Source organism: Streptomyces oryzae, assembly GCF_017676365.1.
Taxonomy (GTDB): domain Bacteria; phylum Actinomycetota; class Actinomycetes; order Streptomycetales; family Streptomycetaceae; genus Streptomyces; species Streptomyces oryzae.
On the sequence record NZ_JADKMA010000032.1, the window covers coordinates 1 to 47,399 of the forward strand.

Consider the following 47,399-nt stretch of genomic DNA (forward strand, 5'->3'; position numbering starts at 1 on the left):
GCCCCCGCCCTGGCCCCGGAGGAAGCCTTCGCCCGCGCGGCAGTCCACGGGGACGAGCACGCCATCAAGTTCGCGGACACCGCGCTGGACGTCGCGGCCCGCTCAAACGGCGAGGACCCGCTCGCTGTGGCAGCGGTGCTGCGGGCGACGGAACTGATCGGCCCAATGGCGAACTGATGGCCGATGGCGTGAACGGAACGGACCTCGGCGCGGCACCAGCGCATCCCCGGCGCGTCCCCGGCACGACTCCGGCTCAGAGGGCGGCCTGGAAGGCGTCGTAGGAGCGCTGGTCGAACAGGACGAGCCGCAGTTCAGTGAAGCCCTCGCCCTCCTCCCGCAGCGTACGCACCGCGATGCGGGCTGCGTCATCGAGTGGCCAGCGGTAGACGCCGGTGGAGATGGCGGGGAACGCGACTGTGCGGGCACCGAGTTCGCGTGCCACCCGGAGCGACTCGCGATGGCAGGAGGCCAGCAGCTCCGAGCGGTCCTCCTGTCGGCTCCATACCGGGCCCACCGTATGGATGACCCAGCGCGCCGGCAGCCGTCCCGCTGTGGTGGCGACCGCCTGTCCGGTGGGCAGGCCGCTCCCGTAGTGCGAGGCGCGCAGCTTGCGGCACTCGGCGAGGATGTCCGGGCCGCCCTTGCGGTGGATGGCGCCGTCCACACCGCCCCCGCCCAGCAGCGAGGAGTTGGCGGCGTTGACCACGGCGTCGACGTCCTGTTCGGTGATGTCGCCCTGTACCAGGGTGATGTGCGTCGGCATGGCCCCATCCTGGCGCGGCACATGTCGCGGCGCACACCGGCCACCTGCTGCGCGCCCTCTGGCCGGGGCTCTTGCGTTCGTATTAGCTGGCCCTACCGCCTGCTGCACCACTGGGACGCTGGAAGGACGGTCTCTCATGACTGCTGCACCCTCGCGCCGTGCACTGCTGGCCGGCAGCACGGCAGCCGCCGTCGCCGCTCCACTGCTGGCCCGGTCCGCCACGGCAGCACCCTCGGGGCAGACCGGCGGCGGGGAGGACGGGCGGACCGTGACCCCGGGTGCCGATGTCGCGGCGGCCGAGGGCTGGCGCATGCTGCGGGGCCGGAAAGTGGGTGTCGTCAGCAATCCGACCGGGGTGCTGCGGGACGCCGCCCATGTGGTCGACTCGATGGCGTCCCAGGACGGGCTGAACATCGTGGGGGTCTTCGGCCCGGAGCACGGTTTCCGCGGCAGCGCCCAGGCGGGCGAGTCGGAGCCCGAGTTCGAGGACCCGCGCACCGGACTGACCGTGTACGACGCGTACGGCGCCGACGGTGCCAAGATGGCGGCCCTGTTCCGCAAGGCGGGCGTGGACACCGTCGTGTTCGACATCCAGGACGTCGGGGTGCGGTTCTACACGTACATCTGGACGATGTACCACGCCATGGTGGCCGCCCGGCAGATCCGAGCGTCCTTCGTCGTACTGGACCGGCCGAACCCGATCGGCCGCAGAGCCGACGGCCCACTGCTGAAGCCCGCCTTCGCCTCCGGGGTCGGGCTCAAGCCGATCATCCAGCAGCACGGTATGACCGTCGGCGAACTCGCCCGCTACTTCAACGGTGAACTGCTGCCCCAGGAGGGTGACGGCGGACATGTGGAGCTGGAGGTCGTCCAGGTGCGCGGCTGGTCGCCCCGTACGACGGCGCAGCAGACGGGGTTGCTGTGGGTGCCGCCGTCCCCGAACGTTCCCACGCCCGACACGGCGACCGCCTACGCGGGCACCGGTTACTTCGAGGGAACGAACCTGTCCGAGGGGCGCGGCACTACGCTGCCGTTCCAGTTCATCGGTGCGCCGTTTCTGGACTACCACTACAGCGACCGGCTCAACGCCCTGCGACTGCCGGGGGTGCGCTTCAGGGAGGGCTATTTCGTGCCCACCTTCAGCAAGCACCAGGGGAAGACCTGCGCGGGCGTCCAGCTGCTGGTGACCGATCCGGTCCGCTATCAGGCCGTACCGACAGCCGTGGCCATGCTGCTGGAGGCGAGAAAGTACGACGGGTTCGCCTGGCGTGAGGATTCCGACCCCGAGCGGCCGTTCTGGATCGACAAGCTGTCGGGCTCCTCCCGGCTGCGGGAAATGCTCGACGCGGGCCGCGGTCTGGAGGAGATCACCGGAGCGTGGCGCACGGAGGTACGCGACTTCGAGCGCGCCCGGCGGAAGTACCTGCTGTACCGGTGAACTGCTCCGGCCGGCCTGCCTGCTGCAAACCGGCCTGCTGCCCCGGCTGCTTGCATGGGGGGGGCGGTCGGCGTGCGACCGAGGTTGTCCCGCCTCTCACCCGCCGACGGTCACCTCCGCGGTCTGGCTGTCGCGGCGCACCAGTGCGGCGTATTTTCCGTCGGCCGTGAGGAGTTCGGCATGGGTGCCTCGTTCGGCGATGCGGCCCGCGTCCAGGACGACGATCTGGTCGGCATCGCGGACGGTGGAGAGCCGGTGCGCGATGGTGAGGGTGGTGCGGCCCTTGGACAGCGTGTCGATGGCTTCCTGTACGGCGCGTTCGGTGCGCGTGTCGAGCGCGCTGGTGGCCTCGTCCAGGATCAGGACCGGCGGGTCGCGCAGGATGGTGCGGGCGAGGGCGAGACGCTGTTTCTCACCCCCGGAGAAGCGGTAGCCGCGCTCGCCGACGAGGGTGTCGTAGCCGTCGGGCAGTGCGGCGATCTGGTCGTGGATCTGGGCAGCCCGAGCCGCTTCGCGCAGCTGCCCGTCCGTGGCGTCCGGCTTGGCGAAGCGCAAATTGTCGGCCACGGTGGCGTGGAAGAGGTAGGTCTCCTGGGAGACGACGCCGACGGCTGCCGAGAGCGTCGCGAAATCGAGGTCCCGTACGTCGACTCCGTCGAGGGTGACGCGGCCGCCCGTCACGTCGTAGAGCCGGGGCACCAGGTAGCTCAGCGTGCTCTTGCCGGAGCCGGTGGCGCCTACCACGGCGAGGCTGCTGCCCGCCGGGACGGTCAGCTCGATCCCGTGCAGCGTGTACCCGGTGTCGCGCGCCTGGCTGCCGGGCGGGTCGGTGTCGTAGGTGAAGTCGACGTTCTCGAAGCGGACTTCGCCGCGCACCTGCGGGAGCGCGACGGGGCGCGCGGGCTCGGTGATGGCGACGGGCAGGTCAAGGTATTCGAAGATGCGCTGGAAGAGTGCCAGCGAGGTCTGCATCTCCACGCCCGTGGTGAGCAGCGAGACGGTGGGCCGCAGCAGCCCCTGCTGGAGGGTGACGAAGGCGACGAGAGTGCCGATGGAGAAGGCGGGACCGCCGAACTGGGTGAGCATGCCGGCCGTCCAGTAGAGCAGCGCGGGGATGGCGGCCATGACGATGCCGATGGTGGACATCCGCCAGCGTCCGGCCATGTTGGAGCGGATCTCCAGATCGACCAGCCTCTCGGACTCGTCGGCGAAGTTCTTGGTCAGCGAGTCGGCCCGGCCCATGGTGCGGCCGAGCAGGATGCCGCTGACCGACAGTGACTCGGTGACGATGGCGGACATCGCTGCCATCTGCTTCTGCCGCTGCGTCGTGATGCGCTTGCGCTCCCGTCCCACCCGGCGGCTCACCCACACGAAGAAGGGCAGCAGCGCCAGCGAGGCGAGCGTCAGCCGCCAGTCCAGCGCGAGCATGGCGACGATGGTGGCCACCACACTCGTGAGGTTGGAGACGAGCGAGGTGGCGGTGGAGGTGACCGTCGCCTGCATGCCACCGATGTCGTTGGCGATGCGGGACTGGACCTCACCCGTCCGGGTCCGGGTGAAGAAGGCGAGCGGCATCCGCTGAAGCTTCGCGTAGACCGCAGTACGCAGGTCGTGCATGACGCGCTGGCCGACCGTGGTGCTGATGAGCGTCTGGAGCACGCCGAAGACGCTGGTCACGACGGCGGTGACGATCATGCCGAGGGCGAGCAGCGACAGCAGACCGGTGCGCTGCTGCGGGATGGCGACGTCCAGGATCTCGCGCAGCAGGAACGGCGAGGCGACGGAGACCAGCGAGGAGGCCGCCACCAGGAGACCGACCAGTGTCAGACGGCCACGGTAGGGCCGGAAGAGACGCAGGATGCGGCGCACCTGCGCGGGCTGTTCGGGGGCTGTGGGTGTGACCTTGGGTGACGGCGTCCAGCCGGGGGCTTCAGGGTGCAAGGGGCTCCTCTGAGTGGGTCGGGAAGTCTGCGGCGCATGATTGCCGCCGAGCTTACGGAGCATAGTTCATCGTTACCTATACTCACAATGAATTAACCCCTGATAGCCTGCCCACATGGTTCACCATCCCTCCGACGAACCCGCCTCCGACCTGGCTGACCAGCTTCTGCGCCTGACCAAGCGGATCAACCACGCGCACCGGCAGAACTTCGCCCCGCTCGGCGTGACGCCCGCACAGGGGCGCATGCTGCGTACGGTCGCGCACAGCCCGCAGCCGCCCCGGATGGCGGACCTCGCGGCACGGCTGGGCGTAGTGCCCCGGCAGGTGACCAGCCTGGTCGACGCTCTGGAGGCGCGCGGCCTGGTGCGGCGCGCCCCCGATACCGAGAACCGCCGGGTGATCCGCATCGAGCTGACCGAGGGCGGCTCCCATGCCCTCACCGAGCTGCGGCGCGCCCGCAGAAGCGCCGCGGAGGAACTGCTCGCTCCGCTGGCGCCGGGGCAGCGCGACGAACTGAGCCGGCTGCTGGCGCTGCTCGACGGGCAGGAGGGCAGCGGCTGACGGCAGGGGCGGCGGAGACGGCAGGGACAGGGAGCGTTTGCCCGCTGGTGAGCGTTACCCGGCGGGGACGACCCTCGGGGCCGGTGTCGGTGGGCCGAACTAGCATGTGGCACACATAAACCCGCACTCCCGCTCCCCTGCGCGCCCTGGAGATGCCATGCCCCTGCTCGAACCCAAGGCCGGCGCGCTGCGCCCGCGGACCGGCGCGGGCCACTCCCCCGCAGCCGACCGGGTGCCCGAGGCGCAGGCACAGGGGACACCGCAGCCGCTGCGCGGCGACCTGGAGCGACTGCTGGGCACGGAGAAGGTGCTCTCGAAAGTCTCCGACCTGGTGCGCTACGCGTCCGACGCGAGCCCCTACCGCTTCATCCCGCAGGTCGTCGTGCTCGCGGAGGACGTGACCGACGTCGCCGCTGTGCTCGCGTACGCACGGGAGAACGGCCGGGACGTCGTCTTCCGCGCCGCTGGGACGTCGCTGAACGGGCAGGCCCAGGGCGAGGACATCCTCGTCGACGTACGCCGCCACTGGGCGGGCGTCGAGGTGCTGGCGGCGGGCAGGCAGGCCCGGATCCGGCCGGGGACCACGGTCTTCCGGGCCAACGCGGCGCTGGCGGCGCACGGACGGCTGCTCGGCCCCGACCCGGCCAGCGCCATCGCCTGCACGGTGGGCGGGGTGGTCGCCAACAACGCCTCAGGGATGACGGCCGGCACCACGCGCAACTCCTACCGCACGGTCGCCTCCCTCACCTGCGTACTGCCCAGCGGCACCGTCGTGGACACAGCCGATCCGGCCGCTGACGAGAAGCTGGCCGACGCCGAGCCCGCGTTGTGCGAGGGCCTGCTGGAGCTGAAGGCGCAGATCGAGGCCGACGCGCAACTGGTGTCCCGTATCCGGTCCAAGTACGAGCTGAAGAACACCAATGGGTACCGGCTCGACGCCTTCCTGGACGGCAGCACTCCAGTGGAGATCCTGCGCGGGCTGATGGTCGGCTCCCAGGGCACGCTGGGCTTTCTCGCCGAGTTCGTCTTCGACACCCTTCCGCTGCACCGGCACACCTCGACCGGGCTGTTCTTCTTCCCGTCGCTGTCGGCCGCTGCCGCAGCAGTGCCGCGGTTCAACGAGGCCGGGGCGATGTCCGTCGAGCTCATGGACGGCAACACGCTGCGCGCCTCCGTCAGCGTCTCCGGCGTACCGCAGGACTGGGCCGAGCTGCCGAAGGAGACCACGGCGCTACTGGTGGAGTTCCGCTCCCCCGACGGCGCCGTACGCGAGCAGCGCGAACAGGCGGCGCGCCAGGTGCTGTCCGAGCTGGAGCTGGTGGCGCCGGTCGCCTCCGTCACCAACGAGCTGACCCGCGACCCGGCCACGATCGCCTCGTACTGGAAGGCCCGCAAGGCGTTCGTCACCGCGGTCGGCGGCTCCCGGCCCTCGGGCACCACGCTGATCACCGAGGACTTCGCCGTACCGCCCTCCCGGCTGGCCGAAGCCTGCGAGGCGCTGCTGGACCTCCAGGAGCGGCACGGTTTCGACGCGGCTGTGGCGGGCCACGCGGCACACGGCAACCTGCACTTCCTGCTGGCCTTCGACGCCGCCGACCCGGATGACGTACAGCGCTACGCGGACTTCATGGACGAGTTCTGCCGGATGACCGTGGAGCGGTTCGACGGCTCTCTCAAGGCCGAGCACGCCACCGGCCGCAACATCGCCCCCTTCTTGGAGCTGGAATGGGGCAGCAAGGCCACGGAGCTGATGTGGCGCATCAAACGGCTGCTGGACCCGACCGGGGTACTGGCACCCGGCGTACTGCTGGACCGTGACCCGCGGGCGCATCTGCGCGGCCTGAAGTCGATCCCCGGCGTGGAGGCGCTCGCCGATCCGTGCATCGAGTGCGGCTTTTGCGAACCGACCTGCCCGAGCGAGGATCTGACCACCACACCACGCCAGCGGATCGTGCTGCGCCGCGAGATGATGCGCCAGCCCTCCGGCTCCCTTGTGGGTGAAAACCTGCTGGCCAGCTACGGGTACGACGCCGTCGACACCTGTGCGGGCGATTCGACGTGCAAGCTGGACTGCCCTGTGGGAATCGACACCGGTGCGCTGATGAAGACGTTCAGGCACGCCCGGCACTCACCGCGCGAGGAACGCAACGCGGAGCGTACGGCACGGCACTTCGCACACGTGGAACGCTCGGCACGGCTGGCGGTGGCCGCCGCTGACCGGCTCCGCAGAAGCCTGCGCGGCCGTGACGGGGATCTGGGCGACCGGCTGCTCGGCAGGGTCACGGGCGCCGCCCGCAAGGCGGTGCGCCCCGATCTGGTGCCCGAATGGCTGCCGGAGATTCCCGCCCCCGCCGCCAAGCGGCTTCCGGCGACGAGCAGACAGCTCGCCGCCGCCGTCTACTACCCGGCCTGTGTGAACCGCATCTTCGGCGACCCCGACAGCTACGCGGGGCTGTCCCTGCCGGAGGCCGTGGTCACCGTCTCGGCCCGGGCCGGCCGCCCGGTGTGGATCCCGGAGGACGTCACCGGGACCTGCTGCGCGACGATCTGGCACTCCAAGGGTTACGAGGCGGGCAACACGCTGATGGCCAACCGCATGGTGGAGGCCGCCTGGCGGTGGACGGACGGCGGCGAACTCCCGCTCGTCGTCGACGCCTCCTCCTGCACCCTGGGCATCTCGGAAGAGGTCGTGCCCTATCTGAACCCGGCCAACCGCAAACTCCACGATCGGCTGACGGTTCTCGACTCGCTCGTATGGGCCGCGCGGGAGCTGCTGCCCCACCTCACGGTCGAGCGGCGCGTCACCTCCGCGGTGCTCCACCCCACCTGCTCCATGCGGCACTTGGGCGACGAGGCGGAGCTGCGGGCGGTGGCCGAGGCGTGCGCGGAGGAGGTGGTGGTGCCGCTGGACGCCGGATGCTGTGCCTTCGCGGGCGACCGCGGACTGCTGCACGAGGAGCTGACCGCCTCCGCGACGGCCCGTGAAGCGGCCGAGGTGACGGCTCGCTCCTACGACGCCTATCTCTCCGCCAACCGGACGTGCGAGATCGGCATGGATCACGCCACAGGCAATCGCGGATACCACTCCGTCCTCCAGGAGCTGGAGTTGGCCACCCGGCCGCGGTGAGGACGCCACGGTTGCTCGAGCGGCGCGCAGATGGCCGGCCGCGGGGGGTGAGCGGCGGCACGGCTGGGCGGCCGGCGGTGAGCGGTGGCTTGGCGGACAGCGGGTGTGCGACGCCGGGGCAGGGCAGCGCAGGGCAGGACTCCGGTGAGCGCCCGCCCTGCGCGTCGTTCCCGCTTCAGCCCGTCGCCTTCACATGGAGGGCGACCGCGCCGTGTGCCGGGACGGTCATCTCGGCGCTGCCGTCGTCGGCGACCGTGACCTGCTGTCCGCAGCCGCCCTGTGCGGCGGCGACGTTGCAGTAGGTGCCGGCGGGCAACGACGTCTGGAAGGTTCTGCTCAGCTCGCCGTCGCCGTTGTTGAGGGCGACGAAGCCCTTGTCGCCGCGCCCGAAGGCCAGGGCCTGCCCCTCGGACCACCAGTCCGTCAGCTCCGCCGTACCGACCGCGTTGCGGAAGCCGACCATGCCGGTGATCTCCGGCTTGGCGTGGGTGTTGGTCCACCCCTGGTCACCGGTCGGCGGGCCGGCGTCCTTGTCGCTGAACGTGTAGCCGGAGAAGACGTTCGGAGAGCCGTAGGGGTGGGCCAGCTGGAAGACGTTGGCGAGCGTGTAGGCCGCGTCGTCCTTGTAGGTGAGGGTGGATCCGTTGCGTTCGGTGTCCCAGTTGTCGACGAACGTCCGAGCGGCGCCGGTCTCCAGCTTGCCGTCCCCGACAGTGCGCAGCGAGCCGAGGTCACCGCCCTGGAAGGCGCTCTTGAGGTGCCGGCCGTAGCGGAACTCGTCCACGTCGCCGATGTCGGTGTACTCCTCGGGCTGCACTGCCTCGCCGTCGCCGTGGATGACCTCGCTGGCCCAGAAGCCGGGGTCCTCTGTCATCTTCGCCTTGATGGCCGCCACATCGGTGGCGGCCATGTGCTTGGCGGCGTCGATACGGAAGCCCGCCACGCCGAGGGAGCGCAGATCGTCGAGGTAGCCGGCGATGACACCGCGTACTTTCTCGCTCCCGGTGTCCAGGTCGGCGAGGCCGACCAGTTCACAGTTCTGTACGTCGTCGCGGTTGGTGTAGTCCGCGATGTCCTTGCGGCAGGCGTGGAAGTCGGCGTCCTCGTAGGTACCGGGGTAGCCGTACTTCGTGTAATTGGTACCGCCGGTGCCGGTGCCCGAGCCGGAGGTCATGTGGTTGATGACGGCGTCGGCGATCACCTTGACACCTGCCGCCTTGCAGGTCTCGACCATGTGCGCGAAGTCCTCGCGGTCGCCGAGCCGCCCGGCGATCTTGTAGCTGACCGGCTGGTACGACGTCCACCACTGGTCGCCCTGAATGTGCTCGGTGGCGGGCGAGACCTCGACGTAGCCGTAACCGGCCGGGCCCAGGGTGTCCGTGCACTCCTTGGCGACGGACGTGAACGGTCGCTCGAACAGCGTTGCCGTGACAGCCTTTTCACCGGGCGGCGCGGCCTTCCTTGATGCAGCCTTTCCCGGTGCAGCCTTTCCCTGCGCGGGCTTCACTGAGTCGGGTTCCGCCGAGTCGGCGGAGTGCTGTCCGGAGGCGGCAGAGTCCTGCGCGGAGGGCGTCGGAACGGAGCGGGAAGCCTGGGCTTGCCAGGGCACTGCCGCCATCAGGCCGCTTGCCGCCAGCACTCCCGCTGTGCTGACGCTGAGCAGTCGCTTTCTCATCGTGCGGCTCCTTCGGTATGCGGGCATGGGGGATGCCCGTGGAAGGCAGCCAGGCGCCTGGGCCACCGTGGGGGGTGTGAACGCGCCGTGGGACGGGGCCCGTTCACGGGTGGTACGGCCGGGAGCCTGCTACTGCTCGTCTGCTGCGTCAAGAGATGCCGCAATAGTTTCCAGTTGATTGCAGCAAGATTTTGCAACACGGAAGTCCATCAATGAGCAGCGAGAGTCCAAGGACGGGCTCTTGCGCACCACTGGTCTCAACCACCAAGGTCCTGAGCCGAGTTCACGCATCCGGCATCAGAGAGCCAGAGAAAGCTGAGCTGGAAGCCAGAGAGCTGGACAACTGGAGAGCTGGAGAGGTGCGGGAGACCTGATGAGTGACGAGCAAGGATTCAGTCGCCGTTCCGTCCTGCGGACCGCCGGTGTCGCGGGCGCCGGGCTGGGCATCGGCGCGCTGGGCACCCCGGCACAAGCGGCACCGGCAGGAGCCGCTTCGGCGGCCCGGGAGAGCGCAAGCGCCGCCGCGCCGCCCCGTCGGGGAGAGACGATGATCGGCGTACCGTTCGAGGAACGCGGCACCGTCCGGGTCGGCCTGATCGGCCTGGGCCAGCGCGGCGGCAGCATGATCGACCTGTTTCTGGCGCTGGAGGGCGTACGGGTGGTCGCGCTGTGCGACCCCGTACGGGAGAAGACGGAGCGCGCGGCGAAGAAGGTCACCGACGCCGGACAGCCCGCACCCGCCCTCTACACCAAAGGGGACCACGACTTCGAGAAGCTGTGCAGCCGCGGCGACCTCGACTTCGTCTACGTCGCCACCCCGTGGGACTGGCACTTCGAGATGGCCAAGGCCGCGCTGCAGGGCGGCAAACACGTCGGCGTGGAGTGCCCCATCGCCCTGGAACTGGGCCAGTTGTGGGAGCTGGTCGACCTCTCCGAGCAGACCCGCAAACACTGCATGCAGCTGGAGAACTGTGTGTACGGGCAGAACGAGATGCGTGTGCTGCGGATGGCCCACGAGGGCCTTTTCGGGGACCTGTTGCACAGCGCGGGCGCCTATCTCCACGATCTGCGCGGACTGATGTTCGACCCCGACTACTACGAGGGGCCCTGGCGCCGCAAATGGCATACGCGGCTGAAAGGCGACCTGTATCCGAACCACGGGTTCGGCCCCGCCGCCAACTACATGGACGTCAACCGCGGCGACCGCGCGGTCCGCATCGCCACCTTCGGCTCCCCCTCGCTCGGTCTGGCCGCCTACCGCGAGGAGCACATGCCGCCCGGCCACGAGAGCTGGAAGGAGACCTACATCGAGAGCGATATGTCGATCAGCCTCGTCCAGACGGCAAAGGGCCGGGTCATCCGACTGGAGCACGACGTCTCCAACCCGCACCCCTACTCCCGTATCAACATCCTCGGCGGCACCAAGGGCGTCTTCGAGGACTACCCGCCCCGCATCTATCTGGAGCCGGACATGTCCGGTGACCAATGGGGCGACTTCGGCAAGTACAAGGACCACGACCACTGGCTCTGGAAAGAACACGCCAATCCGCCAGGCGGACACGGCGGCATGGACTACATCATGCTCTTCCGCCTGATCCAGTGCATGCGCCTGGGCCTGGTGCCCGACTTCGACGTCTACGACGCCGCGACCTGGACCTCCCCCGTACCGCTCAGCCATACGTCGATCAAAGCCAAGGGCACACCGCAGGAGATCCCGGACTTCACCCGCGGACTGTGGCGGAAGAAGCGGCCAGGTGTCGACTCGGAGAAGCCCAAGGCGTGACTCCCGGGGGCGCCGGACTGGGACGGCAAGCCTCGACGCAGGTCAGTGGGTTCGATGCAGACCCCGACGCCGACCCCGGACTCAGCGCTTGAGCGATGCCTTGTCCCCCATCACCACTACGGGGTGCTTGTCCGGGTCCAGCGTGCGCAACAGGGTCTGCATACCGGACTTGGACAGGCTCACGCACCCCGACGTGCCGCTCCCATGATCCATGTGCAGCCAGATACTGCCCCCCTTGGCCTGGCCCTGCGGCCGGGCCGGGTCGAGGGGGGAGGTGCCCTTGACGCGGTTGTAGTCGATGGCGATGACGTGGTCGAAGTCGTGCCGGGTCTTCTTCGGCCAGTAGGAGGGCGGGGTGAAAGCCGAGGTCTGCGTGTACGGCAGCTTGGCGTCCCGCTCCGGCAGCACGCCGCCCGCGTCGGAGAGGGTGAAGACGCCGACCGGGCTGCGCTTGTCGCCCTGGTGGTGGCTGGGCGTCCAGCCCTTCTTGCCGTTGTGCGCGGCCCAGCTGCGCTCCTCGCGCCACTTCTTGCCGTGCCTGCTGTAGAGCCGCACGGTCGCGTCGGCCGAGTCCTTGTCCTTGCCTTCGACCGCCACGACCTGGGTGGCGTTGCCGGGGATCTTCGCCTGAAGGCGGTCACCCACGCGGGGGATGCGGGTGGGGTCCTTGGCCAGTTCGGCCTGCGGGGAGGGCGCGGACCGCTTCTCCTTCTTCGCGCTCCCGGTGCCCTGGTCTCCCCCGCTGCCCCCGCCACAGCCGGACAGCAGCAGCGCGAGCGCCGTTCCGCCCGCTGCCGCCACCAGTGCCGCCTTGCCTCTTGGCCGCCCCCCGGCCCTTGGCGCCGATACGCGACGGGAACCGTCTGCGGCAGCCCTCTGCCAGCTGGTCCCGGTACTTGTACGTCCTGCCCCACGCATGCCCATGCCCTCCATCCTCGCATTGGCCGGAAGTGTGCTGACGGCCCGGAAAACCCGTTGCCCTCCGACAGGTGACCAGGTGGGATCGGCGCACACCCGCAGGACCACTGCTGCCTGCCCGCCTCCCGTAGCCCGGCCCCTGTTCCTGTGCCCCCTGCCCGCGCCATCTCCGTGCGCTTTCGAGACCTTCTGGAACGTCATGCAAATACGCGACCTCCCCTACAGCGACCCCGGCGAACCCGACGTGCGGTCGGGCTTCCGGCTGCTCTTATGGCTGGGCCGTATGCAGCTGGGCGGTCAGCTCAAGGCACTGGGCTGGGGCGTACTGCAACTGGCCTCCTTCGCCTCGTTCCCCGTCGTCGCCGGGCTGGCTGTCAGCGCCGTGGTGCGCCGTTCGGGCAACGATCTGGCGTTGGCCGGGGTGGCGATGGCAATCGTCACGCTCTCCGTCACGGTCGGCGACACGATGCTGCACAGGGTTGCCGTCAGCAACTGGATCACAGCAGCCGCACGCGTCCAACAGCTCCTGGCCCGCCGCACGGCAGCTCTGGGAGCCACCCTCACCCGCCGGGTTGCGGCAGGAGAGGTCGTCGCTGTTTCCACAGGAGACATCGAGCGCATCGGGTGGTGCGTCGAGGCGGTGTCCCGCTTCAGTGCTGCTCTCCTGACCACCCTGGGCGTCTGCGTGGCATTGGTGGTCTACCAGCCGCAGCTGGGGCTGCTGGCCTGCGCCGGCATGCTCGCTCTCGCGCTGACCGTGCTGCCCCTGTTGCCGAGAGCGACCCGGCGCGCCGACGCACAGCGCGATCGGGCGGGGCGGGCAACGGAGCTGGCCGCCGACACCGTCGCCGGCCTTCGGGTGCTGCGCGGCATCGGCGGGGAGGACCTCTTTCTCACCCGCTATCGGCGCGCGTCGCAGCAGGTGCGGCACGCCGCCGTACGCACGGCCCGCATGTGGTCGTTCATCGAGGCCCTTCAGGTTGCGCTGCCGGGGCTGCTGCTGGTCGCCGTCGTCTGGTACGGCGCCCGGCTGGCGCTGGACGGGCGCATCGCGGTCGGCGAACTGGTGATGGTCTACGGCGCGGTCAGCTTTCTGCTCCTTCCGCTTCAGCTCTTCGGCGAGTTCGCCATGTCGTACTCCTTCTCCCGGCCCTCCGCCGCCCGCGCGGCGCGGGTGCTGGGTCTTCGGCGGCCCGGCGAGGATTCGGGCAGCGCGGTGCCCGAGGAACCGGATATGCGGGGTCCCTCCCAGCGCTGGGAGCCTCGCGAGGTTTTGTTCCTCAGCGCCGGGCTGCCCGCCGGGCTGTACGACCCTGTTACCGGGCTCCATGCCCCAGCCGGGTCGCTGACCGCCGTGGTCTGTGGCGACCCGGACGAGGCAGGCCGACTCGCCGAACGGCTGGGCGGCCACCCCACTTCAGCGGCGGCCGAGACCGGGGGCAGGAGCACGAACGGCCCAGGCGGTAGGGAGAAAGTCCCCGGCACGAGCGCGGACGGCACGGGCCGGCTAAACGGCCATCCCGGCAGAAGCTCCGGCAAGAACAACGACGAGCGGGCTGACGAGAACCAGCGGGCTGAGCAGAAGCAGGGCTCTGAACGGAAGCAGCTGACTGAGGAGGGGACGCAACAGCCTTCCGCATCCGTGCTGCTGAACGGGGTGCCACTCGACAGTATGCCGCTGGAGGTGGCTCGTGCCGCCGTCCTGGTACAGGACAAGGATCCGGTGCTGCTGTCCGGCACTCTCGCCGAACTGCTGGACGTCCCCTCCTCCGGCAAGGTGGCTGCCGACCAAGCGTTGGAGGCAGCCCAGTGCGGCGATGTCCTCGGGGCGCTGGTGCAGAGCAGCCCGGATGCGGAGGGAGATCCGATGCGGGCCCGGATCACCGAGCGAGGGCGGTCGCTCTCCGGCGGACAGCGGCAGCGGCTCGCGCTGGCCCGGTCACTGATCACCGATCCCGGGGTGCTTGTCCTTGACGAGCCCACCTCGGCCGTCGACTCGCACACCGAGGCCCGTATCGCCCGCGAGCTGGCCAAGCTCCGGGCCGGCCGGACGACGGTGATCTTCTCCTCCAGCCCGCTGCTGCTCGACCGCGCCGACCGGGTCGTCTTCGTCCATGAAGCGAAGGCCGCAGCCTCAGGAACGCACCGGGAGCTTCTGCACTCCGATGCGACATACCGCGCTGTCGTCACCCGCGATCCGCAGAGCACGACTCCGGAGCCGGCGGACCCGCGAGACCAGAGCGCACAGACCGAGGGAGTCGAGTCCGCGTGAGCCACAAGGACATCCCGGCGGCGGGCGAAGGCCGCCGCAGCACTCTCCGGGCGCGGCGTGCCGAGCGTTTCGGCGTACCCGAACCCGACCACGACCCGTCGGCGCCCGAGGACGTGACAATCCTCCCGGTCGGCTCCCCCGCGACCGTCCGGTCCTACGTACGCGAACTGTTGCGACGTCACAGGCGTACGTTCGCGCTGCTCGTGGTCGTGAACAGCGTCGCGGTCATCGCCTCGATGGTGGGGCCGCGACTGCTTGGCGGGCTCGTCGACGATCTGGCGGCCGGGGAACGCGACCTCCAACTCGCCCGCATCACCGTGCTCTTCGCGCTCGCGCTGCTGGTGCAGACGGTCTTCACCCAGCAGGTGAGGCTTCGTGGCGCGGTGCTGGGCGAGGAGATGCTGGCCGATCTGCGCGAGGACTTCCTCGTCCGCTCCGTAGGGCTGCCGCCCGGGGTGCTGGAACGAGCCGGGACGGGTGACCTGCTCTCCCGGATCACCACCGACATCGACCGGCTGGCCGACGCCATGCGGAAGGCGGTCCCCCAGTTGGCGATCGGCCTGGTGTGGGCTGCGCTGCTGGTGGCAGCCCTGTGCGTCACGGCACCGCCACTGGCACTGGCCGTGGTGATCGCGCTGCCTGTGCTGGTGACCGGCTGCCGGTGGTACTTCCGCCGGGCGCCGCATGCCTACCGTGCGGAGGCCGCGGGCTACGCCGCAGTGGCCGCGGCACTCGCCGAGACGGTGGACGCCGGGCGGACCGTCGAAGCGCACCGTCTGGGCGCTCGCCGTGTGGCGCTGTCCGAACGCCGCGTCGCCGAATGGACGGCCTGGGAGCGCCGGACGCTCTGGCTGCGCACCGTGCTCTTCCCCACCGTGAACCTCAGCAACATGCTGATCATGGGCGGCGTACTGCTGCTGGGCGGCGTTTTCGTCCTCGAAGGGTGGATAGGGGTCGGTCAGCTGACGACCGGCGCGCTGCTCGCCCAGATGCTCGTCGAGCCGGTGAACCTGATCCTGCGCTGGTACGACGAGCTCCAGATCGCCCACGTCTCGCTCGCGCGGCTGGTCGGGGTGCGGGAGATCGAACCGGAAGCCGGCACTGGCACCGCGCCCGGGGGCAAGGACGTGCGCGCGAACGAGGTGCGCTTCGGCTACCACGCCGATGTCGACGTATTGCACGGAGTCACTCTGGACGTCGCTCCCGGCAGCCGGGTGGCGCTGGTCGGACCTTCGGGAGCGGGGAAGTCGACGCTGGGCCGGCTCCTGGCCGGGATCTACGGACCACGGCGGGGCGAGGTCACCCTGGGCGGGGCCGAGTTGAGCCGACTGCCGGCCGAGGAGGTGCGCCGCCATGTGGCGCTGGTCAACCAGGAGCATCACGTCTTCGTCGGTACCTTGCGCGACAACCTGCTGCTGGCCCGGCAGGATGCCGACGACGCCGAACTGTGGGCCGCGCTGGGCGCGGTGGGCGCCGACGGCTGGGCGAAGGCGCTGGCGGAGGGGCTGGACAGCGAGATCGGCTCCGGCGGGCTGACCGTCACCCCGGCGCAGGCCCAGCAGATCGCGCTGGCCCGGCTGGTACTGGCCGACCCGCACACCCTCGTCCTCGATGAGGCGACCTCCCTGCTCGACCCCCGGGCAGCCCGCGACCTCGAACGCTCCCTCGGACAGGTCCTGGAAGGACGCACGGTGGTCGCGATCGCGCACCGCCTGCACACCGCGCACGACGCGGACGTCATCGCAGTGGTGGAGGACGGCCGTATAACCGAACTGGGCAGCCATGAAGCGCTGGTGACGGCCAACGGTCCGTACGCGGCGCTGTGGCGTTCCTGGCACGGCTGAGCCGAGCAAAGCCGGTATGGCCGGGGCGGGAAGCCGGGCCGAGCACCGGGTGGTCGCTTGCAGGAGAGCCGTGGGTGTCAGCTGCCCACGAACCCGAGGGCGACCAGGCTGCCGGCCCCGCCCAGGACCATGAACGCAGGCATCAGTATGGCGTTCTCGACCCAGGCGCCGGCGCGGAAGCGCATGAAGCGGGGGGTACCCAGCGGATACCACCGCTTGCCCGCTATCGGGATCGGCCACAGGATCGGGCAGCCGGAGATGGTCAGGGCGTCGCCGATGTTGTGCACCATCGCGCCCAGCACGATCGGCAGCCCCATCCAGAGGTACTCCTGGCCGTCCCCGGTGAACAGCCAGTCGGCACCGTTGCCCGGCTCCTCCAGCACTCCGGCCAGGATCCAGGCGCAGGCGGCTCCCAGCAGCCACACCAGCACGTCGCTGGAGACCCGGGCCATCCGCCACAGCAGGCCCTCCACGGCCAGCACCACGTGGATGAAGAGGATGACCAGCACGGCCCAGCGGCCCCAGATGGCGGCGGCTGCGGAGAAGCCCGCGCCTATGAACAGCGCCCAGGGCCAGGTGTGGGTGAGCGTACGGTGCCCTCCGGAGCGACGCCGCTCCCCGCGCGATCGGGTGCCGTTGTAGACAACGGTGGACAGCTTGTCGACCACTCCGCACAGAGCGTGGGAGAGGGGACCGAAGGCCCGGGAGATGGTGGCCGACTTCTGGTCGAGATCCGGCGCCAGTGCAGCCCCGGCACACAGCAGCGCGCCGACGACCACCACCGGCCAGGGCATCGGATGGTCCAGCAGAGCCGCTGCGGCTCCCACGCCGAGCCAGGCAGCAGCCCCCGACAGCGAGTGCGCCGGTCCCATCATGGTTATCCCCGCCCTGTCCTTCGTCTCGCTCATCTCGCGGCCCCGCCGCCGGGCCCGCGCCCCGCGCCCCCGCACTATCCCCGTCCGGGTCTGACGCCCGTTCGGCGACACAGCGTAGCGCCCGGTGATCAACGGGAGGCCACCGGTTCCGTGATCGGCCGGGGCAGCAGGCAGTATGGGGGGCGTGACAGCCACCCTTATCGACCAGATGCCGAGCGATGCCGATCCCGATGCCCTCTTCGAGTCCTTCTCCGGGTGGGCGGAAGAGCGGGGCATCTCGCTCTACCCCGCCCAGGAAGAGGCACTGATCGAGGTGGTGTCCGGGGCAAATGTGATCCTGTCGACCCCGACGGGCTCCGGCAAGAGTCTGGTCGCAGCAGGGGCTCATTTCACTGCTCTCGCCCAGGACAAGGTCACTTTCTACACAGCGCCGATCAAGGCGCTGGTCTCGGAGAAGTTCTTCGACCTGTGCAAGCTCTTCGGCACCGAGAACGTCGGCATGCTCACCGGCGACGCCTCGGTCAACGCGGACGCCCCCGTCATCTGCTGTACCGCCGAGGTGCTCGCCTCCATCGCGCTGCGTGACGGGGCGGACGCCGACATCGGCCAGGTGGTGATGGACGAGTTCCACTTCTACGCCGAGCCGGACCGGGGCTGGGCGTGGCAGATCCCGTTGCTGGAGCTGCCGCAGGCGCAGTTCATCCTGATGTCCGCGACGCTGGGTGATGTCTCGCGCTTCGAAGAGGACTTGACCCGCCGCACCGGCCGCCCCACCGCCGTTGTGCGCTCCGCGACCCGCCCCGTACCGCTGTCGTACGAATACCGCACGACAAGTCTGACCGAGACGCTGACGGAGTTGCTGGAGACTCATCAGGCGCCGGTCTACATCGTGCACTTCACTCAGGCGCAGGCCGTGGAGCGGGCGCAGGCGCTGATGAGTATCAACATGTCGACTCGGGCGGAGAAGGACGAGATTGCCAAGGTCATCGGTAACTTCCGCTTCACCACCAAGTTCGGCCGCAACCTCTCCCGCTACGTACGGCACGGCATCGGGGTGCATCACGCGGGGATGCTGCCCAAGTACCGGCGCCTGGTCGAGCGGCTCGCCCAGGCCGGACTGCTGAAGGTCATCTGCGGCACGGACACCCTCGGCGTCGGCGTCAACGTGCCCATCCGTACCGTCCTGTTCACCGCGCTCACCAAGTACGACGGCAACCGGGTCCGCACGCTGCGGGCCCGCGAGTTCCACCAGATCGCGGGCCGCGCGGGGCGAGCCGGCTTCGACACCTCGGGCTTCGTCGTCGCGCAGGCGCCCGAGCACGTGATCGAGAACGAGAAGGCGCTGGCGAAGGCCGGGGACGACCCGAAGAAGCGCCGCAAGGTCGTGCGCAAGAAGGCCCCGGAGGGTTTCGTCAGCTGGGGCCAGCAGACCTTCGAGAAGCTGATCGCCTCGGAACCGGAGCCACTGACCTCCCGCTTCCGGGTGACCCACGCCATGCTGCTCTCCGTGATCGCCCGCCCGGGAGACGCTTTCGCGCAGATGCGGCGGCTGCTGGAGGACAACCACGAGGACCGCCGCTCCCAGTTGCGGCACATCCGGAGGGCGATTGCCATCTACCGTTCGCTGCTGGACGGCGGCATCGTCGAACGGTTGGACCAGCCCGACTCCGAGGGGCGCACCATCCGGCTGACTGTCGACCTCCAGCAGGATTTCGCCCTCAACCAGCCGCTCTCCACCTTCGCGCTCGCCGCATTCGAGCTGCTGGACCCCGAGTCGCCCTCCTACGCGCTGGACATGGTGTCGGTGGTGGAGTCGACACTGGACGACCCGCGCCAGATCCTCGCAGCCCAGACGAACAAGGCCAAGGGCGAGGCCGTCGCCCAGATGAAGGCCGACGGCATCGAGTACGAGGAGCGGATGGAGCGGCTGATGGACATCAGCTACCCCCAGCCTCTTGAGGAGCTGCTCTTCCACGCCTACGGCCTCTACCGCAAGTCCCACCCCTGGGTCGGCGATCACCCGCTCTCCCCCAAGTCGGTCATCCGCGACATGTACGAACGGGCGATGACCTTCAGCGAGTTCGTCTCCTTCTACGAGCTGGCCCGCACGGAAGGCATCGTGCTGCGCTACCTGGCGAGCGCCTACAAGGCGCTGGAGCACACCGTCCCCGACGACATCAAATCGGAGGACTTCCAGGACATCGTCGAATGGCTCGGTGAGATGGTCCGGCAGGTCGACAGCAGTCTGCTGGACGAGTGGGAGCAGCTTGCCAACCCGGAGGACGAGACCGCGGAGGAGGCCCAGGAGCGCGCCGACCAGGTCAAGCCGGTCACAGCCAGCCCACGGGCCTTCCGCGTGCTGGTGCGGAACGCGATGTTCCGCAGGGTGGAGCTGGCCGCCTGGGACAAGTTCGCCGAGCTGGGCGAGCTGGACGGGGAAGCCGGCTGGGACGAGGACGCGTGGGCGGAGGCCATGGACGCCTACTGGGACGAGTACGACGAACTGGGAACGGGGCCGGACGCGCGCGGCCCCCGGCTGCTGCGCATCGAAGAAGTCCCGGAAGACCGGCTGTGGCGCGTCCGGCAGACATTCGCCGACCCGCGTGGCGATCATGACTGGGGAATCTCCGCCGAGGTCGACCTCGTCGCCTCGGACGAGGAGGGCCGCGCGGTCGTCAAGGTAACCGGCGTCGGCCCGATGTGAGCGTGGCACCGAGCCTGACGGCCACCCTGGACGCGAGAGAGGAACGCACGAGATGACCGGGCCCAGCCCTGCCGAACGCCTTGTCGACCTGCTGAACCTCGAAGAGATCGACCTCAACATCTTCCGGGGCCGGAGCCCCCACGAGTCGCTCCAGCGGGTCTTCGGCGGGCAGGTTGCCGGGCAGGCGCTGGTGGCGGCCGGGCGGACCGTGGACGAGGAGCGCCCCGTGCACTCACTGCACGCGTACTTCCTGCGTCCCGGCATCCCGGGGGTGCCGATCGTGTACCAGGTGGAGCGGGTCCGGGACGGGCGGTCCTTCACCACGCGCCGCGTGGTTGCCGTCCAGCAGGGCCGCACGATTTTCAATCTGACCGCCTCCTTTCATGTACGGGAGCCCGGTTTCGAGCACCAGATGCCGATGCCCCGGGTACCGGAGCCGGAGAGCCTGCCGCAGCTCGCGGACGAGATCCGCGAGCGCCTGGGCTCGCTGCCGGTGCCACTGGAGCGCATGGCCCGCCGTCAGGCGTTCGACCTGCGCTACGTGGACCGACTGCGGTGGAGCCCCTCCGAGCTGGAGGGGGTTGAACCGCGCAGTGCGGTGTGGATGCGTGCGATCGGATCGCTCGGCGACGACCCACTCGTACACACCTGCGCTCTTACGTATGCCAGCGATATGACGCTGCTGGACGCGGTGCGCCTCCCCGTCGAGCCGCTGTGGGGGCCGCGGAACTTCGATACCGCCTCGCTGGACCACGCGATGTGGTTCCACCGGCCGTTCCGCGCCGACGAGTGGTTCCTCTACCAGCAGGAGTCACCCATCGCCACAGGCGCGCGCGGTCTCGCCCGGGGCCAGATCTTCGACCGCGAAGGCAGACTGATCGTCTCGGTGATGCAGGAGGGGCTGTTCCGGCCGCACAGTCCCGAGCGGCAGGCGTCTCCGGCTCAGCAGCCCCAGGGACAGGCTGCTACGCAGTGACCACCGTTCCAGGCGGCTCGGCCCCCTCACTAGTCCGCTCGGGGCGGTCCGCCGGATCCGGTACCAGCCGCCGGCCTTGAGGGCGAGCCCGTTCACTGGGCGGGACGGGCTGCGGGCTTCGGCCTGCGGCGCCGCAGAAGGGACCAGCGCCTGCGGGACACCGGCGCCGCGGGCGGCCCCGCGACCGGCCGGGCGGTGTCCGGGCCAGGCCGCCCACTGGCGTCAGGAACCGGCTGGGCCGCGGGCTTCTCCTCCGGGGAGGGCGCCGTCCAGAACGTGGCAGGGGTGCCGCGGGCAGCTGTGGCAGCGACCGCGTCCGCGGCCCTGGCGGCCTCCAGGTCGGCGGCCAGCAGGCACCGGTACCAGCGGGTCTCCTCCTCCCCTTCGGCCAGGCACAGTTCCTCCAGAATGTCCCGGGTGGCCCCGGAGACGGGACGCACCTCGAGAAAGCACGGCCGCAGCTCCCTCAGTCGGGCCCGTTCTCCTGGGTCGGGCACGGCTTCGGCGAGGGTGGAGTCGGCCAGCACGCTCGCTCGTACCGCGGCGCGCTCCCAGAATCCGGCGGCCTCCCGCGCCAGCTGCCCCACGCGCTTCTCCCGCCAGCGACGGGCCCGGTGGTCGGTGCCGGCTGTCAGGCAGGCCCGCATCCCCGCAGGCAGGCGCCCGGTGAGCAGCGTCCGGTTGTTCTCCGCGAAATTCCGGAGTTCTTCGGCCAGATAGAGCCAGACCACCGTGCGATAACGGTTCACATAGAAGCTGACCGGACCAAAGCAGCCCGCCCTGGCCAGGCGCGCAAAACGGGACGGACTGATGTCCAGGAGCTCGGATGCCTCACCGGCTCCCATGACACGCAGCCGCTCCCGCAGCCCGCCCGGGAAGTCCGGCGCCGCCTTGACCCGCTCCAGTTCCTCACGTGGCACCCTGCGGGATCCTCCCCGCACCCCCGGCACGGTGCGCACCTCTTCGGTCTGCACTGCCAGCTCGAACTCCCTGGCCTTGAGCCCCAGCTCCTTCGCGGCCGTGCGCAGGGCCACGTCGGCCCCACTACGACTCAGCGCCGGCGCGCGGCGGTCCATGGGCTTTTGCATGTCGTCATCCCCCGTCGGCATTCGATTACCTTGCGTGAGAACGACGATAGCCCGCTGGCGCGATTCCCGCCGAGCCTGTGGATAACTCCGTGAAACCGCAGGTCAGTTGCTGTTCCGAGCGGCGAGCCCGAGGTGCTCACCGACGCGGTTGACCAACAGCGTCATCTCGTAGGCGACTTGGCCAATGTCCGCTTCCGCATCCGCGAGGACGCACAGGCAACTGCCATCCCCCGCTGACATCACGAAGAGAACTCCCTCATCGAACTCGATCATGGTCTGGCGCACCCGCCCGACCTTGAAGTGCTGACCTGATCCCTTGGCCAGGCTGTGCAGCCCGGAGGAGACCGCGGCCAGATGTTCCGCGTCCTCCCGCTCGAGATCGTGGCTGCTCCCCGTCACCAGCCCGTCGTTCGAAAGGACCAGCGCGTGCCGGACAGACGAGATCCGTTTCGTGAGGTCGTCCAGCAACCAGTCGAGTCCCGTGTTCAGTGCCACCACGCGCCCCCTTTTCCTCGGCCTCTGCCGTGCCACCCTTACCCACGAGAGCACGGTCAGCAACCATGAGGTCCAGTTCTGTTGCGCACAGTTACTCCTCTGTCGCGTCTGTAACAGCCGCATCGCGGAGCGATAGCGGGCTCCTCCGCGGCGAGGGCCCAGGCGCGACCATGGGGAGCATGACACACGATCTGGCAGACGACCGGGCCGCGGTCCGGGCATTCTTCGGTGAGCGGGCTCCCCGCTGGGACGCCCGCTTCCCCGATGACGGTCCCGCCTACGCCGCGGCCGTGCACGAAATCGGCCTGCGACCCGGTGACGTGGTACTCGACGCCGGGTGCGGCACCGGACGGGCGCTGCCCGAGCTGCGTACCGCTGTAGGCCCGGCCGGAACGGTACTGGGCGCCGATCTCACTCCGGAGATGCTGGACGAGGCCGCCCGTACGGGACGCGGCAAGGCGGCCACGCTGTTGCTCGCGGATGTCTCCCAACTGCCGTTGCAGAGCAGCTGTTTGGACGCCGTCTTCGGAGCCGGACTCATCTCCCACCTTCCCGGGCCGGAGAGCGGGCTGCGTGAGCTGGCCCGAGTCGTGCGTCCTCAGGGCCGACTCGCGCTCTTCCACCCGGTCGGCCGCGCCGCGCTGGCAGCCCGGCAGGGGCGGCAGACCAGCCCGGACGACATCCGCGCCGAGCCGCGCCTGCGCGCGCTGCTGGCCGCGACCGGGTGGCGGCTGGTGTCGTACGTGGACGAGGACGACCGGTATCTGGCGCTGGCGGAGCGGAGGCCGGAGTGATCAGGCCGTTGGGGTGACCCCAAGCGCCGGCGTGGCCCAGTGCCTCGGCCCTCAGGGGAGTTCCTACTGTTCCTGCTCACCTGGGGAGGCAAGCCGCACGGGACACGCCGGGCTCCCCGCGCCGCCCCCGGCAGGGAAGGTGCCCAGTTCGGAGATGCGGTAGCCCACCGGGTAACCGGGGTAGCCCTTGATCTCCGGGTTCTGCCGCGCGTAGTGCGGGCTGCGGCGGGGCGGCAGCAGTCGAACGCCCCGCGCCCGAAGCCGCAGCGCGCCTCGCGTCAGCCGACGGGAAAGAGGGCTGGGCTCGGCGTACTGGAAGGCCCGCAGAAGCGAGTCGTCCAGCAGCGCCAGGCTGGCACCGCGCACCAGCGGGGCGAGCGGGCGCGGATACCAGGAGGCCATCAGGTCGAGGGTGGCGTCGGAGACCTTCCGCGCCCCCTCGTCCCAGCCGAAGTGGGTCACCTCGTAGCCATCGAGGCAGCTCTCGTACTCCGCATAGCTGCCGGGAATATCCTTGATGCCCATATGGCGCCCAAGAGTGCTGTAGTAGTGGCTGACGGCCCGCAGTTCGTGGCCGGTGAGGCGACGCCAGCCGAAGGCGTCGAGCCAGCGTTTGGGCATGACCACAAAGGTGCACAGGACATAGCGCATGTCCTCGTTAGAGATGTCATAGGCACGGTGCATCTGGTTGATCCGGCGGATCGCGGTGCGTCCCTGCACGCTGTCGAAGCCGTGCTCGACGACGGCGTCCAGAAGGAGCGAGGTGTCGTCGTAGCGCTTCTGTGTGCGGTTGGTCAGCTCGGCGGTCCGGGCCAGCAGTCCGCCGATGCTGGGAACGGCATAGGTGCGGTACAGAGCGAGCTCGAGAGCGCGGGTGAAGTCCCACGGAAACTCGTAGGCGGCGATCAAACGGTAGATCTCATGCGAGTCCCCTTCGGGGTCGAGCTGGAGAATGTGCCTGAGCCGGTCGTACCGCCGCACGCGTGCCCCTCTCTTCGGATCCTGGCGTCTGTCACGGAGACATCTCAGCCGTCTGCCGCGGACACCTTCCGTCTGTTGCGGACGAGTTCCGGGGGCTATGGTCACCGAGATCCGCCAGGAAGGGGAGGTCACCGGTGGCTGCGGAAGAGGAAGATTCGCTCTATGTGCTGACTGCGGTGCTACTGACGCCTGCGCAGTTCCCAAGTGTGCTGGGGGACGACTACCCCGCAGCATGCGCCGTACTGGAACTGGAGCCCTATGCGGAGGGATACGGGCTCGTGCTGGGACAGGACGGTGCGGGTGCTCGCTGGACAGTGGTGACCGAGGACGTGACACAGGTGGCCTGCGCCATCGCCGCCTGGGACTGCGGCGTGGAGTCCGACCTGTCTCCGGACGAACGGGACGTGGTCACAGTGCTCCCGGGCTGGCCGCTGGCACTCGCCGTCTCCGCGCCGGGCCTGCCCGAGCCGCACGACCCTGCGCTGGAAGGCGAACTGGGCGGGATCGGCCCGGTTCTAGTACCCCCGGACACTTCCGACTGGGGCCCGGCACAGCGGCGGCTCGGCGCGGACGAAATAGCGCTCCAGTGGGCTCAGTGGCGGGCGCAGGCCGAGGACGACGTGGAGTTCGTGGAGTCGGGTGGAGAGCCGGACGAACAGGTGCGACGCGTCCTGGAGGAAGTACGGGGCTATCTGAAAACGCCCCCTCCACCGGGCCGGGTACGCTCTGCGTTCGCCTCGGGTGACGCCCGCACGCTCAGGGCCGACGGCCCCGGCTGGAGTGTGGTCGCCCGGACCGACGACATTGCTTTCGTTCTGCTGGACGAGGCTCCCGGCGAGATACGCACGGTGGGACGCGGCCGTGAACTGCCCCAGTTGCTGACCGCTCTCGACGGCATCGCACTGCGCCCCGCCGCGTGAAGGTCACACTGTCCCCACAGAGCGGCAGCACGATTCCGTAAGCCCACGCCACCCGGTGCCAGGCGCCTACCTGGGCCGGGGGCCGGGTCGGTGCGGCGCTAGCGGTTGAGCTCCTTACGCCTGACTCTGCGCAGCCTGCGCCGCTGCGAGGGGTCCAGTGCCAGATACGCGACTGTCGGCACGCCCACGATCACCAGCAGCGCGATCCAGAACGACGTCAGCCACCACAGGAGCAGCCCGACCGCCACCCCACCGACGGCGATCTTTGCTCGGTTGGTCATCTCGGTACCTCCTCCGCACCGGCGGCTCACCCGCTGCTGCCCAGTCCGGTGGCTCCGCCTCTCATTCCATTGAACGCCATTCGGACGCGGCAGGTTCCCTCCGCGCCATGGGAGGCGGATTCCCCGTCCCGGCCAGAGCGTCGCACCTCCGGCCGGACGTGAGGTACCCTCGACCGCTCCCGCTCACTAGTCAAATTTGAGGAATGCATCAGCACTGTGGCAGAGACCCTGGCAAGCACTTCCCGGATGTCCCAGCTCACCAATTGTGTGACCCTCTTCCTGCCCGCAGATCCACCACGCCGCTCCCGGATCGCCTTCCGGCATCCAGGGGGAGCCGTCGAAAGTCCCCGCGCGGAAGCCGTCGAGTTGGCCGTCGTCGTCCCGACTGACGACGGCGTGGAGACACGCACGGTGCCCGCGGTCACGCTCCCGGTAGCCGAGACCCTCCCGTTGCTCATCCGGGCCCATGCCGCACGCGAGGAGAGCGGCACAGACCCGACTGCGGCCTTCTGGGGCGCCGCCACGCTGCTCGCCCTGCGGCTGGCCGCCGAGGGCCGGCTGCTGCCGGGGGTGAGCCCCGCCGGCTTTGACGCCTGGCGGCTGGGTCCGCTCACGGCCGAGGACAGCACCACGCTGGCCGACCTTGCCGCCGCGATGCCCCCGGAAGCCCATGCCGTACCGCTCCCCGGAACCGACCCGGTCCGGATGCCGGAACCGCGCCCTCTGGTGCGAGCTTTTCTGGACGCCATCGCCGACGGTCTCCCCCGTACTCCCGCCGCGCCTCTGGCAGCTGGGGCGCCGGCCTTCGCCGGTGAAGAGCCGCTCTCCGTGCCGGAGCTGCAGGAATGGGCCGCCGACATCTCAGCAGGGATCGACGCCGGAATCCGGCTGTCGCTGCGGATCGAAGTCGACGGTCTGTCCCTGTCCGATGACGACAGTGGGCGCGGCCGGAACGAACGGAACGCAGGGCACGCGCCCAGGTTCCGGGGCGTGCTCCAACTGCACGCGCCCGACGACAGCTCACTGATCGCCGATGCCGCCGAAGTGTGGGCAGGCACGTCACCCCTAGCGGAGCGGTTCGGGTCACGGGCGCGTACGGACGCGCTGCTCGCACTGCGCCGGGCTGCTGCCGCCTGGAGTGCGCTCACCCCGCTGCTCACAGCGGCGGTGCCGGACGCGGTCGAGCTCGCCGACGAGGAAATCGCGGAGCTGCTGGGCGCCTCCGTCCCGCGCGCCCTGGCGGCAGCAGGCGTCCAGGTGCACTGGCCGCGCGAGTTCGCTCGTTCGCTCACCTCCCGGGCCGTGATCGGCCCAGGGGACGAGGAGGACCGGCCCGACGGGAGCGGCCAGGGCCGGAACAATCCGCAGCTGCCCTCCCAGCTGTCCCCGGACGCACTGCTGCGCTTCGACTGGCGGTTCGCCGTCGGCGACCAGGAGGTGACCCGTGCCGAACTCGACCAGTTGGCTGAAGCCGGGCGGCCACTGGTACGGCTGCGCGACCAGTGGGTGCTCATCGACCCGCAGCAGGTACGGGCTGCACGGCAGTGCGAGGACCACAAGGTGGGCACTCTCGAGGCGCTGAACGCAGTGCTCACAGGAGCCGCGGAGCGGAACGGTGAGCGCGTCGAGGTCGAGGCCACCGGGTGGCTGGAAGCTCTCCGGGAACGGCTGTCCGATCCCGAGCGCCGCGAAGAGCCTCCGCTACCGCCACCCGCCGAGCTGAGGGCGACGCTGCGGGACTACCAACTGCGGGGTCTGGACTGGCTGCACCGGATGACCTCGCTGGGTCTCGGCGGCTGTCTGGCCGACGACATGGGTCTGGGCAAGACCATCACCCTGATCGCGCTCCACCTGCGCCGGCAGCACACGGAGGCTACTGCGGGGCCGACGCTTGTGGTGTGCCCCGCCTCTTTGCTGGGCAACTGGCAGCGGGAGATCGAACGGTTCGCCCCGGACACGCCCGTACGCCGCTTCCACGGCCCGGGCCGCTCCTTGGAGGGGCTACGCGAGGGTGAGTTCGTACTGACCACCTACGGCACGATGCGACTGGACGCCGCCCGGCTGGTCCCCGGAGACGGCGAGGCGTGGGGCATGGTCGTCGCGGACGAGGCCCAGCACGTCAAGAACCCCTTCGCGGCCACCGCCAAGGCACTGCGCACGTTCCCGGCACGGGCGCGGGTGGCACTGACGGGGACACCGGTCGAGAACAACCTCTCGGAACTGTGGGCAGTCCTCGACTGGACCACCCCGGGGCTCCTGGGCCGGCTGGGCACGTTCCGCAGGCAATACGCCGACGCTGCCGAAGGCGGCGATCCGGTGGCTGCCGAGCGGCTGGCCCGGCTCGTGCGACCGTTCCTGCTGCGGCGGCACAAGACGGACCCCGGAATCGCCCCCGAGCTGCCCCCCAAGACGGAGACCGACCGGGCGGTCGCGCTGACGACCGAGCAGGCGGGGCTGTACGAGGCGGTGGTGCGGGAGAGCCTGGAAGCACTGCGCGGGACCGCCGGGTTCGAACGGCGCGGCCTGGTGGTCAAACTGCTCACTTCGCTCAAGCAGATCTGCAACCACCCGGCGCAGTACCTCAAGGAGAGCGACGGACGGCTGCCGGGACGCTCCGGCAAGCTCGAACTGCTCGACGAACTGCTCGACACTCTCCTCGCGGAGGAGGCGAGTGTGCTCGTCTTCACACAGTACGTACAGATGGCGCATCTGCTGGAACGTCACCTGGCTGCCCGTGGAGTGCGGACCCAATGCCTGCACGGCGGTACACCAGTCGTCCAGCGCGAGGAAATGGTCCGCCGCTTCCAGGAAGGCGCCGCACCGGTGTTCCTGCTCTCTCTCAAAGCGGCCGGGACAGGGCTCAACCTCACCCGGGCGAGCCATGTCATCCACTACGACCGCTGGTGGAACCCCGCGGTCGAGGCCCAGGCGACCGACCGCGCCTACCGCATCGGACAGACGCAGCCCGTCCAGGTCCACCGGCTCATCACGGAGGGCACGATCGAGGACCGTATCGCCGACATGCTGCAGCGCAAACAGGCCCTCGCGGACGCCGTGCTCGGCTCGGGGGAGACCGCCTTGACGGAGCTCACGGACACCGAGCTGGCCGAGCTCGTCGAGCTGCGGAAGGTGGAGCGTTGAACGAGTACGGCAGGACGTACGAGGAGGGCGCCGGGATGGACGGGAGCGGTGCCGGTGATCGCGAGCGAGTGTTCGCGCCGCCGCCTCCCACCCACGGTCGCGGCTTCGCGCGCACCTGGTGGGGTCAGACATGGCTGAAGGCGCTGGAGGAGACAGCGCTGGACGGCAAACAGCTCCGGATGGGCCGCCGGTTCGCCCGGCAGGGAGCCGTTGGCGCTGTTTCCGTCCGCCCTGGCCGGATCACCGCCGTGGTGCTCGGATCCGACCGGACACCGTGCCGGGCCGATGTGCTGCTGCGCGAGCTCGATGAGCACGAGTGGGACCGGTTGCTGGAAGTGATCGTCGAACAGTCCGGCCATATCGCCGCCCTACTGGACCGCGATATGCCGCCCCGGCTGGTGGAGGACGCAGCGGACGTCGGTCTGGAACTGCTGCCGGGCATCGGTGATCTGGACCCGGAGTGTGCCTGCGGAGCATGGGACCACTGTCCGCACACCACCGCGCTCAGCTACCAGATGGCGCGAGTGCTGGACGAGGATCCGTTCGCACTGCTGCTGATGCGCGGCCGTGGGGAAGGCGAACTGCTGGACGCGCTACAGGAGCGCAGTTCGGCAAGAGCTGTGGCGAAGAGTGCCGGCCTCGCACCAGCTGCAGCGAACGGGAAGGAAGAGCCGGAGGGGGTGGACGCGGCGGAGGCGTTCGCTCTGGGGATGCTGCTGCCACCGCTGCCCGAGCCACCCTCCCCTGCGCGCGAGACGGGACAGATCGCCCCTATGGAGAGCGCTGTTTGTGACGCACCGGGCCTGGATGTCGACGCGCTCTCCTTCCTCGCCTCGAACGCCGCCGCAACGGCTCGCCGCATGCTCGCGGGGGCCGTCTCCCCAGGACACGGCGCCAGGACGCACTCCGGGCCGCTGACGGCATGGGAGGACGCCGTGCGGCTCGCGGCCGCCCGTCCCAGTCCTGCAGTGGCCGCACGGCTCGCGGAGGGGTGCGGGCGTACGGAGACTGAGCTGGAGGTCGCCGTTCGCGCCTGGGAGTTCGGTGGTGCCGAGGCGCTCACCGTGCTGGAGGAGGGCTGGTCGCCGTCGCCCGAGGCGCTCCGGCAGGCAGCCGAACTGCTCGACCTGGCATGGGGCGAGGAGGAGACCCGTCCGACGCTGCGGGCCTCGGGTGCGCGTTGGACGGCAGTGGGGACCGATGCCCAGCTGCGTTACGGTCCGGACGGCCGGTGGTGGCCCTACCGCAGGAGGCGGCGCTCCTGGTGGCCTGCAGGCGGCCCGGAACGGGATCCGGCAGCCGCGCTGGCGGTCGCGCTCGCGGAGGGCGCCGGAGCGGCCTGAACGCGCCTGTGCCGCCGCCCTCGCGAGCAGGGTGGCGGCACAGCGTGTTTGTGTCCCGTCAGGCGAGGCCGTCCATGACCGGGAGGTAGCCGCCGGACTGACCAGCGGCAGTGGGGTGGTAGGACTCGTCCACCGGGAAGGTGACGCTGTGCAGCCACTCGTCGCCCGAGCAGATCTCATGTCCCGAGAAGGCGGGGCGCACGTCGCCGAAGCTGAAGCCGTGGTCCGCGGCGCGCTTGGCGGTGACATCGTTCAGATCGTCCGAGGCGGCGTTGATCGCCTCGCGCGACTTCTCGCTGATGCCCACCACGCAGTCGCCGCCGAGCTTGTAGATGTGGGGGTAGCCGAGCACGACGACCTTTGCCGAGGGCGCCTTCTGTGTGATGGCGCTGTAGACGCTGTCGAGCTTGCCGGGCAGCGTGCTGTTGATGTAGTCGCGGGCCTCCTGTATGCGCGCCAGGCAGGCACTCTCGCCTTGGGTCACGCAGGTCGTCATGGCGTCGGCGAACCCGGCGTCGTTCCCGCCGACGCTGATGCTCACCAGACCCGTGGAGGAGTTGAGGGGGCCGAGCTGGCCTGCGAGCACGTCGTCGGTACGGGCGCCCGAACAGGCTGTGAAGTCGAACGACGAGGGGGAGTTGGCGGCGCTCCAAAGCTTCGGGTATGCGTTGGCGCTCCGCTTGCAGTCGCCTCCCTCGTAGTCGTCGGCCCCCACTCCGGAGGAGTAGGAGTCGCCGAGAGCGACATAGCCGGTGGCGGCGGTCTCTTCGGCGGACGCGGTCGCGGCGCCGGTGAGGGAGGAGAGTCCGAGGAAGACGACGACGGCGGTGGCCGTGGACGCCCATCTGCGCTGCTTCATGGGGCCTCTCAGGGATAGGCACGGAAGGAACAGCTGTCACATCGATCGCGGCGGATTTACCCCGTCACCGATGCGTCCATGCCAATCCGGGAGGCCCAACTACGCGCGGAGACCGTCGTGTTGGGACACCAGGGGAGCGCGCTCCCCTACTGATCACGCCAGGGGCTTGGACAGTTTCTTTCCCTTGCCCGCCGTCAGGCTGCAGATGACATAGCTCAACCCCGTGCCGGCGTTCTTCGCCTTCGGATAAGAGATGAGCGTTCCGCCCACCGTGCCACTCGGCTGCTTGGCTGCTTTGTCCCGCAGCACGGTGCGGCACATCGAGTCCGCCTTGCGCCGCACGGCATCGTCGGTCGTATAGCTGCCTGAGAGCCTCTTCCTGCTGACCACCTCGGCGTCGTGCGACTTGTCGCAGTCGCGGGTCACCACGGCACCCTCGCGCTCCTTGGAGCGGTCGTAGCAGTCGCCCTTGCGCAGCAGGAAGGAGGGCAGCGGCACATCGCTGGGACTCTCGTCGGGGTCATCGGACGGCACATCGTCGTCCTCCCCCGGCGACGGGAAGTCGGTCTCCCCGCCGTCCTCCGAGGGCTCCTCGGAGGGCTCCCCGGTCGGCTCGCCGGACTCGTCGGAGGGTGAGGGCGACTGTCCCGTCGTGGGCTTCTTGTCGGCGGAGTCACTGGTGTCCGAGTCGCCCCGGGTCAAGTAGAGGACAGATGCGGTGATGAGTGCGAGTGCAACCACTGCCGCTGCGGCAACAGCGGCCACGGCCTTCCCCCTGTTGCGCTCCGGTGGCGGAGGCGGCCAGCCACCGCCGGGCGCCGGTGAGCCCAGACCGCCGGACCCAGGAGGCCCGAATCCACCCGGCGGCCCCGGTGGAGGCGGCGGGGTGCCAGGGGGCGGCTGGTTCGGCGGTGGTGGGATCGTCATGCCCATCACTGTGTCATGTCGCGCTCACCCTGAGCATTCAGGTTTTCAAATAGGCATGCTCAAGCGCCGGTTGGTGGGAGGAAACAACAAGAAGCAACAGAATCCGAGGAGATGAATGAGCACTCCCCTGTCGGCCGGCCGACCTCGACCCTCCGCTCCTCCGCCGCCCGTGCCGTACTACGAGAACGTCTCCCCGGGATCCGGCTGTCTGCCCCCGCGCGCGTGGGCACCGGGGTCGGACGCGCGCCGCCTCACACTGTCCGGCTGCGCGTGGAAGTTCCGCCTCTCCCCCGCCGCGGATCTGCACAGCGACGCGTTCGCCGACCCGGACTACGACGACACCCAGTGGGCCGAACTTCCCGTTCCCTCGCACTGGGTGCTGCACGGACACGGCTCACCCGCCTACACGAACGTCCGCTACCCCTTCCCCGTGGACCCGCCTCGCGTTCCGGACGAGAACCCGACAGGCGACCACCGGCACGTCTTCGATCTGCCGGACGGCTGGCCGCTGCCTCCTGGTGACACGGAAACCGCATCGAACGCCTCCTCGGCCGAATACGCCGAGGAGACGCTGCTGCGCTTCGAGGGAGTGGAGTCGTGCGCACGGGTCTGGCTGAACGGACACGAACTGGGAATGTTCCAGGGCTCCCGGCTGCCGCACGAGTTCGCCGTCGGGGCACTGCTGCGGCCCCGCGGTAACGTGCTGGCCATTCGTGTGCACCAGTGGTCCGCCGGAAGCTATCTGGAGGACCAGGACATGTGGTGGCTGCCGGGCATCTTCCGGGACGTCACCCTGTTGCACCGTCCGGCCGGGGCAGCGCGAGACCATACTGTGCACGCCGGATACGACCACACCACGGGCCGCGGCACACTGCGCGTCGAAAGCGACCCGCCCGGGGTGGTCACCGTTCCGGAGCTGGGCTGGGAACTGCGCACCGGCGAGACGGCAACCGGTCAGGTCGAACCATGGACCGCGGAGTCTCCTCGGCTCTACGACGCCGAGCTGACGGTCGGCGACGAGCGGATCGCCCTGCGAATCGGGTTCCGCACCGTGATGATCGAGAACGGGCTCTTCAAGGTCAACGGCCGCAGGGTGCTGCTGCGCGGTGTCAACCGGCACGAATTCCACCCCGAGAGCGGACGCGTGGTGGACCACGAAACCATGCGCCGCGACCTGGTGATGATGAAGCAGCACAACATCAACGCCGTACGCACCAGCCATTACCCGCCGCATCCCGCATTCCTCGACCTGTGCGACGAACTGGGGCTGTGGGTGGTGGACGAATGCGACCTGGAGACACACGGTTTCGTGGAACTCGGCGACGCACGTAATCCGGTGAACGATGAACGCTGGACCCCCGCCCTGCTCGATCGCGCGGCCCGCATGGTGGAACGGGACAAGAACCACCCCTCCGTCGTCATCTGGTCGCTGGGCAACGAGTGCGGAGCCGGTGCGGGGCTCACCGCGATGGCCCGCTGGATCCGGCAGCGCGACCCCTCCCGGCCCCTCCACTACGAGGGCGACCACAACTGCCCGGACAGCGACTTCTACTCACGGATGTATCTGCCGCACGCGGGGGTCGAACTGGTGGGGCAGCACAAGGAACCCGCACTGGACGATCCCGAACAGGACACCAGCCGTCGATCGCTGCCGTTCATTCTGTGCGAGTACGCACACGCCATGGGTAACGGACCAGGCGGACTGAGCGAGTACCAGCGGCTCTTCGAGACGTATGAGCGCTGCCAGGGCGGCTTCGTATGGGAATGGATCGATCACGGCCTGGCGCAGCGCACCGAGGACGGCCGGACCTGGTTCGCCTACGGGGGCGACTTCGGCGAGGAGGTGCACGACGGGAACTTCGTGTGCGACGGGCTCGTCTTCCCCGACCGAACACCATCGCCCGGCCTAGTCGAGTACAAGAAAGTGATCGAGCCCGTCAGGATCGGTCCTGGCGCGGCGCCGGGCAGCGTCCTGGTCACCAATGAGCACGATTTCGCCGATCTATCCCACCTCGCTCTCGAGTGGTCGTACGAGATCGAGGGCGAGCAGGTGAGCGGCGGCATGCTGCCACTGCCCGAGGGGCCCGTGCCACCAGGAAGCTCCGTGGAACTGCCGCTGCCCTCCCCGCCGGAGACGGTGCGGGCCGGCGAGGGCTGGTGGACCGTGCGCGCGGTCCTCGCCCACCGGACCGCCTGGGCCGACCGCGGGCACCCGGTCGCCTGGGGACAGCTCCGCGCTGCCGAGCCGGAGTACCCGCCGGCTGCCACGCTCCCCTCGGCCCCCGCGTCGCCACGCCGCCATGAAGCTCCAAGCAGCCCGGAGAACGGCGGGAGCGGCAGTGGACGGGTCCACCTGGGGCCGGCGGTCTTCGCGGCCGACAGCGGTGCCCTGCTGCAACTCGGCAGCATTCCTCTCCAGGGGCCGAGGCTGGACGTGTGGCGGGCGACCACGGACAACGACGACGGCGCGCCCTTCCAGCCGGACGTGCGTCACGGTCCGCTGTGGCGCCGTCATGGTCTGCACCGGTTGCGCCATAGGACGGACAGCGTGCAGGTGACCCCCGACGCGCTCGTCGTACACGCCCGGGTGGCTCCTGCCGCCTCCTCGCTGGGCCTGCGCACCGTCTACCGGTGGACAGGGACCGCCGAGCGGCTGCGGCTCACCGTGACAGTCGAACCGGAGGGCGACTGGAACTTCCCCCTGCCCAGGCTGGGGGTGCGACTGGGACTGCCGCAAAGCTACGGCCATGTGAGGTGGTTCGGCGGAGGACCTGGCGAGGGCTACCCGGACACCAAGGCAGCAGCGCGCGCCGGGTTGTGGCGCAGCAGCGTGGAAGCGCTCCAGACGCCGTACGTACGCCCCCAGGAGAACGGCGCACGGCCGGATGTCCGCTGGGCCGAGCTGACCCAGAGCCCTGAGGGGCCGGGATTGCGGATCGAGTCCGACGGAGCCACTTGCTGGTTCACAGCGCGCCGCTGGACGACCGAGCAGCTGGATGCCGCCCGGCACACCACCGACCTGGTCGCAGGGGAGACGGTGTGGGTCAACCTCGACCATGGGATGCACGGCATCGGCTCCCAGTCGTGCGGGCCAGGGGTTCTGCCGCAGCACCAGCTCACCGCTGAGCCGGCGGAGTTCAGGTTCACCTTCCTGGAGGCCGCCTCCTCAAAGTGAGCACAGGGCGCGGAGCGCAGCAGGCGGGCCGGTGACTGTCACCGGCCCGCCTGGTTCGTGCATCGCGCCAAGGCTCGCCTCACGCTGGCTTCCGCCTCACGCCGGCTTCCGCTTCACGCGGATGCGCGCTTGACGCCAACGCCGCCGTAGCCCATGTGCTTCTTGAGGCTGTCGCCTTCGGGCACCGGCCCGTCCGGCCGCCACAGCGGCAGCTGGACCAGACCGGGATCCAGCAGTTCGAAGCCGTCGAAGAAGACGGAGATCTCGCCCCCTGTGCGCCACTGCGCGCTGGAGGTGGACTCCTCGTTGTAGACCTTCTCGACCTTGCCGAAGCCCTCGCTGTCGTTGAAGTCCGGAGTCGCGTGACTGAGGATCAGATGACTTCCGGCGGGCGACCGTTCGGTCAGCGTGTGCACGATGCCCCGCGCGTCCTCGGCGTCGGTGATGAAGTGGAGCACCGCGAGCAGCATCAGCGCGACGGGCTCGTCGAAGTCGATGAGCTCCTTGGTGACCGGATGATCGAGGATTCCCGCAGGATCGCGGATGTCGGCGAGCACGAAACCGGCGTTGCCGGAGTTGGTCAGCTTCGCTCCCGCGTATGCCGCCACGATCGGATCGTTGTCCACATAGGCCACCCGCACCTCCGGATCCACCTGCCGGGCCACCTCGTGGGTGTTCGGCGAGGTGGGGATCCCGGTGCCGATGTCGATGATCTGACGGATACCGCTGTCGACGACCGTTCGCACGGCGCGGTGCATGAAGTCACGGTTGCTGCGGGCCGTGATACCCACGTCCGGCAGGGCAGCGAGGACTCTGTCCGCCGCGTCCCTGTCGGCCTCGTAGTTGTCCTTTCCCCCGAGGTAGTAGTCGTACATCCGGGCCGGGTGCGGCCTGGTGGTGTCTATCTGTTCCGGGCTGAAACCAGCCTCCGACACGTGCTTTCTCCATCTCGTCGGTCGGTCCGGACGGGCCTGCGCCGTCCGGTGCTGTCTCAGGCGACCAGGAAGTCGGCTTCCCCCGCCTTGGCCGCCTGGATGAAACCCGAGATGTCACTCCGGCTGCAGATGAGCGCCGGGCCGTCGGGATCGGTGGACTGGCGCAGTGCGACCCGGCCGTCTGCGAGCTTGAGCGCCTCCACGCAGCTGCCGCCGTTGCCTCCGCTCCAGGGCTTGCGCCAGCCCTCGCTGCCCAAGTGTGCGGCGGGCATCCCGTTGTAGATACGACCCATGGTTCAGATCTCCTTGCGCAGTGCACTCAGGACCGCCCGGGTCCGCACCAGCGGCACGGCCTGGGCGCTCATCCGGTCCAGTGCCTCGAGGAACACGCTGACGTCGTCGCGCTGGTCGAAGTAGACCGCACCTACAAGGCTCTCGGCGCACACCATGTCGGGCAGTTCGTCGAGAGGGAACCGGAAAAGGTGGAAGGGGCCGTACATGGCCGGATGCGGACCCGCACTGAAGGGCATGATCTGCAACGCCACGTTCGGCCGCTCGGTGACCTGTATGAGGTGGTCGATCTGCTCACGCATCACCTCGGGAGAGCCGAGCGGGCGCCGCAGGACCGTCTCGTCGATGACGGCCCACAACAGCGGAGGGTTGGTCTCCCTGGTGAGCACCGTCTGACGCTCCATACGCAGCGCCACGCCTCGTTTGATCTCGGCCTCGGGCGCATGCGGCATGCCGGCGCGCAGCACCGCCCTCGCGTAGCTCTCCGTCTGCAGCAAGCCGGGCACGTAGTGCGGCTCGTAGGCGCGGATGACCTCGGACTCGCTCTCCAGGCTCACGAAAACGCTGAACCACTCGGGCAGCACATCGCGGTACCGGTGCCACCAGCCGGGCTGGTTCGCCTCCCGGGCGAGCGAGACAAAACCGTCGATTTCGTCCGGCTCGGTCACCCCGTAGGTGCGCAGCAGTTTCTCCACATAGGGGACCTTGAGACCGACCTCAGCCTTCTCCATCCGGCGGATGGTGGCGTGAGTGACGTCGAGGGCTCTGGCCGCCTGCTCGAAGGTCACTCCCGCGCTCTCACGCAGGTGCTGGAGTCGCTTGCCCAGCACCACACGCAGCACGGTCGGCGCCGCACCGCCCGTCCGTGAGTCCGCCACAGCCGCTCCCCTCCAACTGACTTCGGTACGAGGAAGTTTGGCATGTGCCAGGGCTCAAGCACACCCTGTCAAACACAATTCTGCAATTTACAGATTGATCCTTGCCATACGCGAGTGACGAACCGCATAGTGGAGCCGTGGCTGCCCCCCATGACGCCCTGCCTTTAGAACACCGGCTTGATGGCGCGCCGACGACCCGTCCGCTGCGCGACGCCTTCCATCTGCCGGCCCGCGACACCTCTGTGGCCCTCGCACGCGCGCGTGTGCTGGAGAGACTGCGCGAGTGGTACGTCGACGACGAGTCCAACGCCGACGCCCAGCTCCTGATGTCCGAGCTGTTCACCAACGCTGTGCGCCACACGGACAGCGAGAAGGTCAGCTGCGAGCTATGGGTGATCGGTGTGCGGCTGCGGCTCGAAGTGGCGGACGAAGGCGGCGGCAACTCGGTCATGCGCGTGGAGGACGCGGACCGCGGCCGCTCCGGTGACGCAGAACGCGAGAACGGGAGGGGCCTGCTGCTGGTGAGCGTCCTCGCCGACGACTGGGGCATACGCAAGGCCCGCACGGGTGGCCCCGAGGGAGTGACGGGGCACGCCGTGTGGGCCGAGCTGGAATGCCACCGAACGCACGGCTGACACCGGACGCGCGGGCTGCCCCTGGCACCGGACGCCCGGGCGGCTCGGACAGGCCGTCGGCAGCGGACACACAACTGACACCAAACGCACGGCTGACATCGCTTCGCACCGATGGCAGGATGCACGGCATTTACCGACCATGATCGGGCTCCTTTGCCGACCTGTCCCCCTCGTGGAGGCGCTGTGTCCGCACGATCCGCGCGCAAGCGACAGCACCGGATATCCCTCACGGCGGCGGTGACGGCCGCACTGCTGACGGCCGTCACCGCCTGCTCCAGCACCAAGACCTCCGGCACGGGAGGTGACGAGGTACAGCTGGTGACCGCGGGCAAGCTCACCACTTGCACCCACCTTCCGTACGAGCCCTTCCAGTTCAAAAAGGGCAAGAAGATCGTCGGGTTCGACGTCGACTTGGTCGATCTAGTCGCCAAGGACCTCAAGGTCGAGCAGAAGATCGTGGACACCCCCTTCGAGGGCATCCAGTCCGGCGAGGACCTGAACGCCGGCAAGTGCGACCTCGCCGCAGCGGGCATGACCATCACGCCCGTCCGCGAGAAGAACCTCGATTTCTCCGCCCCCTACTTCGATGCCACTCAGGCCCTGCTCACCAAAAAGGGCAAGAAGTACAACTCCCTCAAGGACCTCAAGGGCAAGAAGCTGGGTGTCCAGCAGTCCACCACGGGCGAGGAGTACGCCAAGAAGCACGCCAAGGGTGTCACCACCCGCCAGTACGAGGACGTGGGCCTGCTGCTGACCGCCGTCAAGACCGGCCAGGTCGACGCGGGCATCAATGACAACGGTGTGCTCTACGACTACGCCAAGAAGAACCCGGACACCGAGGTCACCACGGAGTTCGACACCGGCGAGCAGTACGGAATAGGTGTGCGCACCGGGAACGACGCTCTGCGCAAGCAGATCAACAAGACACTCAAGAAGGCCAAGGCCGACAAGCGTTACGACAAGATCTACAAGAAGTGGTTCGGCACGGAGCCCAAGAAGTGACCCGCCGCAACCGCACCCTGGCCGTCCGCACCGCCCAGTACGCCGTCCTCCTGATCGTCGTCCTGGTCTTCGCTCTCGCCGCCGACTGGGGCGAGTTGCGGCGCGCGTTCTTCGACATCGAGGTGGCCAAAGAGCAGTTCCCGGACGTCGTGACGACCGCGCTGGTCAACACGGTTGTCTACACGGTGCTCGGCTTCACTTTCGGACTGGCGCTGGGCCTGCTGCTGGCGCTGATGCGGCTGTCGCAGGTGCTGGCGTACCGCTGGCTGGCCGTCGCCTACATCGAGTTCTTCCGAGGCGTACCGGCACTGCTGGTGTTCATCTCGCTCGGTTTCGGCGTACCGCTGGCCTTCCAGGTGTCCATCAACCAGTACGTGACGGTGATGCTGGCGCTGGGTCTGGTGGGCGCGGCCTATATGGCGGAAACGATCCGCGCGGGCATCCAGGCGGTCCCCAGAGGACAGACGGAGGCGGCACGCTCCCTGGGCATGTCACCGGCCAGGGCGATGGCCTCCATCGTCATCCCGCAGGCGTTCCGCATCGTGCTGCCGCCGCTGGCCAACGAGCTCATCCTGCTCACCAAGGACTCCTCGCTCGTCTATCTGCTCGGCCTGTCGATGGACCAGTACGAGCTGGCCAAGTTCGGCAGGGACGCTCTCAACCAGCACCGCAGTCTCACTCCGATCCTTATCGCGGGGCTGTTCTATCTGGCCATCACGCTGCCACTGGGCCACCTGGTGCGCCGCCTGGAGGCCCGTACGGCGAAGGCGAGGTGACCGAAGTGAGCGAGGCGAGCGACACGAACAACACATCCGCCATGAAGGGAACGAACAAGACGAACGGAACGTCCGGCGATCGGGCGGCGGCCATCGAGGTCAGGGGGTTGCGGAAGTCGTTCGGCGAGCTGGAGGTGCTCCGCGGCATCGACATCACCGTGCGGCGCGGAGAAGTGGTCTGTGTCATCGGCCCGTCCGGCTCGGGAAAATCGACACTGCTGCGCTGTGTGAACCTGCTGGAGGAACCGACGTCCGGCACGGTGCGTGTCGCCGGTTCCGAGGTCACCGATCCGGAGGTGGACATCGACCGGGTCCGGCGCCGTATCGGCATGGTCTTCCAGGCGTTCAATCTCTTCCCTCATCTGACGGCGCTGGGCAATCTGACCATCGCGCAGCGGCGGGTGCTGGGGCGCGGCAAAACGGAGGCCGAGGAGGTGGCCCGGCGCAATCTGCGCCGGGTGGGGCTGACGGAAAAGGAGGCCAGCTACCCCGCCCAGCTCTCCGGCGGCCAGCAGCAGCGGGTGGCCATCGCCCGGGCCCTGTCCATGGGCCCCGATCTGATGCTGTTCGACGAACCGACCTCAGCGCTGGACCCGGAGCTGGTCGGGGATGTGCTGGCCGTGATGCGGGGGCTGGCCGACGACGGGATGACGATGCTGGTCGTCACCCATGAGATGAGCTTCGCCCGGGAGGTCGCGGACCGGGTGATCTTCATGGACGACGGGATCGTCGTCGAGGAGGGCTCTCCGGACCAGGTGGTGGGCGATCCGCAGCACGCACGCACCCGCGCCTTCCTCTCCCGGGTGCTCGATCCGGCGGCCGCCGAGGTGCTGGAGGGAGAGCCTCCGCCAGGGCCCCAGCCGGAAGGGGGCCACCAGGAGAAACGGGGCCATCAGGAGGTGCCCAAACAACAGCCCCGGTAGTCACCGCCGCGCGGGACGGCTCCGTCCGCCATGCTGGAGGAGCAGGCTGTCAGACCCGTGCTCTACATTCACTCTCACCGACGACGAGTGTTTCGCCGGTGCCGTTGGGTGACCGGAGCATTACGAAAGGCAAGAACCATGGCAGACAGCCCCCGCACGGCGGACACTCCTGTAGAGCAGCCCCTCGGTAGCGCCGACGAGCTCCTGGAGCAGGCGAAGCCGTACCGCAACGAGTTGCTGGCGCACTGCTATCGGATGCTGGGCTCGGTGCACGACGCCGAGGATCTGGTGCAGGACACCTATCTGCGCGCGTGGCGGGCCGGCGATCGCTTCGAGGGCAGATCCTCGCTGCGGACCTGGCTCTACCGGATCGCCACCAACGCGTGTCTGACAGCGCTCGAGCAGCGTGGCCGCCGCCCCATGCCCTCGGGCCTCGGCGCGCCCAGCGACGACCCCGAGCGCCCGGTGACCGAGTCCCCGGAGGTGCCGTGGCTGGAGCCGATCCCGGATGCGATGTTCTCGGGTTCCTCCGGGCCGTCGGACCCGGCATCGGTGGTGGTGAACCGCTCGTCGATGCGGCTGGCGCTGGTGGCCGCCCTCCAGCACCTCCCGACCCGGCAGCGCGTCGTCCTGCTGCTGCGGGACGTGCTCAAATGGCGGGCTGCCGAGGTCGCCGAGCTGCTCGGCACGACGACGGCGAGCGTGAACAGCGCCCTGCAGCGGGCCCGCGCGCAGCTGGAACAGGCGGCGCCGGTCGAGGAGGAACTGACCGAGCCCACCGACCCGGCAGCCCGGGAGCTGCTGGACCGGTACGCAGCGGCGTTCGAGCGCTCCGACGTGACGGCTATCGTGGACCTCTTCAAGGAGGACGCCGTCTGGGAGATGCCTCCCTTCCCGCAGTGGTTCCGCGGCCGGGAGAGCATCGTGCGGCTCATCGGCGCCCAGTGCCCCATCGGACGCGACGAGGGCCTCATGCTGCCGACCTCGGCCAACGGGCAGCCCGCCTTCGGTCTCTACAACCTGCGCGAGGACGGCATCTACCGGCCGTTCCACCTCCAGGTGCTCACGCTGCTCGACGGGCAGGTCGCACATGTGGGGGCGTTCTTCGGGGACGGCCTGTTCGCGACGTTCGGTCTGCCGGCTCAGCTGAGTGCCGAGGAGGCGGCCGCACGACGCTGAGTCACCGCGCCGGCACCGGGGCGCCGTGGTGACAGCGGGTCACCGCGGCGACGCCGAGCCGTCTGGGCGGGCACTGAGACCCTGGGCGGGCGCTGAAGCCACCGTTCGGGGCGGAAGGCGCTGCTCAGACTCCCAGGAGGTGGTCCATGGCCAGCTGGTCGAGGTGTTCGAAGGCCATGCCACGCTTGGCCGCCGCCTCGACGTCGAAGTCCTCGTAGGCCGTGCGGTCGGCCAGCAGCGCGCTGGGGGTCTCATCCGGCTCCAGCGTCGGCCGGGTGAGCTCATCCAGCCGGGAAACCCGCAGTGCCTCCTGGACGGCCGGGTCGGCGCGGAAGGCGGCGGCGCGCTCGCGCAGGATGAGGTAGTTGCGCATACAGCCCGCCGCAGAGGCCCACACACCAGCCGTGTCCTCGGTGCGCGGCGGCTTGAAGTCGAAGTGGCGCGGCCCCTCGTAACCCCCGCTCTCCAACAGATCGACCAGCCAGAACGCGGCCCGCAGATCTCCCGCGCCGAACCGCAGGTCCTGGTCGTACTTGATGCCGGACTGGCCGTTGAGGTCCAGGTGGAAGAGCTTGCCCGCCCACATGGCCTGGGCGATGGCGTGCGGGTAGTTGAGCCCGGCCATCTGCTCGTGTCCGACCTCCGGGTTGACGCCGAAGAGCTCGGGACGTTCCAGGCGTTCGATGAAGGCGAGGGCGTGGCCCACGGTCGGCAGGAGGATGTCGCCGCGCGGCTCGTTGGGCTTCGGCTCCAGGGCGAAGCGCAGGCCGTAGCCCTGTTCGGTGACGTACTCGGCCAGCAGGTCGAAGGCTTCCTTCATCCGGTCGAGTGCCGCCCGGATGTCCTTGGCGGCGCCTGATTCGGCGCCTTCCCTGCCGCCCCAGGCGACGTAGGTGTGCGCGCCCAGTTCGGCGGCCAGGTCGATGTTGCGCATCGTCTTGCGCAGCGCGAAGCGCCGCACGTCGCGGTCGTTGGCCGTGAACGCGCCGTCCTTGAAGACAGGGTGGGTGAAAAGGTTCGTCGTCGCCATGGGCACCGTCATGCCAGTGGCGTCGAGGGCCTGGCGGAACCGCTTGACATGTGCGTCCCGTTCTCCTTCAGGGGCGCCGAACGGGATGAGATCGTCGTCGTGGAAGGTGACTCCGTAGGCGCCGAGTTCGGCGAGGCGGTGCACCGACTCGACCGGGTCGAGCGGCGCCCTGGTGGCGTCTCCGAACGGGTCCCGGCCCTGCCAGCCCACCGTCCACAGGCCGAAGCTGAACTTGTCCGCCGGTACGGGCTCGTAGCTCATCCTGCCGTTCCTCTCCCGCGCACCTCCCGCGCACCGTGGCCCTTGTGCGAACGCACAGGCACCACGACGCGCGGCTATTCGTCATGGCCGTTTACAAATTAGTATGCGCACACCATCGGCAGCGAGGGAAGGGAGCGGCAGTCCATGACCGCACCAGAAGGCCCGTTCGTCATCGGGGTCGACAGCTCGACCCAGTCCACCAAGGCCCTCGTGGTGGACGCCGCGACCGGCCAGGTGGTCGCCCGGGGTCAGGCCCCGCACACCGTCTCCCCTGGCGACCGCCGCGAGACGGACCCGGAGGAGTGGTGGCAGGCGCTCCGCACCGCGGTGGGACAGTGTGGACGGGCCGCGAGCGAGGCCGCGGCGGTCTCTGTCGCGGGCCAGCAGCACGGCCTGGTCACCCTCGACGCCGCAGGTCGCCCGGTGCGCCCGGCGCTGCTGTGGAACGACGTACGCTCCGCCCCCCAGCGCGACCGCCTGGTGGCCGGACTCGGCGGCCCCAAGACGTGGGCCGAACGCGTGGGCAGCGTGCCCGCACCGGCCTTCACCGTTACCAAATGGGCCTGGCTGAGGGAGAACGAACCGGAGGCCGCACGGTCGACCTCAGCCGTGCGGCTGCCGCACGACTTCCTGACCGAGCGCCTGACGGGCCGGCCGGGCACCGACCGGGGCGACGCCTCGGGAACCGGATGGTGGTCCTCGGCGACGGAGTCCTACGACGAAGAGATCCTGCGCCTCGCCGAACTGGACCCGGCACTGCTGCCGCCCGTGCTGGGCACCGGAGAGGCCGCGGGCACGGTCCGGGAGACGGAGGACGGCTTCCTCACGGCAGGCACACTGGTGGCCACCGGCACCGGGGACAACATGGCCGCGGCACTGGGCCTGGGCCTGCTGCCGGGACAGCCGGTGCTCAGCCTCGGCACCTCAGGCACCGTGTACGCGGCCGCCGACCGCCGCCCTGCCGATCCCACGGGGACCGTCGCGGGCTTCGCAGACGCCCACACCGGCTGGCTGCCACTGGCCTGCACCCTCAACTGCACCCTGGCGGTGGACCGGGTGGCCGCGCTGCTCTCCCGGGACCGCGAGGACGTGGAGGCGGGCGGGCGCGTCACCGCACTGCCCTTCCTCGACGGCGAGCGCACCCCTGACCTTCCGTACGCCACCGGACTGCTGACCGGACTCCAGCAGGCCACCACCGGCGGCCAGGTGCTCCAGGCTGCCTACGACGGCGCCGTCTTCGCACTGCTGCGCGCACTCGACCTCGTCCTGGCCGAGAACGGGGGCACCAGCAGTGCGGCACAGGACGCACCGCTGCTGCTGATCGGCGGAGGCGCCAAGGGGACGGCCTGGCGTGAGACAGTGCGGCGGCTGTCGGGGTGGCCCGTGCAGGTTCCCAGGGCCCAGGAGTTGGTTGCGCTGGGAGCCGCGGCCCAGGCCGCGGGTCTGCTGCTGGGAGAGGACCCCGCGTCGGTCGCCCGCCGCTGGGGCACCACGGAGGGTGCCTCGTACGACCCGGTCGAACGCGACGACGCCACACTGAACCGGCTCGCGGGCACTCTCGAGGACGCGGGGGCGCTGCTCGGGAGACGGCCGTGAACGGGTAGTAGCCGCAAAAGTTCTCTCGACGCAGCGCTCTTCAACGCAGCCTCCATTGAACGCAGCGTTCTTTCGGCGCAGCTTCCAGCAACGCAGCACACCCTCGACGCAGCAGTTCTTCTCACACCACAGCCTCGTTCGCCTCAGAAGGAGCCTGCCCATGGCAGCCCAAGCGCCCAGCTCCCAGCGGGAGATACGCAGGCGCAATCTGTCACGCGTGCTGCACGCGGTGGCCGAGCAGGGACCCTCCTCCCGTGCGACCGTTGCGGCACAACTGGGGCTGACCCGTACGGCGGTCTCGACGCTCGTCGACGAACTGCTGCGCAGCGGCCTGCTCGTCGAACAGGGGCCTACACCGCCCGGTGGTGGGCCCGGCCGTCCCGGCACCGCGCTCGCGCTCACCGACCGTGGACCGTGCGGGCTGGGCGCGGAGATCGGGGTGGACCATCTCGCTGTCTGCGCAGTCGATATGCGCGGCCAGGTGCGCGCCCGCGGGGAGATCGAGTCCGAGGGCAGGAACAGCGCGCCGGGTCCGGTGCTCATCCGGTTGCAGCGGCTGGTGGACGAGGTGACCGTGCAGGCCCACGACTTGGGCCTGAGGCCGGCTGCCCTCGCGGTCGCGGTGCCCGGACTGGTCGCCCGGGGAACGTCGCGCGTTGTGCACGCCCCCAACCTGGGCTGGCACGACACGGAGATCGCACCCGCACTCGCGGAGCCAGGAACGGAGGCAGTACCCCGGACCGGGGCACGTGCGACCGACAAGCCGCTGCCACTCATCGTCGACAACGAGGCCAACCTGGGCGCGCTCGCCGAACTGTGGCTGGACCCCAGCAGGGTCCCCCGCGACTTCGTGCACGTCTCGGCGGAGGTCGGCATCGGGGCCGCGGTCGTACTCGACGGCGAACTGCTGCGTGGCAACCGAGGATTCGCGGGTGAGATCGGGCATGTGCCCGTTCGGCCGGACGGGCCCAGGTGCGCCTGTGGGGGCAGGGGCTGCCTTGAGCAGTACGCGGGCGAACTGGCGCTGCTGGACGCAGCGGGGATCACCGCGGACGGCCCCAGGGACGCCGCCCTCGCCGCGCTTCGGGAGCGCGCGGCATCAGGGGATCGCCGGGCACTGCGGGCGCTGGAGAAGGCCGGGACAGCGCTGGGGCTGGCGCTTGCCGGGACAGTCAACCTGCTCGACCCCAGCGCCCTGGTGCTGGGCGGCGTCCTGGCCCGGTTCGCCCAGTGGCTGCAACCGTCGCTGGAGCGGGAACTGAGGGAGCGTACGGCGGCACCGGGCGCTCCGCCCGAACTGCTCGTCTCCGGGCTGGGCGCGGACGGACCGCTGTTGGGCGCTGCCCATGCTGCTGTGCGCGAGGTACTGGACGATCCACTGTCGTACCAGGCCACCAAAGAGGGGATAAGTAACTGAGCAGTGGGTGTCTGCTGCTGGAGCGGCCACTGGTCGGTCCAATGGCACACTCCGACGGCTCTTGGCAGCCCTCCAGGCGGCTGCCATCATCAACGCGCGTCAACTCGCGCTGTACGTGCCCCCATTCCCTCCACCTCTTCCCCCCACTGGGAGACACGATGGACTCAGCACGCCAGTACCACGCATCCGCACAGTCACGCTCGCACCTCCCCTCACGTCGCGCACTGCTGCGCGGCGGGGCGGGCTTCACCCTCGCCGCAGGTCTTGCCGGCGCCTCACTCATTTCGGGCGGAGCAGCGGTGGCCCGCTCCAGAGGCCCGCTGGACGTCGACTACCCCAAAGCCGAGTGGGTCCCCGCATCCACCTCCAACTACACGAACGCGAACCGGCCGGCGCAGTACCCGATCGAGCTGGTGATCATTCACGTCACCCAGGAGTACTACGACGACACGCTGGCCATCTTCCAGAACCCTGACAAGGCGGTTTCCGCGCACTATGTGGTGCGTTCCGCGGACGGCCATGTCGCCCAGATGGTGCGGGAGAAGAACGTCGCATGGCACGCGGGGAACTGGGACTACAACACCCGCAGTGTCGGAATCGAGCACGAAGGGTGGATCGACCAGCCGGACCAGTGGTTCACGGAAGAGATGTACAAGGCTTCGGCCGCAGTGACGGCCGACATCTGCCGACGCAACAACATTCCGGTGGACCGCCAACACATCATCGGCCACAACGAGGTACCGGGGACCGATCACACCGACCCGGGCGCGTACTGGGACTGGGCGCACTACATGGAGTTCGTCAAGGCCCAGTAGGCGGACCACTCGCGGGCCCGGAAACCGGCCGACCGGGCCCGCGTGGCCCCCGTGGGCGCTTCGCGATCCTTACGCCGCGGTAGTGGTACGCGTATGCGAGAGCGCTAGCATGGGGCGGCGACTCGACAGACGTCTGCCATACGCCAGTTCGGGCGCCGGGGTGACCCGACACCCGAGCACTTCAACCCATCGTGTGACTACCGGCCGGAACGCTTCTGCCCGGGACACGATCCCTTCCATCCTCACCATGTGGGACGACGGAACAGCGGGCAGGAAGACAACCGGAGCAACAGCCGGAGCAGACGGCAGAAGCTGACTGCGGCAGCACTCACGTGTGCAGCGCTCGGCACAGCGGCGGGAACAGCTGTCGTGGCCACCTCCACGGACGCCGCACAGCCGAAGGACCAGCGCGCATCAGTCGCTCTGACGGCAGCGCGGCTGCCGACGGGTGCCCCTCAGCCGGGCGTGGCGCACCCCGATACGGCGGGGCCGCCGCACCCCGATACGGCTCAGGGCACGCCGGCGCCACCAGTAACGGCCTCCACGGCTTCGGAGTCCGCCGCCCCCGGCCACACTCCCGCCCTTATTTCGCGTCCAGCAACGGCGGCGCCGTCTCCGCACCGCTTGACTGCCGCACAGCGGCCCGCCCCGGACGCCGATGCCGACCTTTCCGTCAACACAGGCGGCACTCACTTAAACGCAGCAGCCGGACGAGGCAACGGCTGTCCGGGGGCTTCGTTGACCGTGCACACCGCGGACGGCGTCGATCTGCACCTCTC

Annotated in this window: 36 protein-coding genes and 1 pseudogene; 22 read left to right on the plus strand and 15 right to left on the minus strand. The window is 69.5% G+C overall.

Features of this window, described 5'->3' with window-relative positions; genetic code table 11:
- Positions 1–177 (plus strand): annotated as a pseudogene (locus ITI46_RS36215) (questin oxidase family protein); the annotation flags it as partial.
- A 76-nt stretch (positions 178–253) separates the two neighbouring features.
- Here ITI46_RS36215 and ITI46_RS08870 read toward each other — a convergent pair.
- Positions 254–763, minus strand: a complete 510-nt coding sequence (locus ITI46_RS08870; protein ID WP_209238890.1) for an O-acetyl-ADP-ribose deacetylase — start codon at positions 761–763, stop codon at positions 254–256.
- 136 nt (positions 764–899) lie between these two features.
- Here ITI46_RS08870 and ITI46_RS08875 point away from each other — a divergent pair, with 136 nt between their 5' ends.
- Positions 900–2,201 (plus strand): exo-beta-N-acetylmuramidase NamZ family protein, encoded by a 1,302-nt coding sequence (locus ITI46_RS08875; RefSeq protein WP_209238891.1) that lies wholly within the window; start codon positions 900–902, stop codon positions 2,199–2,201.
- A 96-nt stretch (positions 2,202–2,297) separates the two neighbouring features.
- On the opposite strand, the gene ITI46_RS08880 is transcribed toward ITI46_RS08875, so the two are convergent.
- Complete coding sequence (locus tag ITI46_RS08880; protein WP_209238892.1) at positions 2,298–4,142, minus strand: ABC transporter ATP-binding protein; 1,845 nt, start codon at positions 4,140–4,142, stop codon at positions 2,298–2,300.
- Positions 4,143–4,257: 115 nt separating this feature from the next.
- On the opposite strand from ITI46_RS08880, the gene ITI46_RS08885 reads away from it, so the two are divergent.
- Together ITI46_RS08885 and ITI46_RS08890 are read left to right on the plus strand one after the other, a co-directional pair.
- Positions 4,258–4,704: a MarR family winged helix-turn-helix transcriptional regulator gene (locus ITI46_RS08885; protein WP_209238893.1), complete on the plus strand. Its 447-nt coding sequence runs from the start codon at positions 4,258–4,260 to the stop codon at positions 4,702–4,704.
- A gap of 157 nt (positions 4,705–4,861) precedes the next feature.
- Positions 4,862–7,831, plus strand: coding sequence for an FAD-binding and (Fe-S)-binding domain-containing protein (locus ITI46_RS08890; protein ID WP_209238894.1), 2,970 nt, complete (start codon positions 4,862–4,864; stop codon positions 7,829–7,831).
- A gap of 175 nt (positions 7,832–8,006) precedes the next feature.
- Here ITI46_RS08890 and ITI46_RS08895 read toward each other — a convergent pair whose 3' ends face one another.
- On the minus strand, positions 8,007–9,506 hold the full coding sequence (locus tag ITI46_RS08895; RefSeq protein WP_247745693.1) for an alpha-amylase: 1,500 nt from the start codon (positions 9,504–9,506) through the stop codon (positions 8,007–8,009).
- 373 nt (positions 9,507–9,879) lie between these two features.
- Here ITI46_RS08895 and ITI46_RS08900 point away from each other — a divergent pair, with 373 nt between their 5' ends.
- Positions 9,880–11,289 carry a Gfo/Idh/MocA family protein gene (locus ITI46_RS08900; RefSeq protein ID WP_209238895.1) on the plus strand — a complete coding sequence of 470 codons (1,410 nt, stop codon included), beginning with the start codon at positions 9,880–9,882 and terminating at the stop codon, positions 11,287–11,289.
- Between the two features lie 81 nt (positions 11,290–11,370).
- On the opposite strand, the gene ITI46_RS08905 is transcribed toward ITI46_RS08900, so the two are convergent.
- The gene (locus ITI46_RS08905; RefSeq protein ID WP_209238896.1) at positions 11,371–12,213 is read right to left on the minus strand and encodes a L,D-transpeptidase family protein; all 843 of its coding nucleotides are present in this window, start codon (positions 12,211–12,213) and stop codon (positions 11,371–11,373) included.
- Between the two features lie 193 nt (positions 12,214–12,406).
- Here ITI46_RS08905 and ITI46_RS08910 point away from each other — a divergent pair, with 193 nt between their 5' ends.
- Together ITI46_RS08910 and ITI46_RS08915 are read left to right on the plus strand one after the other, a co-directional pair.
- The gene (locus tag ITI46_RS08910) at positions 12,407–14,479 is read left to right on the plus strand and encodes an ABC transporter transmembrane domain-containing protein (RefSeq protein WP_209238897.1); all 2,073 of its coding nucleotides are present in this window, start codon (positions 12,407–12,409) and stop codon (positions 14,477–14,479) included.
- A gap of 113 nt (positions 14,480–14,592) precedes the next feature.
- Complete coding sequence (locus tag ITI46_RS08915; protein WP_307808100.1) at positions 14,593–16,323, plus strand: ABC transporter ATP-binding protein; 1,731 nt, start codon at positions 14,593–14,595, stop codon at positions 16,321–16,323.
- Between the two features lie 77 nt (positions 16,324–16,400).
- Here the strand turns inward: ITI46_RS08915 and ITI46_RS08920 are convergent, their stop codons facing one another.
- On the minus strand, positions 16,401–17,198 hold the full coding sequence (locus ITI46_RS08920; RefSeq protein ID WP_209238921.1) for a metal-dependent hydrolase: 798 nt from the start codon (positions 17,196–17,198) through the stop codon (positions 16,401–16,403).
- A gap of 175 nt (positions 17,199–17,373) precedes the next feature.
- Here ITI46_RS08920 and ITI46_RS08925 point away from each other — a divergent pair, with 175 nt between their 5' ends.
- The gene (locus ITI46_RS08925; RefSeq protein ID WP_209238898.1) at positions 17,374–19,902 is read left to right on the plus strand and encodes a DEAD/DEAH box helicase; all 2,529 of its coding nucleotides are present in this window, start codon (positions 17,374–17,376) and stop codon (positions 19,900–19,902) included.
- A gap of 52 nt (positions 19,903–19,954) precedes the next feature.
- Positions 19,955–20,878, plus strand: a complete 924-nt coding sequence (gene tesB / locus ITI46_RS08930; RefSeq protein ID WP_209238899.1) for an acyl-CoA thioesterase II — start codon at positions 19,955–19,957, stop codon at positions 20,876–20,878.
- Positions 20,879–20,970: 92 nt separating this feature from the next.
- Here the strand turns inward: tesB and ITI46_RS08935 are convergent, their stop codons facing one another.
- Together ITI46_RS08935 and ITI46_RS08940 are read right to left on the minus strand one after the other, a co-directional pair.
- Positions 20,971–21,987, minus strand: a complete 1,017-nt coding sequence (locus ITI46_RS08935; protein ID WP_247745694.1) for a DUF6397 family protein — start codon at positions 21,985–21,987, stop codon at positions 20,971–20,973.
- 81 nt (positions 21,988–22,068) lie between these two features.
- Positions 22,069–22,461, minus strand: a complete 393-nt coding sequence (locus ITI46_RS08940) for a roadblock/LC7 domain-containing protein (RefSeq protein WP_209238900.1) — start codon at positions 22,459–22,461, stop codon at positions 22,069–22,071.
- A 179-nt stretch (positions 22,462–22,640) separates the two neighbouring features.
- Here ITI46_RS08940 and ITI46_RS08945 point away from each other — a divergent pair, with 179 nt between their 5' ends.
- Complete coding sequence (locus ITI46_RS08945) at positions 22,641–23,255, plus strand: class I SAM-dependent methyltransferase (protein WP_209238901.1); 615 nt, start codon at positions 22,641–22,643, stop codon at positions 23,253–23,255.
- 63 nt (positions 23,256–23,318) lie between these two features.
- Here ITI46_RS08945 and ITI46_RS08950 read toward each other — a convergent pair whose 3' ends face one another.
- A complete protein-coding gene (locus ITI46_RS08950) occupies positions 23,319–24,236 on the minus strand; it encodes an oxygenase MpaB family protein (RefSeq protein ID WP_209238902.1) in 918 nt (305 codons plus the stop codon).
- A 134-nt stretch (positions 24,237–24,370) separates the two neighbouring features.
- Here ITI46_RS08950 and ITI46_RS08955 point away from each other — a divergent pair, with 134 nt between their 5' ends.
- Complete coding sequence (locus ITI46_RS08955; protein WP_209238903.1) at positions 24,371–25,156, plus strand: hypothetical protein; 786 nt, start codon at positions 24,371–24,373, stop codon at positions 25,154–25,156.
- Positions 25,157–25,254: 98 nt separating this feature from the next.
- Here the strand turns inward: ITI46_RS08955 and ITI46_RS08960 are convergent, their stop codons facing one another.
- The gene (locus ITI46_RS08960) at positions 25,255–25,437 is read right to left on the minus strand and encodes a tail-anchor membrane protein (RefSeq protein WP_209238904.1); all 183 of its coding nucleotides are present in this window, start codon (positions 25,435–25,437) and stop codon (positions 25,255–25,257) included.
- Positions 25,438–25,683: 246 nt separating this feature from the next.
- Between ITI46_RS08960 and ITI46_RS08965 the strand changes: the two genes are divergently transcribed.
- Together ITI46_RS08965 and ITI46_RS08970 are read left to right on the plus strand one after the other, a co-directional pair.
- Positions 25,684–28,578: an SCO1167/SCO6262 family helicase gene (locus ITI46_RS08965; protein WP_209238923.1), complete on the plus strand. Its 2,895-nt coding sequence runs from the start codon at positions 25,684–25,686 to the stop codon at positions 28,576–28,578.
- A 35-nt stretch (positions 28,579–28,613) separates the two neighbouring features.
- Complete coding sequence (locus ITI46_RS08970) at positions 28,614–29,921, plus strand: SWIM zinc finger family protein (RefSeq protein WP_209238924.1); 1,308 nt, start codon at positions 28,614–28,616, stop codon at positions 29,919–29,921.
- A 58-nt stretch (positions 29,922–29,979) separates the two neighbouring features.
- Here ITI46_RS08970 and ITI46_RS08975 read toward each other — a convergent pair whose 3' ends face one another.
- Positions 29,980–30,780 carry an SGNH/GDSL hydrolase family protein gene (locus tag ITI46_RS08975; RefSeq protein WP_209238905.1) on the minus strand — a complete coding sequence of 267 codons (801 nt, stop codon included), beginning with the start codon at positions 30,778–30,780 and terminating at the stop codon, positions 29,980–29,982.
- A 153-nt stretch (positions 30,781–30,933) separates the two neighbouring features.
- On the minus strand, positions 30,934–31,545 hold the full coding sequence (locus ITI46_RS08980; RefSeq protein ID WP_209238906.1) for a hypothetical protein: 612 nt from the start codon (positions 31,543–31,545) through the stop codon (positions 30,934–30,936).
- Positions 31,546–31,822: 277 nt separating this feature from the next.
- Between ITI46_RS08980 and ITI46_RS08985 the strand changes: the two genes are divergently transcribed.
- Entirely contained in the window at positions 31,823–34,882 is a 3,060-nt protein-coding gene (locus ITI46_RS08985) for a glycoside hydrolase family 2 TIM barrel-domain containing protein (RefSeq protein WP_209238907.1), read from the plus strand.
- Between the two features lie 113 nt (positions 34,883–34,995).
- Here ITI46_RS08985 and ITI46_RS08990 read toward each other — a convergent pair whose 3' ends face one another.
- Genes ITI46_RS08990 through ITI46_RS09000 form a run of 3 tightly spaced genes read right to left on the minus strand, consistent with a single transcriptional unit; the run spans position 34,996 to position 36,986 of the window.
- Positions 34,996–35,817: an SAM-dependent methyltransferase gene (locus ITI46_RS08990; protein ID WP_209238908.1), complete on the minus strand. Its 822-nt coding sequence runs from the start codon at positions 35,815–35,817 to the stop codon at positions 34,996–34,998.
- 56 nt (positions 35,818–35,873) lie between these two features.
- Complete coding sequence (locus tag ITI46_RS08995) at positions 35,874–36,110, minus strand: DUF397 domain-containing protein (protein WP_209238909.1); 237 nt, start codon at positions 36,108–36,110, stop codon at positions 35,874–35,876.
- A gap of 3 nt (positions 36,111–36,113) precedes the next feature.
- Positions 36,114–36,986 carry a Sco1979 family transcriptional regulator gene (locus tag ITI46_RS09000; RefSeq protein WP_209238910.1) on the minus strand — a complete coding sequence of 291 codons (873 nt, stop codon included), beginning with the start codon at positions 36,984–36,986 and terminating at the stop codon, positions 36,114–36,116.
- Positions 36,987–37,123: 137 nt separating this feature from the next.
- Between ITI46_RS09000 and ITI46_RS09005 the strand changes: the two genes are divergently transcribed.
- The 5 genes from ITI46_RS09005 to ITI46_RS09025 all read left to right on the plus strand — a co-directional run bounded on the left by ITI46_RS09005 (position 37,124) and on the right by ITI46_RS09025 (position 41,501).
- Complete coding sequence (locus ITI46_RS09005) at positions 37,124–37,621, plus strand: ATP-binding protein (RefSeq protein WP_209238911.1); 498 nt, start codon at positions 37,124–37,126, stop codon at positions 37,619–37,621.
- 183 nt (positions 37,622–37,804) lie between these two features.
- Positions 37,805–38,623, plus strand: coding sequence for an ABC transporter substrate-binding protein (locus ITI46_RS09010; protein ID WP_372451878.1), 819 nt, complete (start codon positions 37,805–37,807; stop codon positions 38,621–38,623).
- Entirely contained in the window at positions 38,620–39,399 is a 780-nt protein-coding gene (locus ITI46_RS09015; protein WP_209238913.1) for an amino acid ABC transporter permease, read from the plus strand. The genes ITI46_RS09010 and ITI46_RS09015 overlap by 4 nt, the downstream gene beginning before the upstream one ends.
- Before the next feature lie 41 nt (positions 39,400–39,440).
- A complete protein-coding gene (locus ITI46_RS09020; protein ID WP_247745704.1) occupies positions 39,441–40,322 on the plus strand; it encodes an amino acid ABC transporter ATP-binding protein in 882 nt (293 codons plus the stop codon).
- A 138-nt stretch (positions 40,323–40,460) separates the two neighbouring features.
- Complete coding sequence (locus ITI46_RS09025) at positions 40,461–41,501, plus strand: sigma-70 family RNA polymerase sigma factor (RefSeq protein ID WP_209238914.1); 1,041 nt, start codon at positions 40,461–40,463, stop codon at positions 41,499–41,501.
- Between the two features lie 124 nt (positions 41,502–41,625).
- On the opposite strand, the gene xylA is transcribed toward ITI46_RS09025, so the two are convergent.
- The gene (xylA, locus tag ITI46_RS09030; protein WP_209238915.1) at positions 41,626–42,792 is read right to left on the minus strand and encodes a xylose isomerase; all 1,167 of its coding nucleotides are present in this window, start codon (positions 42,790–42,792) and stop codon (positions 41,626–41,628) included.
- 144 nt (positions 42,793–42,936) lie between these two features.
- Between xylA and xylB the strand changes: the two genes are divergently transcribed.
- The 3 genes from xylB to ITI46_RS09045 all read left to right on the plus strand — a co-directional run bounded on the left by xylB (position 42,937) and on the right by ITI46_RS09045 (position 46,620).
- On the plus strand, positions 42,937–44,388 hold the full coding sequence (gene xylB, locus ITI46_RS09035) for a xylulokinase (RefSeq protein ID WP_209238916.1): 1,452 nt from the start codon (positions 42,937–42,939) through the stop codon (positions 44,386–44,388).
- A gap of 160 nt (positions 44,389–44,548) precedes the next feature.
- Positions 44,549–45,805 carry an ROK family transcriptional regulator gene (locus ITI46_RS09040; protein ID WP_209238917.1) on the plus strand — a complete coding sequence of 419 codons (1,257 nt, stop codon included), beginning with the start codon at positions 44,549–44,551 and terminating at the stop codon, positions 45,803–45,805.
- A 158-nt stretch (positions 45,806–45,963) separates the two neighbouring features.
- Complete coding sequence (locus ITI46_RS09045) at positions 45,964–46,620, plus strand: N-acetylmuramoyl-L-alanine amidase (protein ID WP_209238918.1); 657 nt, start codon at positions 45,964–45,966, stop codon at positions 46,618–46,620.
- Positions 46,621–47,399: the final 779 nt, after the last annotated feature.

Excerpts from the sequence above, each read along its gene's own strand:
- ITI46_RS08890 (WP_209238894.1), top strand. The coding sequence starts at position 4,862 with ATGCCCCTGCTCGAACCCAAGGCCGGCGCGCTGCGCCCGCGGACCGGC.
- ITI46_RS08965 (WP_209238923.1), top strand. The coding sequence starts at position 25,684 with ATGTCCCAGCTCACCAATTGTGTGACCCTCTTCCTGCCCGCAGATCCA.
- ITI46_RS08935 (WP_247745694.1), bottom strand. The coding sequence starts at position 21,987 with ATGCCGACGGGGGATGACGACATGCAAAAGCCCATGGACCGCCGCGCG.
- ITI46_RS08945 (WP_209238901.1), top strand. The coding sequence starts at position 22,641 with ATGACACACGATCTGGCAGACGACCGGGCCGCGGTCCGGGCATTCTTC.
- ITI46_RS08995 (WP_209238909.1), bottom strand. The coding sequence starts at position 36,110 with ATGGGTCGTATCTACAACGGGATGCCCGCCGCACACTTGGGCAGCGAG.
- ITI46_RS08875 (WP_209238891.1), top strand. The coding sequence starts at position 900 with ATGACTGCTGCACCCTCGCGCCGTGCACTGCTGGCCGGCAGCACGGCA.
- ITI46_RS08905 (WP_209238896.1), bottom strand. The coding sequence starts at position 12,213 with ATGGGCATGCGTGGGGCAGGACGTACAAGTACCGGGACCAGCTGGCAG.
- ITI46_RS08910 (WP_209238897.1), top strand. The coding sequence starts at position 12,407 with ATGCAAATACGCGACCTCCCCTACAGCGACCCCGGCGAACCCGACGTG.
- ITI46_RS09040 (WP_209238917.1), top strand. The coding sequence starts at position 44,549 with ATGGCAGCCCAAGCGCCCAGCTCCCAGCGGGAGATACGCAGGCGCAAT.
- ITI46_RS08970 (WP_209238924.1), top strand. The coding sequence starts at position 28,614 with ATGGACGGGAGCGGTGCCGGTGATCGCGAGCGAGTGTTCGCGCCGCCG.
- xylA (WP_209238915.1), bottom strand. The coding sequence starts at position 42,792 with ATGAGCTACGAGCCCGTACCGGCGGACAAGTTCAGCTTCGGCCTGTGG.
- tesB (WP_209238899.1), top strand. The coding sequence starts at position 19,955 with ATGACCGGGCCCAGCCCTGCCGAACGCCTTGTCGACCTGCTGAACCTC.
- ITI46_RS08870 (WP_209238890.1), bottom strand. The coding sequence starts at position 763 with ATGCCGACGCACATCACCCTGGTACAGGGCGACATCACCGAACAGGAC.
- ITI46_RS08920 (WP_209238921.1), bottom strand. The coding sequence starts at position 17,198 with ATGATGGGACCGGCGCACTCGCTGTCGGGGGCTGCTGCCTGGCTCGGC.
- ITI46_RS08925 (WP_209238898.1), top strand. The coding sequence starts at position 17,374 with ATGGGGGGCGTGACAGCCACCCTTATCGACCAGATGCCGAGCGATGCC.
- ITI46_RS09020 (WP_247745704.1), top strand. The coding sequence starts at position 39,441 with ATGAAGGGAACGAACAAGACGAACGGAACGTCCGGCGATCGGGCGGCG.
- ITI46_RS08985 (WP_209238907.1), top strand. The coding sequence starts at position 31,823 with ATGAGCACTCCCCTGTCGGCCGGCCGACCTCGACCCTCCGCTCCTCCG.
- ITI46_RS08900 (WP_209238895.1), top strand. The coding sequence starts at position 9,880 with ATGAGTGACGAGCAAGGATTCAGTCGCCGTTCCGTCCTGCGGACCGCC.
- ITI46_RS08895 (WP_247745693.1), bottom strand. The coding sequence starts at position 9,506 with ATGAGAAAGCGACTGCTCAGCGTCAGCACAGCGGGAGTGCTGGCGGCA.
- ITI46_RS08975 (WP_209238905.1), bottom strand. The coding sequence starts at position 30,780 with ATGAAGCAGCGCAGATGGGCGTCCACGGCCACCGCCGTCGTCGTCTTC.
- ITI46_RS09025 (WP_209238914.1), top strand. The coding sequence starts at position 40,461 with ATGGCAGACAGCCCCCGCACGGCGGACACTCCTGTAGAGCAGCCCCTC.
- ITI46_RS08885 (WP_209238893.1), top strand. The coding sequence starts at position 4,258 with ATGGTTCACCATCCCTCCGACGAACCCGCCTCCGACCTGGCTGACCAG.
- ITI46_RS08960 (WP_209238904.1), bottom strand. The coding sequence starts at position 25,437 with ATGACCAACCGAGCAAAGATCGCCGTCGGTGGGGTGGCGGTCGGGCTG.
- xylB (WP_209238916.1), top strand. The coding sequence starts at position 42,937 with ATGACCGCACCAGAAGGCCCGTTCGTCATCGGGGTCGACAGCTCGACC.
- ITI46_RS09045 (WP_209238918.1), top strand. The coding sequence starts at position 45,964 with ATGGACTCAGCACGCCAGTACCACGCATCCGCACAGTCACGCTCGCAC.